The sequence below is a fragment of the Amycolatopsis sp. NPDC050768 genome (assembly GCF_040654155.1).
Taxonomy (GTDB): domain Bacteria; phylum Actinomycetota; class Actinomycetes; order Mycobacteriales; family Pseudonocardiaceae; genus Amycolatopsis.
The window spans coordinates 54,179-111,849 of record NZ_JBFAHL010000022.1; the positions used below are offsets into that span (position 1 = coordinate 54,179).

Sequence of the window (57,671 nt, forward strand, 5' to 3'; positions counted from 1 at the left end):
GCCGACACGTGCGTGATCGTCTCCGGCGTCGACGCCCTGCCCGCCTGGGCCGCCGGCGAGCTGGCCGCTCGCTTCACCGGCCACCCGACCGGTTTCGTCCTGACCGCAACGGATTCCGCCGCCATCCCGCAGCCGCTGCTGTCCTTCGTGGACACCGTCGTCGAGCTCCCGCCCCTGCGGCTGCGGCCCGACGACATCCTCCCCCTGGCCCACCACTTCGCCCACCGCGCCCGCGGCCGCGCCGTCTCCTTCACCCCCGCCGCCGCCCGCGCCCTGGCGACCCACGACTGGCCCGAGAACGCCAAGCAGCTCCGGCGCGTCGTCGCCGAGGCCGCCGCACGCGCGGACACCGTCGACACGCACCACCTGCCGCCGGAGGTGTTCACCACCACGGGCCACCGGCTCAGCCGCCTGCAGGCGATGGAACGCGACGAGATCGTCCGCTGTCTCGCCCAGCCCGGGGCCACCGTCGTCCGCGCGGCGGCCGAGCTCGGCATGGGCCGCGCGACGATCTACCGGAAGATGGCGCAGTACGGGATCAAGAACCGGCAACTGCGGTCCTGAAGGGCTTCCGTAGCATCAGGCCGTGACGATTGACCTCGGCTCCGAAGACCCCGGCCCGAACCGGTGACCGGCTCGTTCTGGTGGGACCTGGTGCTCGGGGTCGCCGCCGGGCTGCTGCTGCTGTGGCTCGCCCTCGTGGCCGTGCTCGTCGTGGCCCGCCCGCGCGGCGACCTGTTGCGCGAGGCGCTGCGCCTGCTTCCCGACGTCCTGCGGCTGATCCGCCGCCTGGCCGCCGACCGGGAGCTCCCCCGCGGCGTGCGGGTGCGACTCGGTCTGCTGCTGGTCTACCTGGCGCTGCCGATCGACCTGATCCCGGACTTCATCCCGGTGCTCGGCTACGCGGACGACGCTATCGTCGTCACCCTCGTTCTGCGCAGCGTCGTGCGCCACGCCGGGATCGACGCCGTCCGGGCCCACTGGCCCGGCACCGAAGATGGGTTCGCCGGTCTGACGCGGTTGACCGGCCTCTGACCCGGACGAGAGCCCTCGCCGTGCCGTGTAGGGCGTTATACACCGGGTGAAGTCAGCCCGTCGGGACTGTCGCCGCGGCGCCCGACACGGCAGGGTGGGGTCCGGGTGTCCGCTCGGGAGAAGGAGCGTGGGTCGAGATGCCGTGGTTCCCGGACTTCGTCAATGCGGCCGAGCTGGCGCGCAAGCAGACTCGCGTCGAGGGGCACGCGGATCCCGTCGGGCAGTTCTTCGCGGCGCTGAACGACGGCGACGCGCGCACGCTCGAGACGGTCTGGCCCGGCGAGGTCGCGGTGTTCGACCCCCGGGCCGGGGAGATCCGCAGCCGCAAGGAGCTGAGGCACTTCGTCCACGTGAACCAGGTCTGGCTGGGCGAGCAGCACGCCCGCGCGGAGACGATCGCGACCACGCGCGTCGGCGGGCGGGCTGTGGTCGAGCTGCTGGCGTGGCTCGGCGGCGACGGGCAGGAGGTGGCCTGGCCGGTGGCGGTGGTCGCCGAGTCGGCGACCGAACGGTCCGTGGTCTTCCGCACCTACTGCAGCCAGTGGCCGGTCGACGGGCGCCGGCACCTGCGGCCGCCGATCCTCGCGTCCGCCGACACCCCGCTCGGCGATGTCGTCGGGCACTACCTCGCGGCGCTGGCGGCCGGCGACGCCGACGCGATCGTCGGCACCTTCGCCCCCATCGGCTACCTGCGCGAGCCCATCGGCACGCACACGCAGCACACCGGCCCCGGCGAGCTGCGCGAGTTCTTCACGAAGACGTTCGCCGCCGGCGGTGTCCACCTGGAACCGTGCGTGGTCACCGATGACGGCGTGCGCTGCGTCCTCGAGTACAACTGCGTCGCCTGGGGCCTGCACGACGTGCCACCGCAGGCCGGGGTGTGCGTCTTCGACCGAGGCCCCGACGGGCTGCTGAGCGCGGTCCGCGTGTACGACGACATCGAGGCGCCGGCCGCGTGACCACCACCCGCGTACGCGCGCAGTAGTACGCCGAAGTACCGCAGCTCGACGGACGACGCGCACCCACCTTCCCCCGACGATGGACACAGAGGGCCATCGAAGGGGGAGACGGCATGGGGACCGGACAGGAGTGGCGGCTGAGTGCCCGCGCGCGAAGGGCGTTCCTCGTCGGGCACATCGTGGCCGCGGCGGCGTGGTTCGGCCTCGATCTCGCGCTGGACTTCCTCGCGGGCACGGCCCTGCTGACCGACGACCTCACCGTGAAAGCGACCTCGTTGGGTGCGCTGCGGTTCTTCGCGGTGTGGCCGATGTTCACGGCCAGCGTGCTCACGTTCGGCACCGGCGCCGTGCTCGGACTGGGCTCGAGGTACGGCCTGGTGCGGTACTGGTGGGTTGCCGCGAAACTGGCGGTGAACCTGCTGATGGCGGTGCTCATCCTGTTCTCGCTGCGGCCGGGGATCGACGCGGCCGCCGACTACGCCCGCGCGCTGATGGCCGGCGGCCCCGCACAGCCGGTCGATCTGCTGCCCCCGATGGTCGTGGCGCCGAGCCTGCTCCTGTTCGCCTATCTGCTGACGGTGTTCAGGCCGTGGGGCCGGGTCCGGCGCACTGCGCCCGGGAAAGCCCTTGCCCACGACGGAGCGTGAGCGGAACCGGCACCGCGGGCACGAAAGCATGCAAGATCGTTTTCAGCCTGGCGGCTCCCCCTTTTCCTGTTACCTTCGATTCCTGAGAGCCCACCGGAATCGACAGGGAGGAAATGACAATGTTTCGCCTTCGCAGGATTCTCGGTCAAGTCGTGAGCGGACTCGCCACCGCGGGCATGTGCGTGAGCGGTTTCCACGTCGCAGAATCCTGACCCATTCTTCGCGATTCTTTCTGCGAAGAAGAATCGCGTTTCCACCGCGCTCACGGTGACCACGAACGACGCGGGCCGCGACCTGCAGTACCGTGACGGTCCGTGACCCCCGAGAAGCCGCCGACCGCGCGCCAGGCCGCCGCCGAGCAGACCCGGCAGAAGCTGCTCGAAGCCGCGTTGGCCGAGTTCTCGAGGCGGCCCTACGCCGAGGTGACCGTGGGCGACATCGCGCGCGCCGCCGGCGTGGCGCACGGGCTGGTGTCGCACCACTTCCAGGGCAAGCAAGGCGCGTACGTCGCCGCCGTGGCTGGGGTCTACGAGCAGCTGCGCGAAGCGGAGGAAGCCGAGCAACCGACGACGGTGCCCGATCGGATCCGGGCACGCTTCCGCGGGTTCGTCACCTTCCTCGCCGCGCACCCCGACATGGCGTTGAACCTGGTCCTCGCCGCCGGCCGGGACCCGGCGTTCGCCGGCCTCCGCGACCGGAACCTGCGGGTGCTCGCCGGACTGCTCGGCCTCGACCCGGACCGCCCCGCCGTGGCCGCGGCGCTGCGTTCGTTCGCCGACGGCGCCGAACGGCTGACGGCCGACTGGCTGCGTGCCGACCGGCCGTTCGGGCTCGACGCACTGGTGGAGGCGTTCTGCGCGCTGCTCGCCGGCGCCCTGCGCGGCGCGCACGAGCTGGATCCCGCCCTCGACGTGACTAAGGCACTCGCCCACCTGTAGCCCGCACATGGTTTCGCGCTCAACCAGTTTCGGCGTACGCTGACCATTGATTAACAGTCAATGATTGACGTTCAGCTAGGAGACCTGGATGAAGCTCGGCGTAACGCTGCCCCAGAACTGGAAGTTCGACCCCCGCACCGACCTGGTCCGCGGCGCCCGCGAGGCCGAGGAGATCGGCTACGACAGCGTGTGGGTGGCCGAACGGGTGCTCTACCCGCAGGACCAGACGGGGATCCACCGGCTCACCGAGTACGGCGACGGCGCCTGGCCCGACGTCTACCGCAAGGTGCTCGACCCGCTGGTGGCGATGACGATGGCCGCGACCGTCACCTCGCGGGTCCGGATCGGCGCCTCGGTGCTCCTGCCGCCGCTGCACATGCCCTACCGGCTGGCGAACTCGCTGGCCGCGATCGGCGCGATCAGCGGCGGCCGGGTGATCGCGGGCCTCGGCACCGGCTGGTCCGTGGACGAGTTCGCCGCCACCGCACCCCGGCCCATGAAAGAGCGCGGCGCCGCCCTGGAGGAGTTCCTCGACGTGGCCGACGCGGTCTGGGGCCCGGACCCGGCGTCGTTCGAGAACGAGCGCTACACGTTGTGGCCGGCCGAAACCGGCCCCAAACCCGCCGAGCGGATCCCTGTGTTCCTCGGCGGCTGGTCGGGCAAGCCGCTCGAGCGCATCGCCCGCCGCGCCGACGGCTGGCTTCCGGTCATGGTGCCGCCCGCCCAGGTCGCCTCGACGCTGACCGACCTGCGCAAGCAGGCCGAGGAGCACGGCCGGGACCCGCAGGCGATCCGCTGCATCGCGATCATCGCGCTGGGCGGCGAGTTCGTGCGTGTGGACACAGCAGATCGCCCGCCGTACCAGGGCAGCATCGAGCAGATCCTCGGCGACCTCGCCGAACTGGGTGGCGCGGGAGTGGAGGAGTCGGTGCTGACGCTGCCGAACATCTCACGCGACATCGAGGAGTACAGCGACCTGCTCGCCGAGTTCCACGCGGCGTTCGGCGCGGCCGGGATCTGATCACCGGGTCTTTCGGCGTCGCCCGGATGCCCCCGACGCCCCGGTGACCGGGGACGTCCGGGCAAGACGACTGCTCTGTTCGTGTCGTTCCGTGGTCGAGTGTTCACTCACGGCGCAACTTCGGGACTAGGGTCCGGTTCGATCTTGCGTCGAGGTGGAGGTGGGGCTCGGTGACGGTCAACAGGCGGGGATTCCTGACGGGCGTGGCGGGTGCGGTCGGGGCCGTGGGCCTCGGCCCGGCCGGCGTCGGGCTCGCGGTGGCCGAGCCCCGCGCGGGTCAGCCGCTCGCGGTGCGCCAGGGCACGAACGTCGCGGCGCAGGTCTCCCCGGACGGCCGCCAAGTCGCCCTCGACCTGCTCGGCGTCCTGTGGCTCGTGCCGGCGCGGGGCGGGCAGGCCAAGCGCCTCACCGGCGACCTGTTCGACATCGCGATGCCGACGTGGTCGCCGGACAGCTCCGCGCTGGTGTTCCAGTCCTACCGCGAAGGCAGCTTCGACCTGTGGACGATCCGGGCCGACGGCACCGGCCTGCGCCGTCTCACGAGCGGGCCGTTCGACCACCGGGAGCCCGTTTTTTCGCCGGACGGCAAGAAAATCGCCTACTCGTCCGACGCGCCGGGCAGCTACGGCATCCACGTGCTGGACGTCGCGTCGGGCCAGGCCACGCTCGTCACGGACACCGCCGACGAGGAGTACGAACCGGCGTGGTCGCCGGACGGCAGCAAGCTCGCCTTCGTGGCGGCCGGGACGAGGATCGACGTCGTCCCGGTCGCCGGCGGCGCCCGCAGCACGTTCGCCACCGAACCTGGCACAGTGCTGCACAGTCCGATGTGGACGCCAGACGGCGGCGACCTCGTCTACGCGCGGTACTCCGGTGGGGTGCCACCGATCGCGGTGGGCGCCGCGGAGCTGGTGCGCGGCGGGAAACCGCTGTTCACCGGCGAAGACGTCTTCCCGTTCCGCGTCTCGTGGCTCAACGCGGACGAGTACCTCTACACCGCAGACGGTGCGCTGCGGCGCCGCAAACTCAGCGGCGGTGCTGCGACGGACGTGCCGTTCACCGCTCCCGTCACGGTCGCAAAGGGCCCGGTACACGCCAGACCGCGTGACTTCACTTCCACCAAGCCGAATCCGGTGCTCGGCATCGGCAGCCCCGTGCTCTCGCCCGACGGCCGGAGCGTGGCTTTCCGGGCGCTCAACGACATCCAGGTGATGGAGCTCGGCCGTCCGCCGCGTGCGTTGACCGGCGACGGCTGGTGGAAGAGCGACCCCGCGTGGTCACCGGACGGCACTCGGTTGGCGTACTCCACCGATCGCGGCGGCACGCTCGACCTCTGGATCCGCGACCTGAAAACCGGGCAGGACCGGCAGCTGACGAACCTGCCCGGCCTCGCCGCGGTGTCGGGCACCTGGTCGGCCGACGGCACGAAGATCGCGTTCCTCGACCAGACCGGCGCGCTGCACACCGTCGACGTCGCGACGGGGGCGGTGCGGCAGATCTTCACCGCGACGTTCGAGCCCGGGCGCCCGACGTGGTCGGCCGACGGCAAGGTGATCGCGCTGGCCGCGGTGAAGCCGTTCTCCGCGCGCTACCGCGAGGGGCTCAGCAAGATCCTGCTGGTGGACGTCGCGACGGGCCAGGGCCGTTACGTCGACCCGATGCCGGAGCGATCGCTGCAGACCCGCGGCGACGACGGGCCGGTGTGGTCGCCGGACGGGCGGCGGATGGCGTTCGTGGTGGCCAGCGTGCTGTGGGTGGTGGACGTGCACGCGGACGGCACCTTCGCCGGGAAACCGCGGCAGATCACCGACGAGGTCACCGACGCGCCGAGCTGGAGCGGCGACTCGCGCACGCTGCTGTACCTCAACAACGGCCGGCTGCGGCTGGTCGCGGCTTCGGGCGGGAAGCCGAGCACGGTCCCCACGAACCTGACCTGGACCAACGCCCGCAGCCGCGGGCGCGTGGTGGTGCGGGCCGGGCGGATGTGGGACGGCACCTCGCGCACGCTGCGGTCCGAGGTGGACATCGTCGTGGACGGTGGGCGGATCACGAGTGTGGAACGCGCGGGCAGCGGGCTCGACGGCACGGTCGTCGACGCGCGCGACGGTGTGGTCGTGCCCGGGATGATCGACATGCACAACCACCGCCAGATGCAGGGGTACGGCTACGGCGACCGCCAGGGCCGGCTGTGGCTTTCGCTCGGTTTCACCACCACCCGCTCCCCCGGCAGCCCGGCGTACCACATGGTGGAGGAACGCGAGTCGATCCAGTCCGGCGCTCGGCTCGGGCCGCGGTACTTCGCGACCGGCGAGGCGATCGACGGTTCGCGCATCTACTACAACTTCATGCGCCCGACGTTCGACGAGCGCCAGCTGGAGCTCGAGCTCGAACGGGCGGAGAAGCTCGACTACGACCTGATGAAGGCCTACGTCCGGCTCAGCCCCGAGATGCACCGGCGCGTGATCGACTGGGCCCACGCACGGCAGCTGCCCGTGACGTCGCACTACCACCACCCGGCACTCGCCTTCGGCGGCGACGGCATGGAACACATGGGCGCCACCAACCGCCTGGGCTACTCGCGCACGGTGTCCCTGCTCGGCTCCGGTTACGACGACGTGGTGGAACCCTTCGTCCGCCGCGGCGCCGCGCGCACGCCCACGCTGTTCGCCGCCAGTGCCCTGTTCCGCGACGACACCAGCCTCGTGACCGACCGCCGCGTGCGCATGCTGTACCCGGCGTGGGAGTACACGTCGCTGCAGAACTCCGTCACCGCCGCGAAATCCGCCGACCAGACCGCGCTGCTGGACAACCTGCGGCGCCAGGTCGCCCAGGCCGCCGCCATCCTGCGCGGCGGCGGCCGCGTCGTCACCGGCACCGACTCCCCCATCGACCACACCGCCGTGAGCACGCACATGAACCTGCGCGCGATGGTCAAGTACGGCTTCACCCCCTACGAAGCGCTGACCACCACCACGAGCATCGCCGGCGAAGTCCTGGGCGAGCCGCTGGGCCGCATCGCCCGCGGCTGCTACGCCGACCTCGTCGTCCTCGGCGCCGACCCGCTGACCGACATCACCGCTGCGGCCGACGTCCGGCAGACCCTGGTGGCCGGTCGCGTGCACACGGTGGACGACCTGCTGGCGCCCTTCGCCTCGGCGTCACCCTCGTCCACGACCGTGGTCAACACCCGGCTCGCCCCGATCCCCGACCACCCCGCCAACGCCGCCTTCTGGTGGCACGACCCGCATTACGTCGCCGCGGCCCGCACGTCGTGCTGCAGCGGGCACTAGGGCGCCACCCGGCGAGCGCCGCGATCCCGAGCACGACGAGCCCCACCACCCGCCACCTTGACGACCTCAAGTCCGATGTAGACGAGGTGCGCGCGGCTGCGCCGGCCCCCATCGCCGGCCGGCACGCGGTCCGAGCGGCGGTTCGGCACCGGCCGCACGGCGGGCCGGCCGGCCACTCGTGTCTCCTGTCCTGAACCGGCGGATCCGGACAGGCTGACGCCGCTGTAGCAAAAGGATCTTCGGTTGGGAAGATCTATTACTCGACCCCGATGTGTTGATACGGTCACCGCCGCCACAAGCACGCGATGTACCACGGGTCTTTCGTCCGAAGGGTCGGAGTATGTGCCAGTTGTGCGGTTCCGAAGCGCGGGAAAGCTCCGCGGTCTCGAGGCGGACGTTGTTCGCCGCTGCGGCCGGGCTCGCCGTGACGCCGATGATGCTCGGGACACCGGCGAACGCCGCCGCCCAACCGGGCGCCGGCGCCGGCGCCGGCGCCGACCTGATCCTCCACAATGGCCACGTCGTCACCGCGGCGCTGCACGGGCGCACCGCGCAGGCGATCGCGATCCGCGGCGGACGCGTCGAAGCGGCAGGGACGTCGAACCAAATCCTGCGCCTGGGCGGGCGGCACACTCGCACCGTGGACCTCAAGGGCCGCGCCGTCTTGCCGGGGCTCATCGACAGCCACCTGCACCAGTTCACCTCGGCGCTCGACCGGCCGAACGTGTCGCTGCTGGAAGCGCGCAGCATCGCCGACGTCGTGGCGGCCATCGGCACCCGGGTCGCCGCGAGCACGTCCGGCGCGTGGGTGCAGGCGCGGTCGGGCTGGCACGAAAGCCTCCTCGCCGAAGGACGGCTGCCCGCACGGGCCGAGCTCGACCCGGTGTCGCCCGAGAATCCGGTGTTCATCCCGCGCGGAGGCCACGTCGCCACGGTGAACAGCCGCGCGCTGGAACTCGCCGGCATCACGCGCGACACCCCCGACCCGACGGGCGGCGTCATCGTCCGCGACGCGAGCGGCGAACCCACCGGAGTGCTGCTGGAACGCGCGCGCTCACTCGTCACGCCGTTCCTGCCGGCCCCGCCGTCGGCCGACCAGCAGCGGCAGCAGCTGCGCGATCAGATGGCCGAGCACAACGCGCTGGGCATCACCGGCGTCACCGAGCCGGGGCTGGACCCGTCGCAGATCGAGATCTACACGCGCCTGTGGCACGACGGCGAGATGACCACGCGAGCGCACCTGCTCTGGCGGATCGCGGCGCTCGCGGACGTCGACGCGGCCGTGGCGGCGTTCAAGCCGCGCACCGGCGACGACATGCTCCGCTTCGACGGCCTCAAGTACCTCTCCGACGGCGGCGTCGAAGGCGGCTTCCTGCGCGACCCCTACCAGCTCGTCCCCGGCGAGCAGACCAGCCCGGACTACCACGGCGTCCAGCTCCTGCCGCCCGGCGGCAAGGACGAGCTGACCGAGATGTACCTCCGCGCCGCACGGCACGGGTTCCAGGTGCAGACCCACGTGGTCGGCGACGCGGCGATGGACTTCATCGTCGACGTCCTCGCCACCGTGCACCGCGACACGTCGCTCACGCACCTGCGCTGGGTGCTGATGCACCTGTTCCTGCCCAGCGGCCCGAACCTCGCGCACATGCGGAAGATGGGCCTGCTCGCGAGCGTGCAGGACCACCCCGTGCTGCTCGGCGCCAACCAGGTCAAGTGGTGGGGCGCCGAACGCGGCTCCCGCGCCGTGCCGATCCGCGACATCCTCGACGCCGGCCTCGTCGCCGGCGGCGGCACCGACGCCCCCGTGGTCCCTCCCAGCCCCCTGTGGTCGCTCGGCTGGATGGTCACGCGCGAGACCCTCAAGGGCGACGTCCTCGGCCCCGAACAGGCCATCACCGCCCGCGAGGCCCTGCACCTCTACACCCTCGGCAGCGCGCAGACGCAGTTCGCCGAACACACCCTCGGCACCCTCGACCCCGGCAAACTCGCCGACCTCGTCGTCCTCGACGCCAACCCGCTCACCGCCGACCCGGGCTCGATCAAGGACCTCGCCGTCCAGATGACCGTCGTCGGCGGGCGCGTGGTGCACGAGGCTTGACCGCAACGACCGAGGCCCGGCCAACCGGCCGGGCCTCGGTGGAGAACTTCAGCGCCAGCCGAGTTCCGGCGCCACGTGCGTCAGGATGCTCTCCAGCACGTGGGCGTTGTACTCCACCCCGAGCTGGTTCGGGATCGTCAGCAGCAGGGTATCGGCGGCCTCGATGGCCTCGTCCTCCTTGAGTTGCCGCACGAGCTCGTCGGGCTCCGCCGCGTAGGAGCGGCCGAAGATGGCGCGCGTGTTCTCGTCGATCATGCCGACCTGGTCCTGCGAGTTGCGGTCGCGGCCGAAGTAGGCGCGGTCGAGGTCGTTGGTGAGCGCGAAGATGCTGCGGCTGACCGACACGCGCGGTTCGCGCTCGTGGCCGGCCTCCTTCCACGCCTCGCGGTAGGCCTCGATCTGCTTGCGCTGCTGGACGTGCAGGGGTTCGCCCGTCTCGTCGTCCTTGAGGGTGGAGCTCTGCAGGTTCATGCCGAGCTTCGCGGCCCACACGCCTGTCGCGTTGGAGCCGGAGCCCCACCAGATGCGCTCGCGCAGGCCGGGCGAGTGCGGTTCGACGCGCAGCAGGCCGGGCGGGTTGGCGAACATCGGGCGCGGGTTCGGCTGCGCGAAGCCGTCGCCCTCGATGACCTTCAGGAAGACCTCGGCGTGCTGGCGGGCCATGTCCGCGTCGGTCTCGCCGTCGGCGGGGGCGAAGCCGAAGTAACGCCAGCCGTCGATCACCTGCTCGGGGGATCCCCGGCTGATGCCGAGCTGGAGCCTGCCGCTGGAGATGAGGTCGGCCGCGCCGGCGTCCTCCGCCATGTAGAGCGGGTTCTCGTAGCGCATGTCGATCACGCCGGTGCCGATCTCGATCTTCGAGGTGCGGGCGCCGATGGCCGAGAGCAGCGGAAACGGGCTGCCGGCCTGCCGCGCGAAGTGGTGCACGCGGAAGTAGGCGCCGTCCACGCCGAGCTCCTCGGCCGCCACCGCCAGGTCGATGGACTGGTGCAAGAAGTCCTTCGCCGACCGGGTCTCGGAGTGCGGGGTGTCCGACCAGTGGCCGAACGAGAGGAAACCAATGTTCTTCACGCCTGTGGAAGCGTACGCGGGCCTCGGTTGATTCCCGCGCGCGGTGCGGCTCACGTCCTCGCCGCGGGTCGCCCCGGCCGGTAAACTGACCCCGGAACGCACACTGGGGGTGTCGTCGTAGATCCGCTCTCCTCCGCGCTGGTGGCCTCGCTGGGTGCCACCTTCTCCGCGCTGTACCAGTGGGCGGTCGAGCGCGGGGCCGACAAGCTCACGGCTCAACGCCGGGCGCGTGCCCTGGGCGACCCCCACCGGCAGCTGGTCGCGGCCGAGGAGGACCTGGCCGAGCTGCGGCGGGTCGAGTTCCCGGCCGTGTCCGACGGCGACTGGCAGGCCGCGCTCGACGCGGTGGCGGTTGCCCTCGACGCCGCCGATCCACCTTCCGGCCGCGCCGTTCAGCGGCCGCGTACGAGTGTCTCCCGGATCACCGAGGTCTGCCGGCTCACCGCTCCTTGCCCAGGTGGGGCACGGTTTCACCTGAACTGACACAGCGATTCGCCATGCCAGGTCACGGGGCCGCCGGCACCGCGGCATCCGAAGTGACCCTCACAACCTGGCTGTCTCGAGCGGTTTCCCCCGCGTACTGCCGGACGCCCCGGCGCCGCAGCGTCCGAAGACAACCGCGGGCATAATCTGACGATCGTCCCACCCGGAATCCGGCCGACACTGCCCGCGTGATCAAGCACCCATCACTCGCTGCCGTGATCGGCTACTGCTCCTGCCGGATGCGGTGACGTAACCATGAAGCCGGGGGTGACGATACGGGCGTGACGATGTCCGCGTCGGGCCGGGCAGGTCAGGAGAAGCAATGGCAAAGCGCGTGCTCGTGGCTGCGACCGTCGCGGCGCTGGTGGCACTCGTCGGTCTGGGCACCGGGCTCGTGATCAATGCCGCGAGTGCATCGCCGCAATGGCCCGGGCCGCTCGATCACCTTCGGCTCCACCCGTGGGCGACAATCGGGATCCTCACCGTGGTAACGGTGGTCCTGGCCGTTGCCGTGGTCCTCGCCGACCGCGACGCACCCCCTGACGACCCTCCGCCTGCCCCCACCTCCGAAGCCGGCTCAGTGACCAATACAGCGACCGGTCCCGTAAGCCAACTCGTGCAAGCCCGCGATATCCGCGGCGATGTGTACTTCGCGCCACCGCCGACCGACGACATCGAGTTGCTGCGTACCGTCACCGAAGCCCACCGCAGGCTCCTAGCGGAAAACACCAAGCTGCCCGCCGCTGACCAGCAAATCACGATCCCGCGCCACGAGATCCGCGAGATCGAGGAGACCGATGGCGATTTCGTGCTCACCGGTGATCCCGGCTGTGGAAAATCGGGAACTCTCAGCGTTCTCGCGCGGACACTGACCGATCGGCGGGAAGACGTGGTCATCCTGCTCGCGGACGCGCTGGGCCCGGACTCACGAGTCGTCAGTGCCGGCGGCGAGCTCGGCCAGCCGCTGAGTGCCGTGCTGAAGAGCTGGGCCGGCGAAGGCCGCGCAACGGTGCTCGTAGATGGGCTCGACGCCGCCCGCGACGGCGCCCCGAAGTGGCTGGCCGACCTGGTCCGGGAGCTGGCGGGGACCCGCTGGCGGGTCGTTGCCACGATGCGGCGATTCGACCTGCGCTACAGCACGACGTGGCAACAGGCCTTCGCCGGGACCCCGGTGTCGGCCCGGGCGGAGAACCAGGACCGCGACCTCGCCGGCGTCCGGCATTTCGTGCTGGGCGATCTCTCGACCGACGAGCTCACCGCGGGAACAGCCGCAAGTCCGGCTCTCCACCGGCTGGTGGCAGGTGCCGACAGGCACTTGCTGGATCTGCTCCGCACGCCATTCACCTTGAAGCTGGCCTGTGAGCTCCTGCAATCCGGCACCAGCGAAACCGCCCTCGCCCACACGCGCGACCAACTGGAGCTTCTGCAGCGTTACTGGCGCCAACGGGTCCTGCCGCAACCCGGCGCGGACGCCAGGGTGCGAGTGCTGAAGACGCTCGACAAAGTCATGCTCAGAAGCCGCCGGCTGCAGGCCGCGCGGCAGGAGGTGCCGGACGCCTTCGTCGGTGCGAGCGACGAGCTGATCGAGTCCGGAGTTCTGCAGGAGCGGCCCGCAGGACTGCTGGCAACCGGATCGCCACCCGTTGCGTACTCCCATCACATTCTGTTCGACTATTCCGTCGCCGCCTTGGTCCTCACCTCCGACGGCGAGTCACGGCTGCTCCAAGCCCTGGCCGAAGACCCGAACCTCGTGATTGTGGCGCGCCCGAGCGTCGACCTGCATCTGACTGATCTGTGGCACGCCGACGAGGCACGGTCCAAGTTCGCCGTGGTCGTGGCAGAACTGGCAACCCACGGCGACAGTCTCGCCGGCATCGCCGCGGCGCGGACACTGGTCGTCAACGCCACGACGGCGGACGACCTGCGCTGGCTCGCTTCGACGAGCATGGACGTGACGGCTGCCCTCACCGGCTGGGTCGTCGGGATCCTCGAGGCCATGGACGAGGAACTCGAACCCCGGCTCGACGTGTGGGCCGCGCTGATCTCGACGCTCGCCGAGCGGCTCGCGGCACAATTCGATCTCACGCTGGCACACCAGCTTCGTCGTCTGCTGTGGAAGGTCGAGAAGCTGTTGCCCGAGAACCCAGGAGACCTGCCGGCCGCATCGATCTGGGCTGACGCAGCGAGCCGCCTGATGGCGGCCGTCCTCGCCTCACCGAGCGACCGAGCGGATCTGGCCACGGCTGTGACTCCGTTTCTCCCGCATGCTGTCGCGATAGACGCAGCACACTCGGCCGTTGTTCGGCGGACGCTCGAGCCCGACATCATCGAACGGTGGCACCCACGCTACCTTGAGTCCTATGTGGACAGGATCGGCGAGATCGCAGTCCAGGACCCCGAACTCGCGACGGACATCCTCGTGACCGTGCTCCGGGTCCGGGAAGATCGCGAGGACGTCACGGCATTCGGCAGTCCGGTCCTGCCGTTGACCAGCACCCGCCGACAGGAAGCCGATTTCGTCAAACACCACGTCGGCTCGAGGTGGCCCGCATTCCTCGCGGCAGTGGGGCTCGGGCGGGCCGTCGCGGTGCTCGCCGCTGCAACGCAACTGCGCGACGGGGAGTGGTCAGGCTCCATGACCGGCTACCCGCTGCGTGTGAGCTCGGTTTCAGGGCGGGTCGACCGGCACCATTTCGATCTGGAGCCCGGTCCCGGACACGGCGTCGCCGCTGAGCTGACGTCCCGTTTCGCCGGTGCGCTGCGCGAAACCACGTCGACCGGGTCCGCGCTCACCGCCGTCGTCGAGCAGCTGGTGGCACAACTCCGTCACCCGCAAGCCTGGGCTCAGCTGCTCCACGCAGCCGCCGCACAGCCCCAGACCGTCGGCAGGGCATTCCTTCCGGTCCTGGCCACCGGTGGCTTGATCGCGCACCACGAGACCAGAGCGGCCGCGACGGACCTGATCACCGCGCTCAGCCCGCTGTTCCACGGTTCGGACCACGAGCGGCTCGAAGCGCCCATTCTGGCGGCGGCCGAGCTGGCCCGCACCTCCTCGGCCGAGCGGGCGGAGCGTCTTCTCGACCAGGTCGTCGGCCGCCTCGACCCCGATCGCGTCCGTGATCCGACGCTGGCGGCCCGAGCGCGCGCAATCCAGGAAACCGGTGTGCCGGCTCTTCCCGCGCCCGCCCAGGTCACCATGGTCCACGAACCCACGACCTTGGACGAATACCTTGGCGCGGCGGGCGACGATCAATTCGATGCCGACCAGAGAAAAGCTCTCGAAGCCTTGCGCCATCAGCTCGACGGCTTGCCCTCGAGCGCGTCTACCGCCCAACGCGAAGCACTCGAAACTGCTCTCCGCTCGGCAGTCGGAGTGTTCGAGCCGGACTACCGCGGATCGGGCGCAACGCTGATCTTGCGGGCTGTCGCCGCTCTCTTCCAGCCACCACCCGAGCCGGGCTCCGCCCTCGCGAGCTGGCTGATGCCCCTCGTCCTCGCTGCTGCTCGGCCTCCTGAAGAGGAGCCCAGCTCGTGATGTCCTGGTCCGACACCCCGGAGTACACAGCCATTGACGTCCTCAGCCGGTTGTGGAACGAACCTGCCTGGCGCGCTTCGGACTCCGCAGGCCGCATCGAATCCGTGCTGCGAGCCAAGCTTTCCGATCAGGACGACGTCGTGCGGTATCACGCCGCTCGCGTAGCGGCTTCGCTGGCGGCGGACGGGCTCGCGTTCGTCACGGAGCTTCTGCATGCCGAGTACCGGATCGAGGTCGCCACCGTCCTGCTCACGCAGCTGGGACAGTTCAGGGACGAACGACCCGCGGCAGTCGACGAAGTCGTCAGGACCCTCGCCGGAGGCGAGCCATGGGCCACACTGCTCGCCCAGTCCGACCGCGACTCCGACCTGGTCGATGCTTTCGGCGCGATCACGTCGCTCGTCTTGTACCTGGCACTTCGCCATCAGACACCGGCGGCGAGCTTCCTGGCGCGGAAATGGATGGACGAACCCACCGCAACAGAAGCGTCCCGTCGCGCGGTCGTCCAGCTTCGCGGCTGGCTCCGCCGCCCGGGCGACGAGCGGCGGAGAGCGTTCGAGCTGCTGGATGTCGCTGTCAGCAGGCTGACCACGCTGCGAGAGTCCGGCAAGGACCAGGCTGAAGTCTTCCGGCTGGCCGACACCGCGGCCCACACCCTCTACTCCGCGTCGGGCGCATACGCGCCAGGTGACGAACCTCCGTCGCCGCCCGACCCCGGATTCACCGAGGAGGCGCTGGTCGTCCTTCAGAAGCTGGCGCAGTTCAAGTATCCGGCCCTTACCCATGTCGTCGTCGAGACGTCGGCACACCTCGCGCCCGACTCTCCCGCACGTGTGTTCCACGTGGTTGCCGCCGCCGTCGGAAACGGCGATGAATACACCTACGACACCTTGGCGGCGGACGAGACGATCTCTTTGGTCCAACGCTACTTCACGGAGTTCAGCTCCGCCGTCATGGCCGACGACGACCTGCTGAGCGCCGTTCGATCGGTTCTCGGCGCGTTCGTGTCCGTCGGCTGGCCCTCCGCGATCTCGCTCGCGTACCGCCTCAGCGACACTTTCCGTTGAAGCGCGTGAACGCCCGCAAGATCGTTCCAGCCGGGAGACGGCTTACGAATCGTGTGGTTCAGCAGCCGGTGAGATGTCGCGTTCCGCTCCCACCGAGGGATTAACCGCACTGCGCCGGGCGCAACCACTCCACGTGCAGGATCCAGCGCTTGCCGGCCTGGCGCAGCCAGCCCGAAGCGGTCACCGGGCGCAGGATGCTGGCCCGGGTCAGCGCCGTGGGGTCCGACGGGAATTCGAGGGCGACGCAGTCCCCCGAACCGTCCAGGACGACGGCCAGGTCGAGCCGCCCGTCTTGCGCGGCGCGGACCTCGAGCACCCCCGTGACCACCACCCGCAGGCCGGCCCGGGAGCCGATCGTGCCGGTCACCCCTTCACTCCTCCCCGACTGCTCCCCTTGCCCGCCAGGGTGCCCTGGCACCGCGGCCCGTCGCATCGGGGTGAGCCCGGGCCTTGGACCCCAGTCCCGACCGCCCCGGTGGGTCCACCCGGGGGTTCCCCGACGCGAAGCACGGGGCCGGGGAGAAACGCTGCGCTGCATGGAACTCCGAGCAGCCGGACACGGGAGGTGCGCCTGATGGCCTTCACCCGCAACTTCCGCGGCAAGCGCCGCGAGGAGGTCGACCCGGGGCGAGTGCCGCCCGGGCAGTACGTGACGCCGGGGTTCCCGGTGCTCTCCGCGGGGCCGACTCCGAAGGTGGTCGCCGACGACTGGACGTTCACCGTCCGCGACGCCGCGAAGCGGCCCGTCACCTGGACCTGGGACGCGCTGCGCGCGCTGCCCGCCGAGTCGATCACCGTGGACATCCACTGCGTCACCAAGTGGTCGAAGCTCGACACGACGTGGACCGGCGTCTCGCTCGACACGATGCTCGACAGTGTGGAAACCCGGGCCGGTTACGCGGTCGCCTTCAGTGAAGGCGGCTACACCACAAACCTGCCGCTGGCCGACCTCACCGGGGGCAAGGCCTGGCTGGTCCACGAGTTCGGCGGCGCCCCGCTCGAACCCGAACACGGCGGCCCGGTGCGGTTGCTCGTGCCCCACCTCTACTTCTGGAAGAGCGCCAAGTGGGTGCGGGGCCTCGACCTGCGCGAGCAGGACGTACCCGGCTTCTGGGAGCGCTACGGATACCACAATTACGGAGACCCATGGCGGGAACAGCGCTACGCCGGCGACTGAACTGGCAGCAGGCCGCGGTGACCGGCCTCGTCGCGGAGACGCCGAACACCCGCAGCATCGCGTTCGCCCTGCCGGACTGGCCGGGCCACCGCGCGGGCCAGCACGTCGACGTGCGCCTGACCGCCGAGGACGGCTACCGGGCCGAGCGCAGCTACTCGATCGCCTCGGCGCCGGAGGACCCCCACGTGGTGCTCACGGTCGAGCGGCTCGACGACGGCGAGGTCTCGCCCTATCTCGTCGACGAGCTGCGCGTCGGCGACGAGGTGGAGCTACGCGGCCCCGTCGGCGGGCACTTCGTGTGGGAGTCCACGTGCGGCAGTCCGGTGCTGCTCGTCGCGGGCGGCTCCGGCGTGGTGCCGTTCCGTTCGATGCTGCGCCACCACGCCGCGGCGGGCAGCACGGTGCCGATGCGGCTGCTGTATTCGGCGCGGTCGCGGGAGACCCTGATCTACGCCGACGAGTTCACCCGGATCGGGGGACGCGGCGGGATCGACATCCGCGTCACACTCACTCGCGAAAACTCGGGCACCCGGCCGGGCGAGCACGGGCGGATCGACCGGGACTTCCTCACTCGGGCCGGCCTGCCGCCCACCGAGGAGCCCGTGGTCTACGTGTGCGGGCCGACCGGGTTCGTCGAGACGGTGGCGAACACGCTCGTCGACCTCGGTCACCGGCCCGAGCGGATCCGGACCGAACGCTTCGGCGGAACGGGGACACCATGACGATGTTCGACGGCAACGCCATCGCCGGCACTCTCAACGCGGTGTTCGGCGGCGAGATGACCACGGCGAGCGGAACCTGCGCGTCGTGCGGCGCCACGGAAGTCCTGGCGCAGCTGCGGGTCTACCGCGACGCGCCGGGTGTGGTGGCCCGCTGCGGGCATTGCGACGCGATCCTGATGGTCATCGTGGAGAAGCGCGGTATCAACTGCGTGGACGTGTCGGGCTTCGCGGCACTGGAGGAGCCCACTCAGCTCTGAAGCTGGCGCCGGGACGTGACGTTGAGCTTGTCGTAGATCCGCCCCAGGTGCCATTCCACCGTGCGCGGGCTGAGGAACAGCCGCGCGCCGATCTCCGCGTTCGACAGTCCCTCGCGCACCATCCGCACGATCTGGGCCTCCTGCGCGGTGAGCTCCGTGCCGGTCTCGACGGAACGCTTGCGCGCCGTGCCGCCGGTCGCCCGCAGCTCGCGGCCCGCGCGTTCGGCGAACGCCTCCATGCCCATCTCGGTGAACATGTCGTGGGCGGCGCGCAGCTGTTCCCGCGCGTCGGCCCGACGGCGCCGGCGGCGCAGCCACTCCCCGTACAGGAGTCGCGCCCGCGCGCACTCGCCCCGGATGCGGGTGCGCGACAGGCGTTCCACGGCCTCGCGGTAAGCGCTCTCGGCGTCTTCGCCGGTGGCCAGCAACGCGCGTGAGCGGGCTTCGACGCCCAGCGCCCAGTCGGTGCCGCTGGCGCGCGTGGTCTCCACGAGCCGGGCGAACGCGTCCTCGGCCGCCGCGGTCTTGCCGAGCCGGGTGGCGGCTTCGATCAGCTCCACCAGCGCGAGCCACGGCTCCACACCCATCACCGGCGGCCGCTGCCGCGCGTCTTCGCTCGACGCCAGCGCTTCCGCGTAGTGGCCGAGACTGTTGCACAGCACCGCACGGGCCGACCCGACGATCAGCAGCCCGAACCCTTCCCCGCGCCGCACTGCCTCCGCTTCGGTGCGCGCGATCACGGCGCGTGCCTCGTCCTCGCGCCCACGCCACGCGGCCAGCAGCAGCGTCCCGTACGTCGCCGCCGGAATCCCGGTCGCCCGCGACACCTCGGCGAGCTCGTCGCGCAGGTGCGCCGCGGTGACCAGGTCACCCGCGTAGACGTGGGCGCCGATGTGCGACGCGAGCGCGAGCGGCAGGGTGTTGAGCGCGCCCTTGTCGCGCGCGAGCTGCAGGTGCCGCGCGGTGTCGAGCGTCTGCTCGTCCCACATGTTCCCGGCCATGATGTGGGCGAGCCACAGCCAGTGCAGTTCCTTCAGCGACAGATCGGGAGTGCGAAACGCGCTCAGCGCCCGCCGCAGCATCGGCAGCGAGGGCGCGAAACCGTCGGTGAACCGGATCGCCAGGCCGTCGAGCAGCAGGTCGGCCGGGCCCGGAGGCTGCGGCGACCGCGGTGCGGCGCGCGCGGCCTCGGCGACCTCACGCAGTTCGGCGTCGGTCACGCCCGCGAACATCCCAGCCAGCAGCGCGTCGAGGTAGGTCTCGCGGGCCAGCCGCACGTCCAGCTCCTCGAGCTGCCGGGCCGCGGCGAACAGCAGCGGCGGCGCCTCGCGGCCGCGGTTGACGGTCATCGAGATCCGGCCGCGCAGCAGGTCGGCCTCGGCCTTCTCGAGCCGGTCGAGCGGGCCGGCCTCGGCGATCGACAAGAGCCGCAGCGCTTCCTCCGGCGCGCCCGCGACGTGCGTGACGTGGGCCGCCTCCAGGGTGCGCTTCGCCCGGGTCTTGGGGTCCGCCGTCAGCTCCGCCGCGCGCTCCAGCATCGCCGCGGCGGCCGCCATGCCGCCCCGGGCCTGCGCCCGGCATGCCGCCCGGCCGAGCTCTTCGGCGGCCTCTTCCGCGGGTGCTTCGGCGGCCTGCGCCGCGTGCCAGGCGCGGCGGTCCTGGTCGGTCTCGGGGTCGGTGACCTGCGCGAGCGCCCAGTGCGCCCGGCGCCGCTCGCTCGGTGCCGCGGCCTGGTAGATCGCCGAGCGCACCAGCGGGTGGTGGAAGCGCACGTGGGTGCCGATCTCGATCAACCCGGCCGCCAGCGCGGGTTCCGCTGCTTCGGCGCCGATGTCGAGCAGCCCGGCCGCACGCCACAGCGTCACCGGGTCGCCCTGCGGTTCCAGTGCGGCGATCAGCAGCAAGCGCGTGGTGTCGGAGTCGAGCTGGGCCAGCCGCGCCTGGTAACGCTGCTCGATGCGACGCGGGATCGTGGTCGCACCGGCCAGGGAGAATCCCTCGGCCAGCTCCTTCGGGCTCAGCCCGCGCGAGAGCTCCACCAGCGCCAGCGGGTTGCCGCGGGTCTCGGCGACGATCCGGTCGCGCACGCGGTCGTCGGCGGGCAGGCGCAGCACGGAGTCGAGCAGGTCGTGGGCCGCCGCGTCGGGCAAACCCTCGACCACAAGCTGCGCGACGCCCGTCAGTTCCGTGGCCGCGGCCGGCTCCCGCACCGCGAACACCAGCGCGACCGACTCGGCGACCAGCCGGCGCGCGACGAAGGCGAGGGCTTGCGCGGAAGCGCTGTCCAGCCACTGGGCGTCGTCGATCACGCACAGCAACGGCCGGTTTCGCGCCTCCTCGGCCAGCAGACCCAGCACGGCCAGGCCGACGAGGAACCGGTCGGGCGCGGGGCCCGGGCTCAGGCCGAACGCGGTGCGCAGCGCCACCCGCTGTGGATCCGGCAGGGCTTCGGCGCCGTCGAGCATCGGCGCGCACAGCTGGTGCAGGCCGGCGAACGCAAGCTCCATTTCGGACTGGACGCCCCCGGCGCGGGCGACGCGGAGCCCGGCGGCCTGGCGGGCCAGGTGGTCGAGCAGCACGGTCTTGCCGACGCCCGCCTCGCCGCGCAGCACGAGCACCTGGCTCTTACCGGCGCGGACGGAGTCCAGCAGCCGGTCGAGGGTCTCGCGTTCCGCGCGCCGGTCCAGCACTCACCCACCTGCCCGTGTGCTCGCTCTTCCCTTCCGGCCACGGCGACCAGCGGGCGCCCGCAGGATATCCCGATCATCGGGCGGCGCCGGGTACACAGCGTTCACCGATGTCGCCCGGTTCGCCCGGGTTCGCCCGGGTCCCGGGGTCGTGCCCGGGGCGGCCCGGGTTCGAAGCGGCCCGGGACCCGCGAACGTCGACGCCGTGCCCGACCCGAACCCGGCCAGTGTAGTAACCGACGTCACTCTGCACGGCCGTGCCGCCGAAGTCCACCTGCTCGATCAGCACGTGCGGGACGGCCACGGCGCGCTCGTGCTGCGGGGCGACCCGGGCGTGGGGAAGACCGCGTTGCTGCGCCACGTCGTCGCGCGAACGCGCGGGTATCGGGTGGTCCAAGTGCGCTCGTCCGAAACGCGGCCGTACGCGGGACTGCGGCAGCTGTGTGCCGCGCTCGAAGAGGTGTTCGGGCAGCTGTCGCCGCACCATGCCCGGGCACTGCGTGCGGTCACGGAGGACTCCGATCCGTTCGCGGTCGGGGTGGCGGCGACGTTCCTCGTCTCGGCCGCGGCCCCGTTGCTGTGCGTCGTCGACGACGCACAATGGCTGGACGAGTCTTCGGCGCGTGCTCTGGCTTTCGTGGCACGGCGATTGCCAGGGCGGCGGGTGATGCTGCTCTTCGCGGAGCGCACCGGGGCCGGTGGGCTGGAGGCCTTGCCGGAGCTGGTGGTGCCCGGGTTGTGCCGGGCCGCTGCTCGCGCGCTGGTCGATTCGCTGGTGCCGGGTCCGGTGGACGAGGACGTGGTCGAGCGGTTCGTCGCGGAGACCCGGGGGAACCCGCGGGCGATCCGTTCGACCGTGACGGCCTTCGCGCCGGCTGGTGGATTCGGCCTGTCCTACGGGAACCCGGACGCCGATACCCAGGAACGGGTGCTGCGCCTCGACCCGGACGGCCGCACGCTGCTGCTGGCCGCCGCCGCGGATCCGACGGGCGAGGTGGCTCTGCTGTGGCGGGCCGCCTCGCAGCTGGGGATCCCGACGGTCGCGCCGGACGGGTTGCTCGCGTTCGGCGAGTGGGTCACGTTCTCCGACCCGGCAGTGCGCGGCTGGGTTTATCACCGGGCCACGCCTGCGGAGCGGCGCACGGTCCATCGAGCGTTGGCTGACACGGCGACGTCAGAAGACCGGCGGGCTTGGCACCGCGCCCACTCAGTGCCGGGCCCGGAGCCGGCGGCAGCCGACGGCCTGCTCGCGCAGGTGCCCTCGGCCCGCAAGCGTGGCGGGCCCAGCGCGGCCGCCGCGTTCCTGCGTGTCGCCGCCACGCTCACCTCCGACCCCGCCCTGCGGACCGAACGCACTCTGGCCGCGGTCGCGGCGGAACTCGACGCCGGGCAGCCCGGAAACGCGCTTCAGCTGCTGGACTCGATGGTCGGCGCCCTCGAACCGGCTCAACGGGCCGAAGCCACTCGGCTGCGAGCCTGGCTCACGTTCGTCTCGACCCGCACCCCCTCCGCAACGGACGCACTGCTGCGCGCGACCCGCGACGCCCTCCCCTTCGGCTCGGCAAACCAAGCTGGTCTCGACGCGCTCGGAGCCGCCGTCCTCACTGGCGTCGATTTCGCCCCCATGCCCCTGAGTCACGACGACGGACTCGGGGCCGGGCTGATTCTGCGCGGCACCGAAGGTTTCGACGCTGCCGTCGGGCCGCTGACCGCAGCTCTCGAAACCGCTCGGCCATCGTGGCCGGCCGGGCTCGTCGCCGCTGAACTGTGGGACGACCAGGCGTGGCACCGGTTGGTGAGCGGAGCGGCCGATCCCGGTGCCCTGCCGGATGTCTTGGCCGGAAGGTCACTGTTTTCAGTCCATACCGGCAATCTCACCGGGGCGGCCGCGCTGGACGACGAGGCTCGCACGATGAGCACGAAGCTGGGCCAGGCACCGCTGGAGCACGCGACCGTGCTCGTCGCGGCCTGGCGTGGTCACGAGTTCGGCGGCTCGGCCGGCCACGGACTCGCCCGCACGTGCGGCGAGCTGGCCACCGCGGTGGCAGGCAACGCCGTCGGCGACTACTCGCGGGCACTCGCCGCGGCACAGCGTGTCGTCGAGCGCGACGAACTGGCGACGGCGGGCTGGGCGCTGGTCGAGCTGGTCGAAGCCGCCGTGGGCGCGGGCCGGCTCGACATCGCGACGACGGCACTCGAGGTGCTCGTGAACCGCACCGACCGGTGCGGGACCGACTGGGCGCTCGGTGCCCAGGCCCGGTCCCGTGCGCTGCCGACCGAAGGCCCCGAGGCCGAAGGCCTGTACCGCGAAGCGATCGAACGGCTGACCCGGACGAGGATCCGGCCGCTCCTGGCCCGCACTCGGCTCGGCTACGGGGAATGGCTGCGCCGGCAGGGACGCGACGAGGAAGCCGGTGAGCCGTTGCGCGCCGCGCACGATGAGTTCCTCCGCATGGGGGCCACGGCCTTCGCGGACCGCGCGTTGCTCGCGATCGGCGAACGCGAAACCCCCGCGGTCACCACCTCGGCGCTGACCCGGCACGAACACCGGATCGCCGCGCTCGCCCGCGGCGGCCTCACCAACTCGGAGATCGGCACCGCGCTGTCGATCAGCCCCCGCACGGTCGAGTACCACCTGCGCAAGGTCTTCGCGAAGCTGCGCATCACGTCGCGAACCGAGCTGCACCTGGCCTTCACCGAGCACCAGCACGGAATCGAGGCCGCCGCCCGATGAACGCAACGCTCCCCCTCGTCGGACGCGACCCCGAACGCGCCCGTCTCCGGGACCTGCTGACCGGCGGCGGCGCGGTCGTGGTCCGCGGCGCGGCGGGACTCGGGAAAACGGCCCTGCTCACGCAGATCGCGAACGCGGCCGGCGAGCACCGGGTGCTGAACGTCCGCGGGATCGCCGCCGAAGCGGACCTGCCGTACGCCGCGCTGCACCTGCTGTGCTCGGCCCTGCCCGCCGAGCTCGCCCGGCTGCACGCGCACCGGCGCGAGGTGCTGGAACGGGCCATCGGACTCCGCGCGGGTGCCGCGCCCGAACGGCTGCCCGTCTGTGTCGCCGTGGTGGAACTGCTGGCGCTGGCGGCAGAACCGCAGCCGGTGCTGTGCCTGATCGACGACGCGCAGTGGCTGGACGAGGCTTCGGCCTCCGTGCTCGCGGCCGTCGCCCGCCGGCTCGGGCCCGTGCCCGTCACGCTGGTGTTCGCCGAACGCGGAGAGCGGTTCGCCGACCTGCCGAGTCTCAGCCTCGAACCCCTGGACCACGCCGAGTCGCGCGAGCTCCTCAGGTCCGCGGCGGCCGCGCCACTGGACGACGCTGTGCTCGACCGCGTTGTGGCGGAGGCCCGGGGAAATCCACGGCTGCTGCTCGACGCCGTCCGCCCGGCGGCCGGCCTCGCCGGCGGTTACGGCGTGGTTCCCTTGTCCTGCCCCGAAATCGCCGGCCCGTCGACAACGTTGACGCCTGAGAGCCGGCTCCTGCTCATCCTCGCCTCCGCCGAACCGCTCGGCGAGCCCGTCCGGCTGTGGCAGGCGGCCACCCGGCTCGCGATCGGACCGGACGCGGCCGAGCCGCTCGAAGCGGCGGGCCTCGTCTCGTTCGGCGCGTGGGTCACCTTCCGCGAACCCCGCCTGCGCCAGTGCGTCTACGGCCTCGCGTCCGGTGCGGAACGCCGCCTGGTCCACGGCGCCCTCGCCCTCGCGACCGATCCTCAGCTCGAACCCGACCGGCGCGCGTGGCACCTCGCCCACGCGACGGTCGAGCCGGCAGAGGCCGTCGCCGATTCGCTGGCCCGCCTCGCCGATGAGGCCGGACGCCGGGGCGGGCTGCCGGCCGCGGCCGCCTTCCTGGAACACGCCGCGCTGCGCACCGCCGACCCGCGGCTGCGCGCCGAGCGGGCCATCGCGGCGGCCGACGCGCATCACGCGGCCGGCGCCGTGGACGCGGCGGTCCGCCTGCTGGCTGTCGCGGAGCTGGGCTCCCCCGGCGTCGCCGCCCGGGCACGGTCGAACCGGGTGCGCGCCCGCATGGCGTTCGACTCCGGCCGCGGCGGGGCCGCGGTCGGACGGCTGTTCACCTCGGCCCAGGACCTGGAGGTGTGCGAACCTCGCCTGGCGAGGCCCGCGTACCTCGAAGCCCTGGGCGCCGCGATCTTCACCGGCCACGTCGACGTCGTCCACGCTGTGCTCGCACGCCTGGCCACCCACCGGCCGACGGGCTCCGACCGGCTGCTCGAAGGCGTCGCGCAACGCTGCACCGCCGGCTACGCGGCCGCCGTCGAACCGCTCAAGCTCGCGTTGAAAACCCTCGACAACGACCACGAAAACGACGCCCGCTCCCGGCTGCTGGCCTGCCTCGTCGCACCGGACCTGTGGGACGACGACACCTGGCACGACCTCACCCGGGACGAACTCGCCGGCGCTCGCGAGACCGGCGCCCGCACGATCCTGCCGTACGTCCTCACCCACCGCGCCCTTGCCGAAGTCCACTTCGGACAATTCGCCGTCGCGGAGTCCTTGGTGGCCGAAGCGGAATCCCTCACCCGGGCCACCGGCACCCCGTCGTTCCCGCACGCCGCCTGCGTGCTGGCCGCGTGGCGCGGGCACGAGCTGCCGACGTTCGCCGAGTCCTGCTTCGAAAACGGCGGCATGGCCCGCACCACCGCCCGCTACGCCACCGCCGTGCTCCGCAACGGCCTCACCGCGTACGCCGAAGCCGCCGACGCGACCCGCGACGCCCTCGACCGCGACGGCATCGAGCTCCAAGGCTGGTCCCTCGTCGAGCTCGTCGAAGGCGCCGTCCGCTCCGGCGACCTGACCACCGCCGCGGAGGCGGCCGACCACCTCTCCGAACGCGCCTGCCTCAGCGGCACCGAATGGGCCCTCGGCGTCGACGCGCGTTCCCGCGCGCTGCTTCACCACGGCCAAGCAGCAGAAGACCTGTACACGGAAGCCATCGACCGCCTGGGCCGCTCCCGCATCACCCCGCACCTCGCGCGCGCCCGCCTGCTCTACGGCGAGTGGCTCCGCCGCCGCGGCCGGCGCGTCGACGCACGAGGCCCCCTGCGCGCCGCCCACGAGGCGTTCCTCGCCATGCGCGCCGAGGCCTTCGCCGCCCGCGCGATGCGCGAACTCCTCGCCACCGGCGAACGCGCGCGCCGCCGGGTGCCGGAAACCAGTTCCCAGCTGACGCCGCAGGAGCGCCGCATCGCCTCGCTCGCCCGCAACGGCCGCTCCAACCCCGAGATCGCCACCGCCCTGTCCATCAGCCCGCGCACGGTCGAGTACCACCTGCACAAGGTCTTCACCAAGCTGTCCATCACCACGCGCACCGAACTGCACCTGGTCCTGGCCGCCTGCGCGGACGACTGAGCTCAGCCCTTGCGCAGGTCGGGTGCCGGCGCGCCCAGCAGGCCGAGGCGCGCGCGGTCCCACGCGGCGTGCATCGCCGCCTGGACCGACTGGGAGGTGTGGCCCAGCAGCCGCACGCCCGCGCCGCACGCGGCCGGCAGCTCGGAGACGCCGGCGAGGACGTCCGGCACCCCGGCCAGGGCCTCGCGCAGCGCGGTCACGAGCTCGGCCGGCGGCATCCGGTCCGACACCACGTACAGGCTCGCCACCACCTGGTACCCGCCCAGCGTCGCCGGTGAGACGGGGTCGCCGGCACCGCCCGGGCGCAGGCGCAAGGTGTCGGCGAACAGCAGCGCGCCGTCGGGGGTGCGGGCTTCCAGCTCCGCCCAGTAGAGGTCGTAGACGTGGGCCTCGCCCCGGGCCACCCGGCCCGGGAGCAGGACCTCGCCGAGGATCACCGACGCGTCGGGCGCGATCGTCACGGCCGTGCGCTGGAAGAGACGCGAGCCGCGGAACGGGACGACCGGGTCGGGCAGGTACTCCAGCACCGCGCCGGCACCGACGGTCAGGTTCACCAGCTGCGTCGCGTAGTTGTCGCGCGCACCGAAGACCTTGGTGGACGCCTGCGTCGTGAGGTGGACGGCCGAGCCGGGGGCGCAGTCGACGTCGATGCGGTAGCGGTCGCCCTGCACGAAACCGTCGCCCTGCTGCTGCAGGAACACGAAGGCCATGTCCGGCCGCCGCGGGTCGAGGTGGATCGGGCGGTAGATGTGCAGCGGCGCGCGCTGGTACTGCCGGACGACCCGGGTGGTGCCGCCGCGCGAGGCGAGCGCGAGGTCGAGCACGCCGAGCTTGCCGGGCGCCCCGACGCCGAGGCCGTCGCGGATGGACCCGTCGAAGCCGAGCAGCTCCTCGGGCAGACGCGTCGGCGTGCACCACGCCGGGTCGTCGCGACGGGTCATCCCACTTCGGCGGCGGGCGCGAACCGGCCGATCACGTCGCGGATGCGGCGGGTGACCTCGTCGAGCCCCTCACCGGTGAAGCAGTTGGTGAACACGAACGGGCGGCCTTCGCGCACGGCGCCGGCATCGCGGTCCATCACCGCCAGGTCGGACCGGACGAGGTCCGCCAGGTCGACCTTGTTGATCACCAGCAGGTCGGAGTGGGTCACGCCCGGGCCACGCTTGCGCGGGATCTTATCGCCCTGCGCCACGTCGATCACGAAAACGAAGTAGTCGGCCAGCGCCGCGCTGAACGTCAGCGTCAGGTTGTCGCCGCCCGACTCGACGAGGACCACGTCCGCGTCGGGGTAGCGGCCGGTGAGCTCGGCGACGGCGTCGAGGTTCATGGTCGGGTCGTCGCGCACCGCGGTGTGCGGGCACGAACCGGTCTCCACGCCGACGACCCGCTCCGGCGCGAGCACGCCGGCCAGGGTGCGCCGCACGTGCAGGGCGTCTTCGCTGGTGAAGATGTCGTTGGTGACGACCAGCGGGCGGTGGCCGGCCGCGATGAGCATCGGCACGAGCGCCTCGATCAGCGCCGTCTTGCCCGACCCGACCGGGCCGCCGATGCCGATCCGGGCGACGCCGGGGGTGCGCGCGGCGGAGAACGCCGCGTGGCAGTGCGGGTGGTCATGCGAATGCGGGTGGGGCTCCATGGTTTTCCTTCCCTCAGCTGGCGAACAGCCGCAGTTGCGTTTCCTCGTGCCGCATCGCCGCCACGTCCGGCAGCGGCGTGCAGCTCGTGATGGCGTCGGGGTCCTTGTCCACGGTGCACATCGCCGCTTCGGCCGTGGCGGCCCGCACGTCGTGGAGCACGGCTTGCGCGGTGCTGTGGTCGGTGACGGCCAGGCGCACGCCCGCCGCGACCCAGGCCGCGGAGAACGCGAACAGCTCCCCCGCCACCGCCTCCAGCCGCGGCACGCCCACCGACGCGCTCAGGATTCCCAGCACCACCGCGTGGTTGCCGGGCGACCGTCCTTTCGCGACACAGTCGGCGTAGTGCCGCAACGCCTCGGTTGGGAACACCGACCCGGCGATCCGCAGCAACGCCCGCCCCGTGCGGGTGGAGGTCTCCCGCGCCTCCCGCGCCAGCTTCACCGCGGTCAGCCGTTCGTCGGCTCGGGTCACGCACTCGAGGTCGAGGGAGTCCCCCGACGCCGTGGCGCGGTGGGCGCACGCCAGTGCCACCCCGTCCGACGGCGCCACCCCGAGCAGCAGCTGGTCCCGCAGCAGCGCCGAGAGCACCCGCGGGTCGCTCGGCGTCGCCAGGAAACCCGACTGCACCAGGGTTTCCAGGCCGTAGGACAGCGTGTAGCGGCCGCTCGGGAACGCCGAATCGCTCAGCTGCAGCACGGACAGGAAGCCCGTGAGCCAGTCGGCGCCCCCGAGGTACGGCGGCATCAGCGGACCCCGGTCATCGGACAGGCCCGGTCATCGGACAGGCCGCACATCAGGCGATCCCGCACGTCAGACGATCCCGCATTTCAGACGATGTAGTACAGCTGCGACATGGCCACCTCGTCCACCGCGGGCACCACGGCCGGCTCACCGTCCACAGTGACCTGGTACGTCTCGGGGTCCACCGTGATGTCGGGCGTCAGCTCGTTGCGCACCATCTGCGCCTTGCCCACGGTCCGGCACCCGCGCACCGCCTCGGTCCACCGGTCGATCCCGAGCCGCTCGAACAGCTTGCTCTCCTGCGCCGCCTGCGAGAGGAACGTGATCGACGTCCGCCCCACCGCCTTGCCGAGCCCGGCGAACATCGGCTGCAGCAGCACCGGTTCCGGCGTCGGGATGGACGCGTTGGCATCACCCATCACCGACCACGCGACGAACCCGCCCTTGAGCACGTACTTGGGTTTGACGCCGAAGGTGTTCGTCGGCCACAGCACGATGTCGGCGAGCTTGCCCGGCTCCAGCGAGCCCACGACGTGGCCGATGCCGTGCGTCAGCGCCGGGTTGATCGTGAGCTTCGCCAGGTACCGCAGGATCCGCTGGTTGTCGTCGCCCGCGGCCTCCCCGGGCAGGCTGCCGGTGAGCTTCTTCATCTTGTCCGCGGTGCGCCAGCAGGTGGTGACGGTGTCCCCGATGCGTCCCATGGCCTGCGCGTCGGAGGAGTACATGCTCAGCACACCCCGGTCGTGCAGTACGTCCTCGGCCGCCTCGGTCTCGGCGCGGATCCGCGACTGCGCGAACGCGACGTCCTCGGGGTTGTCGGGGTTGAGGTGGTGCGTCACGATCGTCATGTAGAACAGGTTGTCCGTCGTGTCCGTGGTGTACGGACGCGTCGGGTTGGTCGAGGACGGCAGCACGTTGGGCAGCGACGCGATCGCCATCATGTCCGGCGCGTGGCCGCCACCGGCACCCTCGGTGTGGTAGCTGTGGATCGTCCGGCCGTCGATCGCGTCGAGGGTGTCGGCCAGGTAGCCACTTTCGTTGAGGGTGTCGGCGTGCAGCGCCACCTGCACGTCGTGCTCGTCGGCGACCGACAGCGCGCAGTCCAGTGCCGCCGGGGTGGCGCCCCAGTCCTCGTGGACCTTCAGCCCGCAGGCGCCGGCCTCCACCTGCTCGCGCAGGCCTTCGGGGCGGCTGCTGTTGCCCTTGCCCATGAGGCCGATGTTGACCGGCAGCGCGGCCGTCGCCTCGAACATCCGGGCCAGGTTCCACGGACCGGGCGTGCAGGTCGTGCCCTTGGACCCGTCGGCCGGTCCGGTCCCGCCGCCCAGCAGCGTGGTGATCCCGCCGGCGAGCGCGTGCGGGATCTGGGCCGGCGTCAGGAAGTGCACATGGGTGTCGATCGCCCCGGCGGTGGCGACGAGGCCCTCGCCGGAGATCACCTCCGTGCCCGGCCCGATGACCAACCCGGGCAACACCCCGTCCTGCACCGACGGGTTGCCGGCCTGGCCGATGCCGGCGATCAGCCCGTCCTTGACGCCGATGTCCGCCTTGAGGATGCCGAGCACGGCGTCCATCACGATCACCGACGTGATCACGAGATCCAGGGCGCCGTCGGCGTTGCGCACGCCGGGTGCCTGCGCCATCCCGTCCCGAATGGACTTCCCGCCGCCGTAGATCGCTTCCTCGCCCGGGAGGATGAGACTGCGTTCCACCCGGGCGAGCAGTTCGGTGTCGGCCAGGCGGAAGCGGTCGCCCGCAGTCGGGCCGTAGAGCGACGCGTAGTGCCGCCGCGAAACCGTGGTCACGCCTGGTCCCCCGTTCCCGTGAAGCCGCGCTCGGCGGCCCGCGCCTGGGCCCGGGCCGCCGCTCCGCGAACCGCGAAACCGCCGTCGAGCAGGCCGCTGAAGCCGACCACCCGCCCGGCGCCGCCGAACTCCACGAGCTCGACGTCCCGCTCGTCGCCGGGCTCGAAGCGGATCGACTGCCCCGAGGGCACGTTGAGCCGCATGCCCAGCGTCGCCGGGCGGTCGAAGTCCAGCACCCGGTTCACCTCGAAGAAGTGGAAGTGCGAACCGACCTGGATCGGCCGGTCACCGGTGTTGCGCACCGGCAGGCGCGCGGTGCGCCGGCCGGCGTTGAGCTCGATCGGCTCGTCGGCGAGCAGCCATTCGCCTGGAATCATCGTGCGCTCCTATGGAATCGGGTCGGCCACGGCCACGAGCTGCGTGCCCGTGCGGAACGTGGCCTCGACCTGCACCACGTTCACCATCTCCGGCACGCCGGGCAGCACGTCCTCGCGCGTGAGCACCTGTTTGCCCAGCTCGGTCACCTCCGCCACCGACCGGCCGTCCCGGGCCGCCTCCAGCAGCGCCTCGGTGATCAGCGCGATCGACTCCGGGAAGTTCAGCTTCAGACCGCGGTCCTTGCGCCGCCGAGCCAGCTCGGCCACCTGGTAGATCACCAGCTTCTCGATTTCCCGGGGGCTGAGCATCATGGACGACAGCGTCGCCTCGATGCGCGCCTGGCCGGCCTCACCCGCCGTCACGGCTCAGAACCCGGCCAGGCCCTGCGGGCTGTTGTACGGGATCTCCGCGGCGGTGACCTCGACGAGCGAACCGTCGGACTGCACCGCGTAGCCCACGAGCTTCGAGGCGTTGGCGTAGATCTGGTACAGGTGGGTGCCGTCCGGGGTCAGCCAGTTGTCGCTCGGGCCGCTGCTGACGGTGCCGTTGAGCGCGCGGAAGGTACCGTCGCCGGGAACCTTCGGGCAGGCGTTGTCGTGCACCAGCGAGACGACGTCGCCGTCGATGCGGAAGCAGGAGATGTTGCTGTAGCCGAAGTTCGTGGCGAACACCCACTTGTCGTCGGGCGAAACCGCGCACCAGCACAGCTCCGAGGGCAGACCGGCGCTGGTGTCGATCTTCACGACCGGGCCGGTGCCGATCTGGCCGCGGTCGTCGAGCTTGGCCAGCGCGATGCCGTCGGCCACGGCATAGCCGATCACGAAGTGGTCCGGGCGGTGGTGCAGGAACGCGGGGTAGAACGGCGAACCGCCGCCGCCGTCCTGGAACATGCCCTCGCCCAGCGAACCGTCGTGCTGCAGCGGGAAGACGATGATGCCGTCGGGGTCGGGGGCGTTGGACGCGACCGACTTCTTCGAGCCGTCCGGCTGGTCGGCCCACAGGATCGGCGAACCGTCCGGGTTGGCCGCGGCCGGCTGGTCGAACGTGGTGCCGACGACGAGGAAGCGCTCGTCCGGCGAGAGCACGACCATCGTGGACACGCGCAGCGGCTTGTCCGGCGTGTTCACGGTGTAGCCCTCGGGCCGCGAGGTGAGCCTGCCCTCGGGGTCCACGGTCATCAGCCGCACGTGGTCCGGGCCGAACGAGTGCAGCACGTACAGCGTGCTGGTGGCCGGCGAGAACGCCAGCGACTTCGCGGTGCCGCTGCGCCCGGCCACGATGTTGCCGGTGCGCTTCACGTCGAGCAGCGTCAGCTTGCCGTCGCCGCCGACGGAGAAGCTGGAGACGGAGTTGTCGCCGCCGTTGGTGGCGAACAGGAACTGCTGGTCCGCCGTGAGGATCACGCTGCCCGCCGCCTCGAAGGCGTTCGGCGCGCTCTCCTGGCCGCTGATCGGCTTGTACACCCCGGACCCGCCACCCCCGGTGGGTACGCGCTCCACCTCGGTGAGGGCGCCGTCGGCCCCTCGGGAGTAGTGGATGATCGCGTTCCTGACCTCGTTGGTCTGGAGGTAGAGGTGGCCGTCGGCCAGCGTAGGTGGCATGTGGGTTCTCCCTTTCGGTCGTCGCGTCAGAGCCTGCCCGCGCGGCGCCCGCGTCGCGTCCGGGTGCCCCCGGGCCCGACCCCCCAGTGCGTTGTGGTGGCGGGAAAAGAAAAGCCCCACACCATCCTTTGTGGATGGTATGGGGCGGTTCTGCCCGGGGTGGCTACTTCTCGTCGCTCCGGACCACGGTGGAGATCACGTCGTTGAACGCCTCCGTCGACGACGGGTGCGTGTAGATCGCCTCGCCCAGCTGCGCGGCCTTGATGCCGTAACGCATCGCCTGCGCCACGGTGTTGATCAGCTCCTGCGCGTCGACGCTCAGCAGCGAGGCGCCGAGGATCTCGTCGGTGTCGAGGTCGATCACGAACTTCATCACGCCGCGCGTCTCGTCCACGACGTAGGCGCGCGGCATCGCGATGATCTCCGCGACCGGCTGGCTCGAGACCTTGATCCGGTGGCCCGCGTCGCGCGCCTCGCGCTCGGTGAGGCCGACCATCGCCAGCGGCGGGGTCATGAACAGCGTCCGCGGCACGGCGACGCGGTCGGTCGTGGTGCGCTTGCTCTCGCCGCGCAGCTGGTCCAGCACGATGCGGGCATCGTCGAGCGAGACATAGGTGAACTGCGGCCCGCCGTTGACGTCGCCGAGCGCGAAGATGTGCGGCTGGCTGGTGCGCAGGTGCTCGTCGACCTCCACCGCGCCCCGGGCCGTCACGCGGACACCCGCCGCCGCGAGGCCGAGGCCCTCGGTGGCCGGTTTGCGGCCGGCGGCGGACAGCACCGCGTCCACGGCCAGGGTGCGCTCGCGGCCGTCGTGCATGTACTGCACGATCGCCTCACCGGCACCGTCCTCGACGCCGGTGACGTTGGCGCCGGTGACGATCTCGATGCCCTCGTCGACGAGGATCTTCTCGGCAACTGCCTGCACGTCGTCGTCGAGGTGGTCGAGGATGCGCGCCGTCGATTCGAAGAGCGTGACCTCGGAGCCGAACTGGCGGTAGATGGCGGCGAACTCGATGCCGAGGTAGCCGCCGCCGACGATCGCCAGCCGCTTCGGCAGCTCGGTGCGGTGGATGAGGTCGGTGCTGGTGACCAGGTACTTGCTCATCCGCAGGCCCGGGAGGTCGGGGATCACGGGCGTGGAGCCGGTGTTGATGAGGATGTGCTCGGCCCGGACGGTCACGGGGCCGTCGGCGGTGTCCACGAGGACGGTGTCGGGGCTGGTGAACTCCGCGTGCCCGGTGAGGACCGACGCCGTCTCGAGGCCGTCCATCCCGTCGAAGTTGCCCTTGCGGAACAGCGAGGTGATCGCGTGCACCTCGCCCACAGCCCGCTCGTACCACTCCTGCGGCGGGTCGGACGGACGGCGGTTGCGGGAGCGGTGCACCAGCGCCTTGGTAGGCACGCAGCCGACGTTCGGGCAGGTGCCGCCGTACATCTCCGGCGACTGCTCGACGACGACGACCCGCTTCCCGAGCCGGGCCATGGTACCGGCGGCGATCTTGCCGCCCTTGCCGAAGCCGACCACGAGGAGGTCGGCTTGAAGCGAATTCTCGACGGTTTCCATGATTGAAGGCCCTTTGCGCACGAGTGTGGACAACGCGGTACGGGCCGACCCTGCCCCGGTGGGCGGCGTCGTCGCATCGAGGAACACCCGAGCCGGCGACCCCAGTGGGCCGCGGGGTTTTCACGGGCCAGGCCCGGAATGGCCGGTTTTCGGCGGCCATCCCGGGCGTGGGGTCAGCTCACGTCGATGCCCGCAGGGCTGCCGAGCGCGCTGAAGTCGCTCGGCGCGTGGTCGCCGTTCACGGTCTGGGGCAGGCCGCCGAACTCACCGATCTTGGCGAGCTCGCCATCGGCGCCGATCGACCAGGCGGCGAGCTTGCCGGAGCCTGGGAGCACGTTGTAGAGGTTCTTGCCGTCCGGGCTCACGCCCAGGTCCAGCGGCGTGCTGCCCTGGCTGTCGGCCGGCTTGTCCGTGGTGCCGGCCACCTCGTGCAAGAGGGTGAGACTGCCGTCGGAGTTCACCTTCCAGCTCGAGATCGTGCCGGAGGTGTAGTCGGAGCCAAAGGCGTACTTGCCGTTGTTCACGACCCAGCACGTGTCGATCTGGCGGTCGGCCACGGCCGTGCTGATCGGGGTCAGGTGCCCGTCGCGGCCGAGGCGGTAGCTGCCGGCCGCGCCGGTCGGGTGGCCGTCCTCCACGCCGCCGCCGACGAACTCGGCCAGGTCGACGTTGCCCTTGCGGTCGAAGGAGAATCCGAACGGACCGCGGTTGGCGAAGTCGGTGCGGACGAAGTCCTTGCTGGGCCGTCCCGCGCCGTCGACACCGAAGGTGAGCACGCGGCCCGGCCCGGTCGGGTTGGCGCCCGGGATCACGTCGTTGGTGGGGCCGTCCTTGATGGACACCAGCAGGTGGTGCCCGTCCGGGCTGAAGGAGACCTGGGTCGGGTCCTTCAGCGCGTCGGGAGCGAAGCGGTCCTGGTTGGCTTGCAGCTGCCGGGTGGAGCCCGGGACGGGGGTGAGCAGGCCGTCGAACCCGAGGCGGAACCCGGTGATGCTGCCCTGACCCGAGGCGTTGAGCACGTAAACGACGTTTCCGTGCTGCGTGACGCTGTTCGGGAACCGGGAACCGCTGGGACGCGGATCCGTCACCGGTCGGGACGACGTCCACGACCTGCAGACGGTCCGGCAGAATCCGCAGCACGGAAAGCGTGGCGCTGCCGGCGTTGGTAACCAGCAGAAAACGGTGGTCCGCGGTGAGGCGCACCGAATTGCCCGAACCGAGACCGTCGCCCGCGAAGCGCTGGCCCGGCCCCGAACCCTGACCGCCGGTGGCGAACGTGCCGACGAGCGTCAGCTTGCCGTCGGCCGCCCGGTGGTAGTAGGCGACCTGGTTGCCCGGCTGGCTCGGATCAGTGCTGTTGTTGTGGTTGGTGCCCACGAAGACCGACCCCGGCCGGCTCCGGTCCGGCACCGGCGACGCCGACGCGGTGCCCCCGGCGAACACCGCGGCGAACGGGACCAGCGCGGCGGCCGCCAGTGCCGTGGTCGTGTTGTCATCGACGGGTAAGAATTGTTTCCCTCAGTGCGGAAGCTGCAGCCGCCCGTCGATCCGCCGCGGCAGGGGTGCTCGGGGCTCGTCGGTGAGCTCGTCGGGCAGCAGGTGCGCGGGGGCGTTCTGCCAGGCCAGTGGCCGGAGGAACCGGCGGATCGCCGTGGCGCCGACGGAGGTGTGGAGGCTGTTGGTCGCCGGCCACGGGCCGCCGTGGTGCTGGGCCCAGCTCACCGCCACGCCGGTCGGGTAGCCGTTGAACACCAGGCGGCCGACGCGCCGGCCGAGCTCGGTGGCCAGGTCCTTCGGGGCCTCGTCCTCGCCGAGGTGCAGCGTGGCGGTGAGCGACGCGGGCGCCTGGTCGACGACGGCGAGCAGTTCGGCTTGGCTCCGGTACCGCACGATCACGGAGGCGGGGCCGAAGTACTCCGCGAACGCCTCGGCGGGGATCCCGTCGGCGTCCACTGTGGTCAGAAGCGGAGCCACGCCATACCCGCCGCCTGGCTTCGGTCCGCTGGCTACTTCGGACACTTCCTTCGCGCGGACGAGCCCGGCGGTGTCGCTGAGGTACGCCTGATGGATTCGCCGGTTGAGCAACGGCACCACTTCCGCCTTGCCGAGCGCTTCGGCCGCAGCGGCCACCACAGCGTCGCCGTCGGTACCGGCCGGCACCAGCACCAGCCCGGGTTTCGTGCACAGCTGCCCCGCCGACCCGGTCACCGACGCGACGAGGCCCACCCCGATTTCGGCGCCCCTCTCACGCGCCGCGGCAGCGGTGACGACCAGCGGGTTGAGGCTGGAGAGCTCACCGTAGAACGGGATCGGTTCCGCGCGGCCGCGGATGAGGTCCAGCAGCGCCCGGCCGCCGGACAGCGAGCCCGTGAACCCGACCGCTTTGACCGTGGGATCGGTCACGAGGCTCTCCCCCGCCGCCCGCCCGAAGACCAGCCCGAGCGCCCCGGCCGGCGCCCCCGCCGCGACGAGCGCCTCACGCAGGACCTCGTGGACGAGCCGCGAAGTCCCGGGGTGCGACCCGTGCGCCTTGACCACCACGGGGTTCCCCGCGGCCAGCGCCGACGCCGTGTCCCCGCCGGGCACCGAGAACGCCAGCGGGAAGTTGCTCGCCCCGAACACCGCGACAGGCCCGATCGGCACCAGCATCCGCCGCAGGTCCGGCCGCGGCCCCATCGGCGTCGGCCCGGCCGGGTCGAGGGTCGCCTCCACGTAGCCGCCGTCCTCCACGACGCCGGCGAAGAACTCCAACTGGTAGCACGTTCGGGTCAGCTCCCCGCCGAGCCGCGGCGCACCCAGCGCCGTCTCGGCGTCGGCGAGCGAGACGATCTGCTGGCGCTCGGCCTCGAGCGCCTGCGCGAGCGCACGCAGCAGCTTTGCCCGCCCTCGCCGGCCCAGCGCCTCCAGCCTCGGCGCCGCCGCGGCCGCCTCCGCCACGATCGCGCGCACTTCCTCCGCGCTGTTCTCCACCGCGCCGGCCTCCAGCGCCTCACCGGTCCACGGATCGACTCCGGCGACCGGCCGGTTTTCCAGGGTTGTCACAGTTCTCTCCGAATCAGGTACGAGGCAGCGCGGCAACGGTCTCGGTGTCGACACCCACCGCGCCCAGGTGGGTAGCGCCACCAGGGGTGCCGAGCGGGGTTTCCCGTCCCGGCAGCGCTTCGGTGAAGAACCCGGCGTTGTCAGCCGTGTTCCACTGCGCGTCGGTGCCGGCGAGCATCCGGTCGGCGAGCGCCGCGCCCGTCGGGCAGGCCTGTTCGCAAGCGCCGCAGTCGATGCATTCCACGGGGTTGATGTACATCTTGCGGTCGCCCTCGTAGATACAGTCGACCGGGCATTCCTCGGTGCACGCGCGGTCGAGGATGTCGACGCAGGCGTCGGTGATGACGTAGGCCATGGCCGGGGTCCTCTCGGGTCAGGCGGGGACTCGCAGGGGCCGGGCGGCGAGCGCCGGGCCGTCGGTGGAGTGCCCCGGGAAGGGGGAGGCGGCCGGGTCGAGGTGGACGGCCGCGTGGTTCACGGCGGTGGCCGCCTCGCCGAAGCCGACCGCGATGAGCGGGACCCGGCCGTCGTAGGTGCAGATGTCGCCGGCGGCGAAGACGCCGGGCCGCGACGTACGCATGGCGGCGTCGACCACGATCTTGCGGTCGCGCGTCGCCAGGTCCCACTGCAGCAGCGGGCCCGGGTTCGCGACGAACCCCAGCGCCGCCACGACGTGGTCGCACGGCACCTGGGTCGTCTCGCCGCTCACCGTGTCGCGCAGGGTCGCGCGCGTGATCCGGGCATCGCCGTCGAGGCGTTCGACGGTCGCGTTCGTGCGCACGGTCGCCGGGCCGGCCAGTACCTGGCCCACGGTGTGCAGGTGCGCGCGGAAGGTGTCGCGGCGGTGCACCAACGTGACGTCCGCCGTGTGCTGCAACGTCTCGGCCCAGTCGAGCGCCGAGTCGCCGCCGCCGACCACGAGCACGCGGCTGCCGGCGAGCTCGGCCGGATCGCGGACGAAGTAGGTGAGCCCGCGGCCCAGGAACTCCTCGCCGCACGGCAGCTTGCGCGGTGAGAACGTGCCGATCCCACCCGTGACCACGACCGCGCCGGCCTCCAGCACAGCACCGTCGTCGAAACCCAGCCGCAGCCGCCCGTCCGCCAGGTCGTCCAGCGCCGTCGCCCGATGCCCGAGCAGCATCCGAGGCGAGAACTGGTCGAGCTGCTCCACCAGTCCGCGGACGAGGTCGCGGCCTTTCACCGCGGGGAACCCGGCGACGTCGCGGATCAGCTTTTCCGGGTACAGCGCGGTGATCTGGCCGCCGGGCTCCGGCAGCGCGTCGACGACCGTCACCGACAGCCCGCGCATCCCCGCGTACACCGCCGCGAACAGCCCCGCGGGCCCGGCGCCGACGACCGCGACGTCGCAGCGCGTCACCGCTGCTCCGCGTCGTAGACTGCGAAGACCTTGTTGGACACGAAGATGTTCGACGCCACGAAGCTCGTCCAGCTCGGCCCGCGGCCCAGCTCCCGCATCGCGCCGAGCAGCGCCCACCAGTTCAGCAGCTCCTGCTGGCCGGCCTTCTCCGCGTCCGCGAGCGTCGTGTTCTCCCACACCGGGTAGTCCGCGGCGACGAGCGCGTCGTACATCTTCTCGTCGGCCGCCGAATCGGGGAACAAACGCATCGTCGAGTCCACGAGGAAGCTGTGCGACCAGCTGGAGCTGGCGACGAGCGCGACCCGGTACGGGCTGTCCGCACAGATCCGCGCGACCGCCGCGCCGACGTCCATGATCCGCGCCGGCGAGGGCGAGGGCGGGTCGAGCTCGCGCTCCACACCGAGTGGGCTGATGTTGCCCTGGAAGCTGATCACCTTGCGGCCGTAGCAGTTCAACGGGAACGTGACCACCGGGTAGTCGAACCCCTCGCGGTCGTAGTCCAGGTACAGCACCGTGTTCAGGAACGCGTGCGCGAGACCCGGGTGGTGCAGCGGCTCGTACGAGTACGGCACGTCGATGTGGCGCGCCAGCAGCCCTTCCACCAGGTGGCGGGCGAACGGCCGGTGGCCGCGGATGAGGCGCTCGGTGTTCTCGCCCTCGCCCCAGACGTTGGGCTTGCCCTTCATGTTCGACGACTCGTCGGCGTGGCGCCACGGGTGCACCGTGAGGTCGTCGTAGATCTGCACGGCGTACGGCGGCACGAGGTCCTCGCGGAAGTTCTCGTACTGGTCGTCGCCCCAGATCAGCACGACGTCCGGCTGGAACTCGTCCAGCGCGGCGCGCGTGCGGCGGAAACCCTCCAGCAACGCCGCGCGGTGTGCCTTCCCGGCCGCGACACCTTCGTCCCCGGCCCATTCACGGCGGGCCCGCTCGGGCCACGACGCCGGGTCGCGCAGTTCGGCGGGCAGCTTCGGGTCCGCGAGCGCGCCGCGGAACACCCGCGTCAGGTTGTCGTCGGTACCGCTCAGCGGTGGGTAGTGGGTGACCCCGAGACCCAGTACTTCGGCCATGGTTCCTCCTCGTCGTCGAGTGGGTGGTGAGGTCCAGTCTCGGAACCGGCGGGACCCCCGGCCACGCCTCGGACCGGCGAGTGGACCGGTGGGACTCATCAACGGCCGCCGGCCGCGACGATGAGGAAGTGACCGACACGATCGAAACCCTCGCCCTCGCGCAAGTGCTGCACCGGGCCCGCACCGAACGCACACTCCTCGACGCGGCAACGGAAGTGACCACGCTGTCACTGGACAGCGCGTACGAAATCCAGGACGACCTCACGCGCCTGCGCCTCGCCGAAGGACGCTGCGCCATCGGCTACAAGCTCGGCTACACCTCCGCCGCGATGCGCCGGCAGATGGGCGTCACCGCGCCCAACCACGGGCCGCTGCTCGACGACATGGTGCTGCGCGACGGCGCGCGAGCCACCGGTTTCCTGCACCCCCGCGTCGAGCCGGAGATCGGCGTCGTCCTGGGCCGCGACCTGGCCGGGCCCGGCCTCGCGCTGCATGAGGTCGCCGACGCGATCGCCGAGGTGCGCGTGTGCCTCGAGGTCGTCGACTCGATCTGGCGCGACTACCGGTTCACCGCCGAACAGAACACCGCCGACGGCTCCTCGGCCGCCGGAGTCGTGCTGGGACCGGTGCTCGACGTCGATCCGCTGCACGCCCACCGGGTCACCGTCGAGCTGCACGAGGACAACGCCCTCGTCGCGACCGCGACGTCGGCGGCGGCCGCCGGACATCCGCTGCACGGCGTCGCGTGGCTGGCCGCGCAGCTGGCCGCGCGCGGAAGCGGCCTGAAGAAGGACGAACTGATCATCACCGGCGGCCTCACCTCCGCCGTGGCGCTGCGAGCCGGGGGCACGATCACGGCCCGCTTCGGCGGCACCACCACCGTGAGCGTCCGCAGGCCGGCCGGCGAAACAGACGCGTGAACCCGCGGGTCAGTGCAGCGGGTAGCCCAGGAGACGGCTGATGCTCAGGGCGGCGGTCCGCACCGCCGCCCCCAGCCGCGCCGGCTGCAGGCGGTGCGCGGGCCCCGTCACGGAAAGCCCGGCGACGGCTCGGTGGCCGTCGCGCCCGACGTAGCTCTCCACCACGATCGGCGCCGCGACGCACGCGATGCCCCGCGTGCCCTCTTCCCGGTCGTAGGCGATGCCGGAGTCGTGGATTTTCGCCAGCTCGCGCAGGAAGTGCCGCGGATCGGTGATCGTGGTGCCGGTCCGCGCCGGCATGGGCGCGGACGTCACGCGTTCGACGGCGGATTCGTCGCTGAACGCGAGAATCGCCTTGCCCAGGCCGGTGCAGTACGCGGGCAGCCGCGTACCGACCGCCGAAGGCACCGAGGCGCTGTGCTGGCCGGTGAGCTTCTCGACGTACACGATGTCCGTGTCGTCGAGCACGCCCAGCTGCACGACCTCACCCGTCGCGGTCAGCAGGTCGGCCATGAACGGCAACGCGGTCGCCCGCAGCCGCCGCGAAGCCGGCACGTGCTGGCCCAGCTCGAACAGGTGCAGCCCGAGCCGATAGCCGTACGCGCCGCGCTCGAGCATCCGGTGCGCCACGAGGTCCAGGGCCAGCCGGTGCACGGTCGCCTTCTTCAGCCCGGTCCGCCGCGCGAGCTCACTGAGCCCCACCTCGCCGGGTGAGGTCGCGACGGTGTCGAGAATGAGCAGCATCCGGTCCCCCACCGACCGGTGCTGCTCCGTCTCCTCGGCACCGATGCGCATCCGGCCACGATATCCGTTCTCGGCCGTCAGGCCGGATTTGTTCGGGTGGGGTCAACGCGTGGTGGCGCTCCGACTACGCAGTGCCGGATCAAACGCTGCCGAATCAAACGCTGCCTGATCACACTGCCCGATCAAACAGTGCCGAGCAGATCCCGCCACCGACGCCAGAACGCCCGCTGCTGGACTTCGTCGGACGCGACGAACGGTCCATCCGTGGCTTCCTTGTGGATCCCCCGCGAAATGTCCGACCACGGCGACTCGGCCGCGACGGCGAACCCCTCCTGGCAGGACTCGCACGCCTCCATGTCGTCCGGCGTCGCCAGCCCACCAGGCCCCTGGAACGTCACGTACGAGTCCAGCCGCCGCGCCCGCACCGACTCCGGCTCGCCCTTCGTCGCCATCGTCCACTGCGCCACCAGCGTGCGCCCGGCCGCGGTGGGCGTGATCGTGCGGACGACGATCCCCATGATGTCGTTGATCACGAGGTTGGGGAAGATCAGCAGGTTCCGGTCGGTCGTCGCGATCCGGCGCGCGCGGTCGGCACCGAACTCTTCTTCGAGCCGAGCCCGCTGCCCCTCGACGTACTCGCGGTTCTCCTCCCCCATCGCCGGCGTCCACCGCGCGACCGGGCGGGCCCACGGACCCTCCACGGTGATCACCGCGTGCCCGTTTCCGAGATCCTTCGCCTCGGTCGCCTTGCGCGGGTCGAGGTAGGAGTCCTCAGTGGACTTCAGGTAGTCGAAGTACGTGCGGTGCAAGGGGATCAGGTGGTAGCCATCGAGACTGTTCTCCACGAACAGCTTCCAGTTCGCCTCCATCGAGTACTCGTGCACACCGTCGACCACCTCCATGTCCGGCGACTGGTCGGCCACCAGGTCCAGGTAGTCGCGGGCTTCGCCGAGGTACTCCGGCAACGAAACAGCGTCGGGATCGAAGCAGCAGAAGACGAACCCGCGGTACTCCTCCACACGCGGCGGGGAGTTCAGGCTGAAGCGGGAACGGTCGAAGTCGGGGCCGTAGCCGTCGACGTCGGGCAGTGCGGTCAGCCGGCCGTCGTTGGCGTAGGTCCACGCGTGGTAGAAGCACGACATTCCGCGCGCGTTGCCTTCGGGCACGCGGCACAGCTGGGCGCCGCGGTGCCGGCATGCGTTGAGGAACACCCGCACCTCGCCGTCGCCGCCGCGCCACAGCACGAGCGGACGCCCGGCCACCGTGCGGGCGCGGAAATCGCCCGGGTTCGGCACCTCCGAGACGTGGCCGACGTAGAGCCAGCACTTGTCGAAGATGGCGCGGCGTTCCCGCGCGAGCACGCCCTCGTCGACGAGCGCGGCCCGGTCGACGCGGAAGAGCCCGTCGGCGGGGCGGTCGTCGACCAGCGTGGTGGACGGGGGTGCGATCAGTTCGGAGGTCATCGTCTCCAGCTCCTTTGCCGGGAGTTCGGTCGGGTGAGCGCGGTGAGCAGCGCCGCGGGGTTGGTCTCGCGCACGGCCTTCGCGAACCCCGGGGGCAGCGCCGGGTCGTCGAGGAACGCGAGCGGGTCCGTGGGCATGAACGGGTGGTCCGTGCCCAGCACGATCCGATCCGCGCCGACGGTCTCTGCGAGGTGGCGCACCAGGCCTGCGTCGAACAGCAGCGGGTCGAACCACAGGCGGCGCGCGGAGTCCACAGCGGACTCGGGCATCAGCTCCCGCAGCGCCGGGGTGATCCCGCGCAGGTAGTCAATCCTCGGCAGCTCGGTGATCAGGGCGCCGCCGCCGTGGCTGGCCAGCAGCCGCAGCCCCGGCCGCGCGGCCAGCGCGCCCGTGACGATCAGGCCGCCGAGCGCCGTGCCGATGCCCGCGGGGAACAGAACCCCGTTGGCGGCCATCGGGTGCGGGTAGTCCGCGACCGCCGCTCCCCCGGCCGCGTGCACGAACACGAGCAGCCCGAGCCGGTCGGCCTCGTCGAGGAACCCGGCCCACGCCGGCGCGTGCAGGGGCGCCGTCGGCGGGTTCGAGGGCACCTCGACGCCGAGCAGGCCGGCGTCGGCGATCTCGGTGAGCAGAGCTGCGGCGGCGTCGGGATCCTGCAACGGAACGACACCCAGTCCGGTGAAGAACCCGTTGTGCTGTCCCACTTCGTCCGCGAGCCAAGCGTTGAAGGCCTGCGCGTAGGCGAGTCCTTCGCCGGGCGGGGCCCACGGCGCGAGCAGCTCGGGCATGGCGGACAGCAGCTGGCCGGTCCCGCCCGCGGCTTCGGCGTCCGCGCGGCGGGTGTCCAGATCCCAGGCGACGCGGTGCACCGTCCGGAACGGCTTGCCGGACACGGAGACGACCCCGGTTCCGGTGTCGAGCCGGGCCCAGCGCGGGTCGGCCGAGGTGCGGAAGGGCGTCTCCCGGGGCACCACGTGGGTGTGTAGGTCGAGCACGGTCACGCTCCCGTCACAGGATGATCGACACGGTTCCGCCCGCCTCGACGATGCCGTGGTCGAGGGTCGCGACCCGTTCGCGGACGAGGAACCCGGCGCCGTCTTCGACCAGCACGTGGCGGTAGGTGCCGAGGAAGTGGTCGAGCTGACCGAGCCGCGTGCGCATCACGTGGAAGTTGGCGTGCGCCACCACTGTGTCGCCGACGGGTTCGGCCCGGACGTTGGTGACCAGCCGGCGCGTGCGCGAATGCGGGCTTTCGGCGTGCGCGTGCTTGCTCTTCAACCGGGTCACGCGCCCGCCGAGGCGGGTGTGGTCGTCGTGGATCACCTGGAGCGTGCGGCGCGGGTCGAGGTGGTCGGAACCCGGCGACGGAATGCGGTACTCGATCCGCGGGTGCATCAGCGCGAACCACTCGTCGAGCCGCCACTCGTCGAGCAGCGCGGCTTCCCGGTAGAGGAACTGTTCGACGCGGTGGTGCAGGTCGGGCGTGGTGACGGCGGCGGTCATCGGACCTCCGATCTCGAGGCGAGGGTGACGAGCAGGTCGGCCAGCTCGCCGGGGGCGGACAGGAACGGGCTGTGGGAGGTGTCGAGCCAGGTGACTTCGGTGCCGAGCCGATCCTTCGCGGTGCGTTCGGCCCAGTCCCCGGAGACGGCCCGATCGGCGCGGCAGCCGACGTAGTGCATCGGCAGCTCGGGAAACGCCTGCAGGGGCGTGACTTCCGTGATCGGGGCCGGCGACTGGGGCCGGAGCCTGGCCGCGGCCGCGGCGGCCAGCTCAGGTGGACAGTCGTGGAAGAACAGCTTGGCCGCGACCGACGCCGGCCACACTGTTCGCCCTTGCTCGTCGCGTTCCTGCTTCGGCAATCCATTGTCGTAGAACCACTCGGCCATCGGGCGTCCGAGCGTCAGCTGGTCCCGCCAGGACCGGCCCGGCTCGGGCAGCAACGACGCCAGGAAGACGAGCGCGGCAACCGCCGTCCGCTGCGGGACCAGCGGAATCGCCAGGCCGGCCAGCGAATGACCCACCACGACGTCGCCAGGACCGCGCACAGCGGCGGCGATCGTGGCGGCGTACTGGCGGGCGCCCGCGCGCACGTCGTCCGACGGCAGTTCCACGGCCGTCGCCGAGTGGCCGCGCTCCTCCAACGCGGAGACTTCGGCCTCCCAGCACCACGCGCCGTGCCAGCCGCCGTGCACCAGCACGAAGTGCGTCATGCCGGGCCCGCCGGTTTCGCGGCCTGCCGCTCGGCGAGCGTGACCCCGCCGACGAGGACCTCCGTCGCCGGGACTTCCACGACCCACACGCGTACCGACGCCTCAGGCACGGAGATCGCCTCGGCCGCCGCCGCGGACACGGCGCGGATGAGCTGGTCCTTCTGCTCGGGCGTGCGACCGGCCCCGAGGTTGATCTGGATGAACGGCATGGTGTCCCTTTCCCTTATTCCGCGCCGAGGGTGACGCTGCCGAGCCCGCTGAGCGTCGCGGTCACGGTCGAACCGGCCCTCAACGGAACAGGTGCGGTGAGCCCGCCCGAGAGCACGACCCAGCCGGCCTCGAGACGTTTCCCGGCCAGGGCGAGCTGGTTGGCCATGAACGCGACGGCGGCGGCCGGGTGGCCCATCACCGCGGCGCCGGCCGCCGACTCGACGACCTGCCCGTCGACCTCGAGCACACAGCCCGTCAACGCGAGATCTCCGTGCGGCGCGACCAGGTCGTCGCCCAACGCGAAGGCCGCGGAGGACGCGTTGTCCGCGATCGCGTCGAGGTGGCGGAAGGAGAACCCCTCGTAGCGGCTGTCGATCACGTCGAGCGCGGCGCAGAGGTACCGCGTCGCGCCCAGGACGTCGGAGACCGTGACGTCGGGGCCTTCCAGCGCCTCGCCGAGCACGAACGCGATCTCCGGCTCGACGCGCGGGTGGATCAGGTCCTTCAGCGACAGGCGCGAGCCCGATGCGCGGCTCATGCCGCTGGTGACCAGGCCGTAGAGCGGTTTGTCCACGCCCATCGCGAGCTGTTTGGCACGGCTGGTCAGGCCGAGCTTCCCGCCGACCAGGCGTTCGCCGCGGTCTAGCCGCAGGCGGACGAGCGTGTCCTGCACCTCGTAGGCGGTGCGGAGGTCGGCCAGGCCGTCGGTGGTCAGCGGCGCGACCGTCGCCTGCGTGGTGGCGGCGTCGTCGAGCCGGCCCGCCCAGATCCGTACGCCGGTCACGCGGCCACCTCCGCGGCGCGGGCGGCGCTGAAGGAGACGCCGACATGGCCCAGGTGCTCGAAGTCCGCGCGCACGGTGTCACCGGGCTTGAGCTCGACCGCGCGCGTGCAGGTGCCGGGCATGATCACGTCGCCCGCCTTGAGCACCACGCCGTCGCCGGCCACGGTGTTGGCCAGCCACGCGACGGCCTGCGCCGGGTTCCCCAGGACCGCGCCGCTCGCACCCGTCTCGACGATCTCGCCGTTGCGCCGCAGCACCACGCCGATCAGCCGCGGGTCGAGCCCCGCGATCGGGGTGCGCTTGCCGCCGAGCACCACGCGCGCCGACGACGCGTTGTCCGCCACGGTGTCGACGATGCCGATCCGCCAGTCCTGGATGCGCGAGTCGATGATCTCCAGCGCCGGCATCACGAACGCGGTCGCGGCGAGCACGTCGGCCACGGTCACGCCGGGGCCCCGCAACGGGGAGTCGAGCACGAACGCCAGCTCGGGCTCCACTCGCGGGGCGATGAGCGAGCCGACGGGCAGCGGTTCTCCTTCCGGGTGGAACATCGACGCGAGCAGGTGGCCGAAGTCGGGCCGGTCCACACCGAACTGCGTTTGCATCACCCGGGCCGTGAGCCCGACCTTGTGCCCGCGCACGGAATCGCCGGCCTCGCAACGAAGCCGCACGCCCTCCAGCTGGATGCCATACGCGTCTTCGACGTTCGCGCCGGGGAACCTGCCGGTGATGGGGGCGACCGGAGCGGCCTTGCGCTCCGCCTCCCACAGCTCGCCGGCGAGGTGCCGGACGTCCTCTTCACTGAGTGCCATGCAGGCAGCGTGCGGGCCGCCGAGCGCGAAAACACCCGGACGGTTCGGCCAATGGACCGGTTCTCCAGCAGCCGGCTCAGGTTCGGGGCCCGCCCAGTGGACCGATCCGTGGAGCGGTGTCGATCACCGCGGTTGGCTCGGCGGGCGAGAACCGTTTCTCCAGGGAGAGTGGGCAATGACGACCAGTGAATCCCTTTTCATCGGCGGCGAATGGGCTGCTTCGGCCGGTACGGAGACGATCTCCGTCTGGTCGGCCGGCACCGGAAAACCGCTCGGCACCACGGTGTCCGCGAACCGCACCGACGTGGACCGGGCGGTGGCCGCCGCGCGCGGCGCGTTCGACGATCCGGCCGGCTGGGCCACGTGGCCGGTCTCGGAGCGCGCCGACGCGCTCGAACGGTTCGCCGCGGCCCTCGACCGGCGCGGTGCGGAGACGGCTCGGGCGGTGAGCGAGCAGAACGGCATGCCCATCGCCGTCTCCGGGCAGATCGAAGCGCAATTCCCCTCCGCAATGCTGCGCTACTTCGCGGGACTCGTGCGCACGCAGCCGGAGCAGACCAGCAACCCGGGGATGTTCGGCGGCACCACGCACGTCCGGCGCGAACCCGCCGGTGTGGTCGCCGCGGTCGCGCCGTGGAACTTCCCGCAGGCGCTGGCCGCGCAGAAGTACGCGCCCGCGCTCGCCGCCGGGTGCACGGTGATCCTCAAGCCGTCGCCGCAGACCGTGCTCGACACCCGGGCCGTCGCGGAAGCGGCGATCGAGGCCGGGTTGCCGCCGGGTGTGCTCAACGTCGTGCCCGCCGAAGCAGACGCCAGTTCCTACCTCGTGGGCCACCCCGGCGTGGACCTGGTGGCGTTCACCGGGTCCACCGCGATCGGGCGGCGGATCTCCGAGATCTGCGGCACGCTGATCCGCCCGGTGATCCTCGAGCTGGGCGGGCGATCGGCGGCCGTGGTGCTCGACGACGCCGACCTCGACCTGGCGCGGGTGGGCGAGGCACTGTTCGGCGCGATGCTCGTCAACAACGGGCAGACGTGTTTCCTCTCCACCCGCGTGCTCGCGCCGCGCAGCCGTTACACCGAAGTCGTGGACACCCTGGCCGCGTTCGCCGGCTCGCTGACCGTGGGCGACGCGCTCGACCCCGCCACGCAGATCGGCCCGCTGGTGTCGCAGCGCCACCGGCAGACGGTCGAGGACGCGATCGCCCGCGGCCTCGAAGACGGCGCCCGCCTGGTCACGGGTGGCGCGCGGCCGCGCGGGCTGGACGACGGCTGGTTCCTGCAGCCGACCGTCCTCGCCGAGGTGGACAACCGCTGGCCCGTCGCCCGCGAGGACATCTTCGGCCCCGTCCTCACGGTGACGCCGTACGACACGGACGACGAAGCCGTGGCGCTGGCCAACGACTCCGACTACGGCCTCGCCGGCAGCGTCTGGACCGCCGACGTGGACCGCGGCCTCGCGCTCGCCGCCCGCGTGCGCACCGGATCCATCGGGATCAACGGGTACGTCCCGGACCTCGCCGCCCCCTTCGGTGGCGTGAAGCAAAGCGGCATCGGGCGCGAGCTCGGGCCGGACGGGCTCGCGAGCTACCAGCAGGCGAAGTCGATCTACCAGTTCTGACGCGCGTTGTGGTCCGGGTCACGGAATGCCGGACGATCTTCGGCGCTACAGAAGGGAGACACCAGTTCCGACCCGAGGGAGAGACATGACTGCTTCCACCGCGCCCGAGACGGCCGAGGCCCTGCCCGTGCCCGTGCTCGACGACTTCGACTTCGAGCTCACCGACGGCGCCTCGTGCCGCATCGACGACCCGGACTGCGAAGCCTGCCAGTGACGCACGGCCGGTGATCCGCGGGGCTCGCGGGTCACCGGCCCGGATCGCATCGCGTCGGTGACAATGGTCGCCGTCGTGTCCACCCCGAGCCGCGGAGTCGCCCGTGCCCGAACTGCCCGAGGTCGAGTCGGCCCGATCGGTGATCGACCGGGCCGCGCTCGGCCGGTTGATCGTCGACGTCGACGACACCGATTCCTACGTGTGCCGGCCCCACGCGCCCGGGGAGATCCGCGAGGCGCTCCTCGGACGCCGGCTCGTGGCCGCGCACCGGCGGGGCAAATCGCTGTGGTGCGACACGGCCGACGACGGTCCCGCGCTCGGCGTGCACCTCGGGATGTCCGGCAAGATCGTGATCGCCGACGCCGACGGCACCGAGATCGACGGCGGCGACTACTGGGAAGGCCGCCGCGTGCAGGGCGACTACCGCTGGTCGCGCTTCGCCCTCACCTTCGACGACGGCGGCCTCATGATGCTCGTCGACCCGCGCCGCCTCGGCCGCATCACCCTCGACCCGCACATCGAGCTGCTCGGCCCCGACGCCGCCGCGGTCACGCCCGCCGAGTTCCGCACCGCGATCACCAAGGGCACCGCGCCCGTCAAGGCGCGCCTGCTCGACCAGCACGCCCTGGCCGGCATCGGCAACCTCCTCGCCGACGAGATCCTCTGGCGCGCCCGCGTGCACCCGGCCCACCGCGTCGACGAGCTCGACCGCCCGGCCGTCGACCGCCTCCTGCGCGCCACCCGCGGCTCCGTCACCGCCGCCCTCGACCACGGCGGCGTCCACACCCTCACCGTGATCCCCTACCGCAAACCCGGCGCCCAATGCCCGCGCGACCACGCGCCCATGGCCCGCGGCAAAATCGGCGGGCGCACGAGCTGGTGGTGCAGCGCGGAGCAGCAGCTCCCTCACTGACTCCGGAACCACCGGCGAGGCGCCCTGGGGCGCAGCAGCTCGCGGCGCTCCTGGCTCGCGGACGGCGAGGTCGTGCGCCGGGTCGCCGGTGTGCGAGGACGGCTCGGCTGGAAGCCGTTCCGCCGAGGCCCCCCGGCTCCCTCACCGACGTCGCGATCCCGGCCCGACGGGAACTCGGCAGAATGGACCCGTGGGTGTCCTTCTGGGGTTGTTGTCCGCGCTCAGCTACGGCGCTTCCGATTTCGTCGCCGGCGTGGGCGGGCGGCGCAGCGACCCGAACGCCGTCACGGTCCTCGCGCAGCCGTGGAGCCTGCTCGCGGCCCTGGTCGCCGTGCTGGTGATGGGCCCGCGCGCCCCGCACGCCGAGGAGCTCGCGTGGGGCGCGGTGAGCGGGCTCGGCACGGCTGTCGGCACGTTCGCACTCTACCGGGGGCTGTCCACGGCCCGGATGAGCGTGGTCGCGCCTGTTTCCGCGGTGCTCGCGGCGGCGCTGCCCGCGCTGGTCGGGTTCGCGACGGGCGACCGGCTGGCGTGGCTGTCGTGGGTGGGGATCGCGCTGGTGCTGCCGGCCATCGCGCTCGTCTCGCAGCACCAGGGCGACGACGCGGAACGCCAGCGGTCCGGCGTGGTCGAGGGCGTGATCGCCGGCGCCGGGTTCGGGGTCCTGTTCATCGGCCTCGACCGCGCGGGCACGGGGGCGGGCAGCTGGCCGCTGGTCGCCGGCCAGTCCGTCGGCGTGCTCCTGCTGGTGATCGCCGCGATCTGGCTGCGGCCGACGTCGTGGTCGCGCGCATGGTGGCCGGCGACCGCCGCCGGGATCCTCGGTGGCGCGGCCAACCTGCTGTTCGTCGCCGCCACCGGGGCGGGCCAGCTGGCCGTGGTCGCGGTCATCACGTCGCTCTACCCCGCCATCACGATCGTCCTCGCGCGCGGCCTGCTGCACGAACGCTGGAGCCGTCCCCAGATCACCGGCCTCGTCATCGCGGCGGCCGGGGTCACGGCCATCACGCTCGGCCAGCCGTGACCCCGCCCGGCATCAGGCCGGCTTGAAATACCCGTCGCGCACGTCCTGACTCGCGCGCGTACTCCGGCTGGTACTTCACCGACGCGTAAGCCGACGTCGCCTCGGCCTCGGCCGCGCGGGCGGCGAGCTGCGCGGTGTCGCCGAAGCCGAGGACCTGCCGTGCGAGCTCGGTCAGCGGACCGTCCACCTGGTACTCGGTGCGCTGTATCGTCAGCAGCCGCACGAGGTAGAGCGGGGTGCCGTTGAACTTCTCGAACATCTTCTGGCGCGCACCCCACTGCGTCAGGTAGCGCTCGCTGATCTGGCGGAAGATGCTCACGCGGTCGCGCGCGCTGATGGCCGGCCCGCGCAGCGCCTCCTCCAGCTTCGGACCGAGGTACGGGTGGTCGAGATCGGCCTTCGTCGGCGCCATCACGACCCCGCGGCCGCAGAACTCGATCAGCTGGTTGACCACGTCGTGGATGTGCTCGAGGTAGTGGGCGCGGCCGAGGTCGACGTAGACGTTGTTCGGCTTGAACAGCCCGCCGGCGGTGAGGAACCCCGTTTCCTCGGCGGCGATCACGAAGGCCTTGCAGGTCTCGCGGATCGGCGTCCGGGGTCGCGTTGGAGTCCCGGCAGACGAGCGAGAGTCCTTCGGAGTTCACCGGCACGAGCGCGTACACGGTCTGCTCGGGCGTCTGGCCCGGGCGCCACAGGTTGCCGATCAGCAGCTCGTTCACGAAGGCGAGCGAGGTGCCCGTCGCCTTCGAGCCGCGCACGACGATGCCGTCGTCGCCCTGGGACACCACGCTCAGCATCGGCGTCTCCGCCAGCGCGTCGGCGCGGCCTCGGTCGACGTCCCGGAACTTGTCGGCCCCCGAGGCGATGTTCCGGAACCCGCGCCACACCGACGACGCCTGGCCGCTGCTGGCTGCGCGAACGCGTCGCGGCGGCCGCGCAGGCGGTCCCGCGCGCCGCGTGAACCGCGCCGCCCGGTTTTACGCGGTGACCTGCGAACCCCTACCCTCGGTGTCGTACCGGCCACGCAAACCGAGGAGGCACCCGGATGTCGCAGCCCGCGGACCGATCGGCACTCGACAGCCCACCGGGCGTCGACCCGAACCGGGCGAGCGTCGCGCGCGTGTACGACTACCTGCTGGGCGGCAACACGCACTACGAGGTGGACCGCAAGGTCGCCCGCGAGCTGGCGGAGAAGATGCCGGAGGTGCGCGACCTCGCCGTCGAGAACCGGGCGTTCCTCATCCGCGCGTGCACCTTCCTCGCGCGCAACGCCGGGATCGACCAGTACCTCGACTGCGGCTCGGGCCTGCCGACGGCCGAGAACGTGCACCAGGTCGTGCAGCGCGTCAACCCCGAGGCGAAGGTCGTGTACACCGACTTCGACCCGGTTGTCACCGCGCACGGACGCGCGCTGCTCGAAGAGAACGAGCGCACCCGTTACGTCGAGGGCGACATCTACCGGCCGGCCAGCATCCTCGACGACGAAGTGGTGCGCGGCCACCTGGACTGGACCAGGCCGATCGCGCTGCTGTTCGTCGCGACGCTGCACCACTGGAAAGGCGACCGCGGCCGCCCGGCCGAGGTCACGCAGGAGTTCATCGACCGGCTGCCGCCGGGTTCGTTCGTGGTGATCTCCCACATCCTCGACCCGCACGACGGCTCCGACGACGCGCAGGCCATGGAGCAGCTCATCGAGACCGTGCGCAGCGGCGCGCTCGGCGGCGCCACCATGCGCACCCGCGCGGAGATCCGCGAGCTGTTCCACGGTCTCGAGCTCGTGCCGCAGGGCCCGGGCGCCGAGCCGGAGATCGTGCCGCTGGCGGCCTGGTGGCCGGCCGGTCCCCTGCTGTCCGGAATGAACGTGGCCCAGCGCCTCATCGTCGGCGGCATCGCGCGCAAGCCGTGATCCTCGCGACCGGCGCAAGCGGCAACGTCGGCTCGGCGTGATGAGCCCGGCCCAGACCGGCCACGAGCTCGCGATGCTCGACGCCGCGCGAACCGTCGCGCGCTTTGTGGGCCGGCACCGCGCGGTGTTCGGCTGAGCGTCCGTCCCTTCGGTCCGTATCTGCCTGCTGACCGTGGCAGTGGTGTCCAGGGGTTGCAACCGATTTCGAACTGGGTCGAAAGCCTTGTCGGCCAGTGCGTTCCCACTTGACGCTTGAGGACACCCGGGAATCCGCGGCCCGCTTCGGATGTGTCCCGACAGGAGACGCATGCAAAACACCCTTCTGCGCGCGATAGCGAGCCTCGCGCCGGCGGCGGCGATCGCGGTGCCGGCAGCCGCGCCGGCCTCTGCGGTCACCCCGACCCGCTTCGGCGGCTCCCAGAAGACGCCGACAACCCCCGGGCACCCCTCGCTGACCGCGCCCCGGGCCGCCCGCGAACGCACTCCGCGGGCGGCCCGGGCCCGTGGCCTAACCTTTGCCCTGCACCGGAACCGGCGCCGCTCGTCGACGTCGAAGTCACCGGGGACCTGAGGAAAGGGGCAGCGGTGCGAAGAAGATCCTGGTTTCTGGCAACCGTCACACTCGCGGCGACGGTGGCGTTGACGGCCTGCACGCAGACCACCACCGGCCAAGCCCAGCCCCGCCCGGCGGGTGACGTCGGTCAGCTCGGCGGCTCGCCGGGCACCGGCTCCCCCGGCCCCTCCACGCGACCGTCCTACCCCTCCACCGACGGCGCCACCGCGACCATCGCCACCATGACCGTCACCCTCCCCGCCGGCACGCAGTACGCCGTCGAGTCGCGCGACCCCGGCTACGAGGGCTGCCTGCAGTCGGCCACCTTCGCGTGCGCGGGCAAGATCCTGGACCTGCGCCAGGCCGCCGACGGAGGCATGATCAACCTCCCCAGCTCGACGCGCGCGTTCGGCTGGTACCCCGGCACGGACGTCCCCACGTGCATTGGCCCGTCCGCCGACCCCGGCGTCGCCTCCGAAGCCACCGGCGGCGCGGTCCTGGAACACGGCTTCGCCCCGGTCGGCCCGAAGAAGGCCGAATACGCGCGCTTCCAGGAAACCTGCAAGGACCCGGCGCAGAACAACCAGGTCCGCATGTGGTGGCTGCCCACCAGCAAACTCCTCATCGTCGAACACTCCAGCACCCCCGCTGAGGACGCGGCTTTCGACGGGATGATGGCTTCGGCCAAGTTCAGCTGACGCCTACGCCGCGGCCTGATCAGCAAGGCATGCGAGGTGGCGACGGCGATCGAACATCCCCGCAAGCCCGGAATCCGAAGGGCGACTACAGCGGCTCCGACCACGTCTCAGGAAACGCCCGCCAACGTCGTGTCGAGAAATGCCTGCGTAGCCGCCGTGATCGGCCCCGACCGGTGCACCAGCCACTGCGGCAACCGTTCGGCCGGCGAGAAGCGCACCACCTCTGCGCCGGCGCGGCGGGCCAGGTCGGTCCAGCCGTCGGGCATGAGGCCGGCGCCGATGCCGCGCAGGACCATCGGGAGGACGACGCTGCGGTCGCCCACTTCGGCGGCGATGGAGACGTCCGGGACGGTCGCGGCGATGCGGTCGAACAGTGCGCGCACGGCCGTGGCGGGTTTGGTGACAACGAAGCGCATCCCCCGCAGGTCGGACCACTCGACCGGGTCGCTGACGCCCGAGCCCGGGGGCGCGACCAGCAGGAACTCCTCGTCGCGCAGGTGGTGGGCCACCAAGCCGGGGCCGGTCGGACGCTCCGCGCTGCCGCAGACGCCGGCCTCGCAGCGGCCCTGCAGGACCATCGCCACGACCTCCGCCGCCGACAGCGCCGAGGAGGTGCTCACCAGCACGCCCGGGTGACGTTCGCGCAGGTCGGCGATGATGCTGATCACCGGTTCCAGCGCGGAGGACGACGTGGCCGCCACGTCGACGCGCCCGGCGAGACCGTCACCGACGGCCCGGGCCGCGGCGCGCAGGGCGTCGAGGTCGCGGAGAACCAACCGCGCGCGGTCGGCCATGAACTCGCCCGCGCTGGAGAGCACGGCGTTGCGGCCGACGCGGTGGAACAGCGCCACACCGAGCTCGTGCTCCAGCTTGGCGATCGCGCGCGACAGCGACGGCTGGGCCACCCGCAGCGCCCGCGCCGCGTGGGTGAAGCCGCCGTGCTCGACGATCGCGACGAAGTACTCGAGCTGCCGACGTTCCATAGCATCAGGCTATCGCAACGGTGTCATACATGTCTTTGACGTACGCCGACGTACGCGCGACGATGCAGGGATGTTCCAGACCCGTCCCACGTTGCAGGGCACCTTCGGAATGGTGTCGTCCACCCACTGGCTCGCCTCGGCCGCCGCGATGGCCGTGCTCGAAGACGACGGCAACGCCTACGACGCCGCCGTCGCGGCCGCGTTCGTGCTCCACGTCGTCGAACCGCACCTCAACGGCCCCGGCGGCGAGGTGCCGATGATCGTCGCGCCGGCGGACGGCACGCCGAAGGTCCTCTGTGGACAGGGGGGCGCGCCGGCCGGCGCCACGATCGAGCACTACACCTCGCTCGGCCTTGACCTCGTGCCCGGCACCGGCCCGCTCGCCGCCGCGGTGCCCGGCGCGGTCGACGCGTGGCTGCTGCTCCTGCACGACCACGGCACCAAGCCGCTGCGCGAGGTCCTCAAGTACGCGATCTCCTACGCCGAAAACGGCCACCCGGCCGTGGACCGCGTGGGCGCCACCGTGGAGACCGTCCGCGAGCTGTTCGAGACCGAGTGGACCACCTCCGCCGAGCTCTACCTCCCCGGCGGCCGCTCACCGAAGCCCGGCGAGCTCTTCAAGAACCCCGCTCTCGCGAACACCTGGCGCCGCCTCATCACCGAGGCCGAGGCCGCCGGCGCGAGCCGCGAGACGCAGATCGAAGCCGCCCGCAAGGTCTGGCGCGAGGGCTTCATCGCCGAAGCCATCGCCGAGTTCGCGGCGAAGCCCACCATGGACACGTCCGGCGAACGCCACGCCGGCACCCTGACCGGCGACGACCTCGCCGCCTTCCGCGCGACCTACGAGGACCCGGTCACGTTCACCTGGAACGGCTGGACCATCGCGAAAGCCGGCCTGTGGAGCCAGGGCCCGACGCTGCTGCAGCAGCTCGCACTCCTGCCGGACGCGGACGGTCTGGACTACGCCACGCCGGACTACTACCACACCCTCATCGAGGGCACGAAGCTCGCGATGGCCGACCGCGAAGCCTGGTACGGCGACAGCGCCGACGTCGACATCACCACGCTGCTTTCCCCCGCCTACAACGAAACCCGCCGCAAGCTGATCGGCGAACACGCGTCGCACGAGCTGCGCCCGGGCCGCCCCGACGGCCGGGAACCACGCCTGAGCAAGCACGCCCAGTACGTGGCGAGCGGCGGCGCCGTGGCCACGGCCGCCGGCGCGGGTGAGCCCACCGTCGCCAAGGACGGGGCGACGCGCGGCGACACCTGCCACCTCGACGTGGTCGACCGGTGGGGCAACATGATCGCCGCGACGCCGAGTGGCGGCTGGCTGCAGTCCAACCCGGTCATCCCGCGGCTCGGGTTCCCGCTCGGCACCCGGCTGCAGATGGCGTGGCTCGACCCCGGCCTGCCCAACTCGCTGGCCCCGGGCAAGCGCCCGCGCACCACGCTCACACCGTCGCTGGCATCGCGCGACGGCGTGCCCGTGATGGCTTTCGGCACCCCCGGCGGCGACCAGCAGGACCAGTGGAACGCGCATTTCTTCCTCGCCGTCGCATTGCGCGAAAAAGTGCGCAGCGGCCTCGACCTGCAGGGCGCAATCGACGCGCCCAACTGGCACACCGACAGTTTCCCCGGCTCGTTCTACCCGCGCGCGATGGTGGCCGGCAGCGTCACCGTGGAATCGCGGATCGGCGACGACGTCATCGCCGAACTGGAGCGCCGGGGCCACCTCGTGACCGTCGGAGAACCTTGGTCCGAAGGGAGGTTGTGCGCCGTCGCCCGCGACCCGGAGACCGGCGTTCTCTCGGCCGCGGCGAACCCCCGCGGAATGCAGGGGTATGCCGCCGGGCGATAATCACCGCACATCCCGCCGAAAAGCGGACCCGATTCCCGGGCCCGCTTTTCGGCATGCCCATTTTCGGCGAATAACGATTTAACACGCATTAACCAGCCGGAAATGGAGTGGGGGAAAAACCGACGTACGTTGTTCGCCATGTCTCCTCGGTCCCTGCTCCCCCTCCTGGCCGGGCTGGCGGTGCTGACACTCACGGCGTGCGTACCCGTGCAACACGCGAGCGCTCGCAGCGAGCACCGCGACGACTTCGGCACCCCCGTCGGCAACCGAACGGTCCAGCGCGGCGGCGACCTCGTCATGGGCCTGTCCAATGAGCCCGACAAACTCGACCCCACCACGTCCAGTTCGCTCTACACGCGCTACGTGATGACCACGATCTGCGAAAAGCTCTACGACATCGACGACACCAGCACCATCGTGCCGCAGCTGGCCACCGCGTTGCCGGTGGTCTCCCCCGACGGGCTCACCGTCACGATCCCCGTGCGCACCGGAATCGTCTTCGCCGACGGCACCCCGTTCGACGCCCCGGCCGTCGCGACGAGCCTGCGTCGGCACTTCGAGCTCAAAACCTCCCAGCGCAAAAGCGAAATGGGCCCGATCAGCCGCATCGACGCGCCCGACAAGAGCCACGTCGTGCTGCACTACAAGAAGCCCTTCGCCCCGATCACCGCGGCGCTCGCCGACCGCGCCGGCATGATCATGTCGCCCGCCGCACTCGCGAAAGAGGGCGACGACTTCGGCGAGAACCCCGTGTGCGTCGGCCCGTTCAAGTTCGTGAAACGGGTGCCGCAGACCGAGATCGACGTCGAGCGCGACCCGCTGTACTACGACGCCAAAGACGTCCACCTCGACACGATCACCTACCGGATCATGACCGACGCCAACATTCGCGCGGCGAACCTGCGTTCGGGTGACATCCAGGTCGCCGACACGATCTCGCCCCAGGACGTCGACGCGCTCGCGCAGGACCCGGATCTCAAGGTGCTGCAATCCCCTTCCCTGGGCTACCAGAGCGTCACCTTCAACACCGGGAACGTCGACGGCGTCGGCAAACCCACGAAGCACATCGACAAACCCATCGCGAACGATCCCCGCATCCGCCTCGCCTTCTCCCTGGCCCTGGACCGGCAGACGCTCGTCGACACCGTCTTCAACAACTGGTTCGACCCCGCC

50 protein-coding genes and 1 pseudogene (2 of these 51 running past the window's edge) are annotated in these 57,671 nt (G+C 71.7%); 25 read left to right on the forward strand and 26 right to left on the reverse strand.

Annotation, left to right across the window (positions count from 1 at the left end; all coding sequences use genetic code 11):
• The 8 genes from AB0H62_RS42800 to AB0H62_RS42835 all read left to right on the forward strand — a co-directional run.
• Positions 1-564, forward strand: partial view of a helix-turn-helix domain-containing protein gene (locus AB0H62_RS42800; protein ID WP_360592106.1) — the final stretch only. The gene continues 864 nt to the left of window position 1, outside the view; 564 of the gene's 1,428 nt are visible here — the last part of the coding sequence; the start codon falls outside the window, past its left edge; its stop codon occupies positions 562-564.
• Between the two features lie 63 nt (positions 565-627).
• Positions 628-1,035: a YkvA family protein gene (locus AB0H62_RS42805; RefSeq protein WP_220240429.1), complete on the forward strand. Its 408-nt coding sequence runs from the start codon at positions 628-630 to the stop codon at positions 1,033-1,035.
• A 137-nt stretch (positions 1,036-1,172) separates the two neighbouring features.
• On the forward strand, positions 1,173-1,994 hold the full coding sequence (locus tag AB0H62_RS42810; protein ID WP_360592107.1) for a nuclear transport factor 2 family protein: 822 nt from the start codon (positions 1,173-1,175) through the stop codon (positions 1,992-1,994).
• Between the two features lie 113 nt (positions 1,995-2,107).
• Positions 2,108-2,641 carry a hypothetical protein gene (locus AB0H62_RS42815; protein ID WP_360592108.1) on the forward strand — a complete coding sequence of 178 codons (534 nt, stop codon included), beginning with the start codon at positions 2,108-2,110 and terminating at the stop codon, positions 2,639-2,641.
• A 314-nt stretch (positions 2,642-2,955) separates the two neighbouring features.
• Positions 2,956-3,579: a TetR family transcriptional regulator gene (locus AB0H62_RS42820; protein ID WP_360592109.1), complete on the forward strand. Its 624-nt coding sequence runs from the start codon at positions 2,956-2,958 to the stop codon at positions 3,577-3,579.
• An 88-nt stretch (positions 3,580-3,667) separates the two neighbouring features.
• Positions 3,668-4,600 carry a TIGR03619 family F420-dependent LLM class oxidoreductase gene (locus AB0H62_RS42825; RefSeq protein WP_360592110.1) on the forward strand — a complete coding sequence of 311 codons (933 nt, stop codon included), beginning with the start codon at positions 3,668-3,670 and terminating at the stop codon, positions 4,598-4,600.
• 170 nt (positions 4,601-4,770) lie between these two features.
• Positions 4,771-7,890, forward strand: coding sequence for an amidohydrolase family protein (locus AB0H62_RS42830; protein ID WP_360592111.1), 3,120 nt, complete (start codon positions 4,771-4,773; stop codon positions 7,888-7,890).
• Between the two features lie 349 nt (positions 7,891-8,239).
• The gene (locus AB0H62_RS42835) at positions 8,240-9,988 is read left to right on the forward strand and encodes an amidohydrolase (RefSeq protein ID WP_360592112.1); all 1,749 of its coding nucleotides are present in this window, start codon (positions 8,240-8,242) and stop codon (positions 9,986-9,988) included.
• A gap of 48 nt (positions 9,989-10,036) precedes the next feature.
• Here the strand turns inward: AB0H62_RS42835 and AB0H62_RS42840 are convergent, their stop codons facing one another.
• Positions 10,037-11,059: an LLM class flavin-dependent oxidoreductase gene (locus AB0H62_RS42840; RefSeq protein ID WP_220240423.1), complete on the reverse strand. Its 1,023-nt coding sequence runs from the start codon at positions 11,057-11,059 to the stop codon at positions 10,037-10,039.
• 141 nt (positions 11,060-11,200) lie between these two features.
• Between AB0H62_RS42840 and AB0H62_RS42845 the strand changes: the two genes are divergently transcribed.
• The 3 genes from AB0H62_RS42845 (at position 11,201) to AB0H62_RS42855 (ending at position 16,144) form a co-directional block, all read left to right on the forward strand.
• Positions 11,201-11,542: a hypothetical protein gene (locus tag AB0H62_RS42845; RefSeq protein WP_360592113.1), complete on the forward strand. Its 342-nt coding sequence runs from the start codon at positions 11,201-11,203 to the stop codon at positions 11,540-11,542.
• A gap of 322 nt (positions 11,543-11,864) precedes the next feature.
• Positions 11,865-15,077, forward strand: coding sequence for a hypothetical protein (locus tag AB0H62_RS42850; RefSeq protein WP_360592114.1), 3,213 nt, complete (start codon positions 11,865-11,867; stop codon positions 15,075-15,077).
• Positions 15,077-16,144 (forward strand): hypothetical protein, encoded by a 1,068-nt coding sequence (locus AB0H62_RS42855; protein ID WP_360592115.1) that lies wholly within the window; start codon positions 15,077-15,079, stop codon positions 16,142-16,144. The genes AB0H62_RS42850 and AB0H62_RS42855 overlap by 1 nt, the downstream gene beginning before the upstream one ends.
• Before the next feature lie 100 nt (positions 16,145-16,244).
• Here the strand turns inward: AB0H62_RS42855 and AB0H62_RS42860 are convergent, their stop codons facing one another.
• Entirely contained in the window at positions 16,245-16,511 is a 267-nt protein-coding gene (locus AB0H62_RS42860) for a hypothetical protein (RefSeq protein WP_360592116.1), read from the reverse strand.
• A 207-nt stretch (positions 16,512-16,718) separates the two neighbouring features.
• On the opposite strand from AB0H62_RS42860, the gene AB0H62_RS42865 reads away from it, so the two are divergent.
• Genes AB0H62_RS42865 through AB0H62_RS42875 form a run of 3 tightly spaced genes read left to right on the forward strand, consistent with a single transcriptional unit; the run spans position 16,719 to position 18,300 of the window.
• The gene (locus AB0H62_RS42865) at positions 16,719-17,321 is read left to right on the forward strand and encodes a sulfite oxidase-like oxidoreductase (RefSeq protein WP_220240414.1); all 603 of its coding nucleotides are present in this window, start codon (positions 16,719-16,721) and stop codon (positions 17,319-17,321) included.
• Complete coding sequence (locus tag AB0H62_RS42870) at positions 17,291-18,043, forward strand: ferredoxin reductase (RefSeq protein WP_360592117.1); 753 nt, start codon at positions 17,291-17,293, stop codon at positions 18,041-18,043. The genes AB0H62_RS42865 and AB0H62_RS42870 overlap by 31 nt, the downstream gene beginning before the upstream one ends.
• Positions 18,040-18,300 carry a DUF6510 family protein gene (locus AB0H62_RS42875; RefSeq protein WP_220240412.1) on the forward strand — a complete coding sequence of 87 codons (261 nt, stop codon included), beginning with the start codon at positions 18,040-18,042 and terminating at the stop codon, positions 18,298-18,300. Before AB0H62_RS42870 ends, AB0H62_RS42875 begins: the two co-directional genes overlap by 4 nt.
• Here AB0H62_RS42875 and AB0H62_RS42880 read toward each other — a convergent pair.
• Positions 18,291-20,990 (reverse strand): helix-turn-helix transcriptional regulator, encoded by a 2,700-nt coding sequence (locus AB0H62_RS42880; RefSeq protein ID WP_220240411.1) that lies wholly within the window; start codon positions 20,988-20,990, stop codon positions 18,291-18,293. The genes AB0H62_RS42875 and AB0H62_RS42880 overlap by 10 nt on opposite strands.
• Positions 20,991-21,192: 202 nt before the next feature.
• Between AB0H62_RS42880 and AB0H62_RS42885 the strand changes: the two genes are divergently transcribed.
• Positions 21,193-23,721 (forward strand): AAA family ATPase, encoded by a 2,529-nt coding sequence (locus AB0H62_RS42885; RefSeq protein WP_360592118.1) that lies wholly within the window; start codon positions 21,193-21,195, stop codon positions 23,719-23,721.
• Entirely contained in the window at positions 23,718-26,363 is a 2,646-nt protein-coding gene (locus tag AB0H62_RS42890; RefSeq protein WP_360592119.1) for an AAA family ATPase, read from the forward strand. Before AB0H62_RS42885 ends, AB0H62_RS42890 begins: the two co-directional genes overlap by 4 nt.
• Before the next feature lie 2 nt (positions 26,364-26,365).
• On the opposite strand, the gene AB0H62_RS42895 is transcribed toward AB0H62_RS42890, so the two are convergent.
• The 13 genes from AB0H62_RS42895 to AB0H62_RS42955 form a co-directional block, all read right to left on the reverse strand.
• Complete coding sequence (locus AB0H62_RS42895) at positions 26,366-27,304, reverse strand: urease accessory protein UreD (RefSeq protein WP_360592120.1); 939 nt, start codon at positions 27,302-27,304, stop codon at positions 26,366-26,368.
• Entirely contained in the window at positions 27,301-27,999 is a 699-nt protein-coding gene (gene ureG / locus AB0H62_RS42900; RefSeq protein WP_360592121.1) for an urease accessory protein UreG, read from the reverse strand. Before ureG ends, AB0H62_RS42895 begins: the two co-directional genes overlap by 4 nt.
• A gap of 13 nt (positions 28,000-28,012) precedes the next feature.
• Positions 28,013-28,744, reverse strand: a complete 732-nt coding sequence (locus AB0H62_RS42905) for an urease accessory UreF family protein (RefSeq protein WP_220240406.1) — start codon at positions 28,742-28,744, stop codon at positions 28,013-28,015.
• Positions 28,745-28,827: 83 nt separating this feature from the next.
• A complete protein-coding gene (gene ureC / locus AB0H62_RS42910; protein WP_360592122.1) occupies positions 28,828-30,546 on the reverse strand; it encodes an urease subunit alpha in 1,719 nt (572 codons plus the stop codon).
• The gene (locus tag AB0H62_RS42915) at positions 30,543-30,923 is read right to left on the reverse strand and encodes an urease subunit beta (RefSeq protein ID WP_220240404.1); all 381 of its coding nucleotides are present in this window, start codon (positions 30,921-30,923) and stop codon (positions 30,543-30,545) included. The genes ureC and AB0H62_RS42915 overlap by 4 nt, the downstream gene beginning before the upstream one ends.
• Positions 30,924-30,932: 9 nt before the next feature.
• Positions 30,933-31,235 (reverse strand): urease subunit gamma, encoded by a 303-nt coding sequence (locus AB0H62_RS42920; RefSeq protein ID WP_220247702.1) that lies wholly within the window; start codon positions 31,233-31,235, stop codon positions 30,933-30,935.
• Between the two features lie 54 nt (positions 31,236-31,289).
• A complete protein-coding gene (locus tag AB0H62_RS42925) occupies positions 31,290-32,525 on the reverse strand; it encodes a beta-propeller fold lactonase family protein (protein WP_360592123.1) in 1,236 nt (411 codons plus the stop codon).
• 163 nt (positions 32,526-32,688) lie between these two features.
• A complete protein-coding gene (locus AB0H62_RS42930) occupies positions 32,689-34,089 on the reverse strand; it encodes an FAD-dependent oxidoreductase (protein ID WP_360592124.1) in 1,401 nt (466 codons plus the stop codon).
• A 173-nt stretch (positions 34,090-34,262) separates the two neighbouring features.
• Positions 34,263-35,177 carry a beta-propeller fold lactonase family protein gene (locus AB0H62_RS42935; RefSeq protein WP_360592125.1) on the reverse strand — a complete coding sequence of 305 codons (915 nt, stop codon included), beginning with the start codon at positions 35,175-35,177 and terminating at the stop codon, positions 34,263-34,265.
• A 430-nt stretch (positions 35,178-35,607) separates the two neighbouring features.
• Positions 35,608-37,131: an aldehyde dehydrogenase family protein gene (locus AB0H62_RS42940; RefSeq protein ID WP_360592126.1), complete on the reverse strand. Its 1,524-nt coding sequence runs from the start codon at positions 37,129-37,131 to the stop codon at positions 35,608-35,610.
• 13 nt (positions 37,132-37,144) lie between these two features.
• Complete coding sequence (gene fdxA / locus AB0H62_RS42945; protein ID WP_220240399.1) at positions 37,145-37,486, reverse strand: ferredoxin; 342 nt, start codon at positions 37,484-37,486, stop codon at positions 37,145-37,147.
• Positions 37,487-37,504: 18 nt separating this feature from the next.
• Complete coding sequence (locus AB0H62_RS42950) at positions 37,505-38,509, reverse strand: NAD(P)/FAD-dependent oxidoreductase (RefSeq protein WP_255637998.1); 1,005 nt, start codon at positions 38,507-38,509, stop codon at positions 37,505-37,507.
• Entirely contained in the window at positions 38,506-39,579 is a 1,074-nt protein-coding gene (locus tag AB0H62_RS42955; protein ID WP_360592127.1) for an extradiol ring-cleavage dioxygenase, read from the reverse strand. The genes AB0H62_RS42950 and AB0H62_RS42955 overlap by 4 nt, the downstream gene beginning before the upstream one ends.
• 128 nt (positions 39,580-39,707) lie before the next feature.
• Between AB0H62_RS42955 and AB0H62_RS42960 the strand changes: the two genes are divergently transcribed.
• Positions 39,708-40,499: a fumarylacetoacetate hydrolase family protein gene (locus AB0H62_RS42960; protein WP_360592128.1), complete on the forward strand. Its 792-nt coding sequence runs from the start codon at positions 39,708-39,710 to the stop codon at positions 40,497-40,499.
• A gap of 9 nt (positions 40,500-40,508) precedes the next feature.
• Here the strand turns inward: AB0H62_RS42960 and AB0H62_RS42965 are convergent, their stop codons facing one another.
• The 8 genes from AB0H62_RS42965 to AB0H62_RS43000 all read right to left on the reverse strand — a co-directional run bounded on the left by AB0H62_RS42965 (position 40,509) and on the right by AB0H62_RS43000 (position 46,725).
• Positions 40,509-41,294 (reverse strand): IclR family transcriptional regulator, encoded by a 786-nt coding sequence (locus tag AB0H62_RS42965; protein WP_360592129.1) that lies wholly within the window; start codon positions 41,292-41,294, stop codon positions 40,509-40,511.
• A gap of 131 nt (positions 41,295-41,425) precedes the next feature.
• Complete coding sequence (locus AB0H62_RS42970) at positions 41,426-42,706, reverse strand: aromatic ring-hydroxylating dioxygenase subunit alpha (protein WP_360592130.1); 1,281 nt, start codon at positions 42,704-42,706, stop codon at positions 41,426-41,428.
• The gene (locus AB0H62_RS42975; RefSeq protein WP_360592131.1) at positions 42,703-43,701 is read right to left on the reverse strand and encodes an amidohydrolase family protein; all 999 of its coding nucleotides are present in this window, start codon (positions 43,699-43,701) and stop codon (positions 42,703-42,705) included. The genes AB0H62_RS42970 and AB0H62_RS42975 overlap by 4 nt, the downstream gene beginning before the upstream one ends.
• Before the next feature lie 13 nt (positions 43,702-43,714).
• Positions 43,715-44,209 carry an aromatic-ring-hydroxylating dioxygenase subunit beta gene (locus AB0H62_RS42980; RefSeq protein WP_220240395.1) on the reverse strand — a complete coding sequence of 165 codons (495 nt, stop codon included), beginning with the start codon at positions 44,207-44,209 and terminating at the stop codon, positions 43,715-43,717.
• Positions 44,206-44,919: an alpha/beta fold hydrolase gene (locus tag AB0H62_RS42985; protein WP_220240394.1), complete on the reverse strand. Its 714-nt coding sequence runs from the start codon at positions 44,917-44,919 to the stop codon at positions 44,206-44,208. The genes AB0H62_RS42980 and AB0H62_RS42985 overlap by 4 nt, the downstream gene beginning before the upstream one ends.
• A complete protein-coding gene (locus AB0H62_RS42990) occupies positions 44,916-45,128 on the reverse strand; it encodes a tautomerase family protein (protein ID WP_220240393.1) in 213 nt (70 codons plus the stop codon). Before AB0H62_RS42990 ends, AB0H62_RS42985 begins: the two co-directional genes overlap by 4 nt.
• A gap of 14 nt (positions 45,129-45,142) precedes the next feature.
• Positions 45,143-45,913 carry a fumarylacetoacetate hydrolase family protein gene (locus AB0H62_RS42995; RefSeq protein ID WP_220240392.1) on the reverse strand — a complete coding sequence of 257 codons (771 nt, stop codon included), beginning with the start codon at positions 45,911-45,913 and terminating at the stop codon, positions 45,143-45,145.
• Positions 45,910-46,725 carry a fumarylacetoacetate hydrolase family protein gene (locus AB0H62_RS43000; RefSeq protein WP_220240391.1) on the reverse strand — a complete coding sequence of 272 codons (816 nt, stop codon included), beginning with the start codon at positions 46,723-46,725 and terminating at the stop codon, positions 45,910-45,912. Before AB0H62_RS43000 ends, AB0H62_RS42995 begins: the two co-directional genes overlap by 4 nt.
• 175 nt (positions 46,726-46,900) lie before the next feature.
• Between AB0H62_RS43000 and AB0H62_RS43005 the strand changes: the two genes are divergently transcribed.
• The 4 genes from AB0H62_RS43005 to AB0H62_RS43020 all read left to right on the forward strand — a co-directional run bounded on the left by AB0H62_RS43005 (position 46,901) and on the right by AB0H62_RS43020 (position 50,497).
• Entirely contained in the window at positions 46,901-48,346 is a 1,446-nt protein-coding gene (locus tag AB0H62_RS43005; RefSeq protein WP_360592132.1) for an aldehyde dehydrogenase, read from the forward strand.
• A gap of 85 nt (positions 48,347-48,431) precedes the next feature.
• On the forward strand, positions 48,432-48,560 hold the full coding sequence (locus tag AB0H62_RS43010; protein WP_255637995.1) for a hypothetical protein: 129 nt from the start codon (positions 48,432-48,434) through the stop codon (positions 48,558-48,560).
• A gap of 103 nt (positions 48,561-48,663) precedes the next feature.
• Positions 48,664-49,473 carry a DNA-formamidopyrimidine glycosylase family protein gene (locus tag AB0H62_RS43015; RefSeq protein WP_360592133.1) on the forward strand — a complete coding sequence of 270 codons (810 nt, stop codon included), beginning with the start codon at positions 48,664-48,666 and terminating at the stop codon, positions 49,471-49,473.
• Between the two features lie 190 nt (positions 49,474-49,663).
• Entirely contained in the window at positions 49,664-50,497 is an 834-nt protein-coding gene (locus AB0H62_RS43020; protein WP_360592134.1) for a DMT family transporter, read from the forward strand.
• 12 nt (positions 50,498-50,509) lie between these two features.
• On the opposite strand, the pseudogene AB0H62_RS43025 reads toward AB0H62_RS43020, so the two are convergent.
• Positions 50,510-51,342, reverse strand: a pseudogene (locus AB0H62_RS43025) (4-hydroxyphenylacetate 3-hydroxylase C-terminal domain-containing protein); the annotation flags it as partial.
• Positions 51,343-51,542: 200 nt separating this feature from the next.
• Between AB0H62_RS43025 and AB0H62_RS43030 the strand changes: the two are divergent.
• Together AB0H62_RS43030 and AB0H62_RS43035 are read left to right on the forward strand one after the other, a co-directional pair.
• Entirely contained in the window at positions 51,543-52,403 is an 861-nt protein-coding gene (locus AB0H62_RS43030) for an SAM-dependent methyltransferase (RefSeq protein WP_354870330.1), read from the forward strand.
• A gap of 585 nt (positions 52,404-52,988) precedes the next feature.
• Complete coding sequence (locus tag AB0H62_RS43035; protein ID WP_360592135.1) at positions 52,989-53,654, forward strand: hypothetical protein; 666 nt, start codon at positions 52,989-52,991, stop codon at positions 53,652-53,654.
• 107 nt (positions 53,655-53,761) lie between these two features.
• On the opposite strand, the gene AB0H62_RS43040 is transcribed toward AB0H62_RS43035, so the two are convergent.
• The gene (locus AB0H62_RS43040; protein WP_220240385.1) at positions 53,762-54,637 is read right to left on the reverse strand and encodes a LysR family transcriptional regulator; all 876 of its coding nucleotides are present in this window, start codon (positions 54,635-54,637) and stop codon (positions 53,762-53,764) included.
• A gap of 70 nt (positions 54,638-54,707) precedes the next feature.
• On the opposite strand from AB0H62_RS43040, the gene AB0H62_RS43045 reads away from it, so the two are divergent.
• Both AB0H62_RS43045 and AB0H62_RS43050 read left to right on the forward strand, forming a co-directional pair.
• On the forward strand, positions 54,708-56,498 hold the full coding sequence (locus AB0H62_RS43045) for a gamma-glutamyltransferase (RefSeq protein ID WP_220240384.1): 1,791 nt from the start codon (positions 54,708-54,710) through the stop codon (positions 56,496-56,498).
• Positions 56,499-56,636: 138 nt separating this feature from the next.
• Positions 56,637-57,671, forward strand: the 5' portion of a protein-coding gene (locus AB0H62_RS43050) for an ABC transporter substrate-binding protein (protein WP_220240383.1). The gene runs 597 nt beyond the window's last position; only the first 1,035 of its 1,632 coding nucleotides appear in the window; its start codon is at positions 56,637-56,639; its stop codon lies beyond the right edge, outside the window.

Bases quoted from the DNA above. Each gene is read 5' to 3' on its own strand.
- AB0H62_RS43045 (WP_220240384.1), top strand. From the start codon at position 54,708: ATGTTCCAGACCCGTCCCACGTTGCAGGGCACCTTCGGAATGGTGTCG.
- AB0H62_RS42865 (WP_220240414.1), top strand. From the start codon at position 16,719: ATGGCCTTCACCCGCAACTTCCGCGGCAAGCGCCGCGAGGAGGTCGAC.
- AB0H62_RS43005 (WP_360592132.1), top strand. From the start codon at position 46,901: ATGACGACCAGTGAATCCCTTTTCATCGGCGGCGAATGGGCTGCTTCG.
- AB0H62_RS42870 (WP_360592117.1), top strand. From the start codon at position 17,291: ATGGCGGGAACAGCGCTACGCCGGCGACTGAACTGGCAGCAGGCCGCG.
- AB0H62_RS42965 (WP_360592129.1), bottom strand. From the start codon at position 41,294: ATGCGCATCGGTGCCGAGGAGACGGAGCAGCACCGGTCGGTGGGGGAC.
- AB0H62_RS42970 (WP_360592130.1), bottom strand. From the start codon at position 42,706: ATGACCTCCGAACTGATCGCACCCCCGTCCACCACGCTGGTCGACGAC.
- AB0H62_RS42825 (WP_360592110.1), top strand. From the start codon at position 3,668: ATGAAGCTCGGCGTAACGCTGCCCCAGAACTGGAAGTTCGACCCCCGC.
- AB0H62_RS43040 (WP_220240385.1), bottom strand. From the start codon at position 54,637: ATGGAACGTCGGCAGCTCGAGTACTTCGTCGCGATCGTCGAGCACGGC.
- AB0H62_RS43000 (WP_220240391.1), bottom strand. From the start codon at position 46,725: ATGGCACTCAGTGAAGAGGACGTCCGGCACCTCGCCGGCGAGCTGTGG.
- AB0H62_RS43030 (WP_354870330.1), top strand. From the start codon at position 51,543: ATGTCGCAGCCCGCGGACCGATCGGCACTCGACAGCCCACCGGGCGTC.
- AB0H62_RS42920 (WP_220247702.1), bottom strand. From the start codon at position 31,235: ATGATGCTCAGCCCCCGGGAAATCGAGAAGCTGGTGATCTACCAGGTG.
- AB0H62_RS42925 (WP_360592123.1), bottom strand. From the start codon at position 32,525: ATGCCACCTACGCTGGCCGACGGCCACCTCTACCTCCAGACCAACGAG.
- AB0H62_RS42895 (WP_360592120.1), bottom strand. From the start codon at position 27,304: ATGACCCGTCGCGACGACCCGGCGTGGTGCACGCCGACGCGTCTGCCC.
- AB0H62_RS42980 (WP_220240395.1), bottom strand. From the start codon at position 44,209: ATGACCGCCGCCGTCACCACGCCCGACCTGCACCACCGCGTCGAACAG.
- AB0H62_RS43010 (WP_255637995.1), top strand. From the start codon at position 48,432: ATGACTGCTTCCACCGCGCCCGAGACGGCCGAGGCCCTGCCCGTGCCC.
- AB0H62_RS42915 (WP_220240404.1), bottom strand. From the start codon at position 30,923: ATGATTCCAGGCGAATGGCTGCTCGCCGACGAGCCGATCGAGCTCAAC.
- AB0H62_RS42890 (WP_360592119.1), top strand. From the start codon at position 23,718: ATGAACGCAACGCTCCCCCTCGTCGGACGCGACCCCGAACGCGCCCGT.
- AB0H62_RS42875 (WP_220240412.1), top strand. From the start codon at position 18,040: ATGACGATGTTCGACGGCAACGCCATCGCCGGCACTCTCAACGCGGTG.
- AB0H62_RS42985 (WP_220240394.1), bottom strand. From the start codon at position 44,919: ATGACGCACTTCGTGCTGGTGCACGGCGGCTGGCACGGCGCGTGGTGC.
- AB0H62_RS42850 (WP_360592114.1), top strand. From the start codon at position 11,865: ATGGCAAAGCGCGTGCTCGTGGCTGCGACCGTCGCGGCGCTGGTGGCA.
- ureG (WP_360592121.1), bottom strand. From the start codon at position 27,999: ATGGAGCCCCACCCGCATTCGCATGACCACCCGCACTGCCACGCGGCG.
- AB0H62_RS42930 (WP_360592124.1), bottom strand. From the start codon at position 34,089: ATGGAAACCGTCGAGAATTCGCTTCAAGCCGACCTCCTCGTGGTCGGC.
- AB0H62_RS42990 (WP_220240393.1), bottom strand. From the start codon at position 45,128: ATGCCGTTCATCCAGATCAACCTCGGGGCCGGTCGCACGCCCGAGCAG.
- AB0H62_RS42955 (WP_360592127.1), bottom strand. From the start codon at position 39,579: ATGGCCGAAGTACTGGGTCTCGGGGTCACCCACTACCCACCGCTGAGC.
- AB0H62_RS42905 (WP_220240406.1), bottom strand. From the start codon at position 28,744: ATGCCGCCGTACCTCGGGGGCGCCGACTGGCTCACGGGCTTCCTGTCC.
- AB0H62_RS42855 (WP_360592115.1), top strand. From the start codon at position 15,077: ATGTCCTGGTCCGACACCCCGGAGTACACAGCCATTGACGTCCTCAGC.
- AB0H62_RS42810 (WP_360592107.1), top strand. From the start codon at position 1,173: ATGCCGTGGTTCCCGGACTTCGTCAATGCGGCCGAGCTGGCGCGCAAG.
- AB0H62_RS42815 (WP_360592108.1), top strand. From the start codon at position 2,108: ATGGGGACCGGACAGGAGTGGCGGCTGAGTGCCCGCGCGCGAAGGGCG.
- fdxA (WP_220240399.1), bottom strand. From the start codon at position 37,486: ATGGCCTACGTCATCACCGACGCCTGCGTCGACATCCTCGACCGCGCG.